Origin of the sequence: Streptomyces sp. TS71-3, from assembly GCF_018327685.1 — a bacterium.
Lineage (GTDB): Bacteria > Actinomycetota > Actinomycetes > Streptomycetales > Streptomycetaceae > Streptomyces.
The window spans coordinates 3,626,401-3,681,541 of the sequence record NZ_BNEL01000003.1 but is presented as its reverse complement, the minus strand read 5'-3'; the positions used below and the strand labels follow the sequence as shown (position 1 = coordinate 3,681,541).

Here is a 55,141-nt window from a genome sequence, read left to right as displayed (position 1 = left end):
GGCCCGCGCCCCGCCCGAAGATCCCGCCGAGCAGGTCGTCGATGTCGATGCCCTCGAAACCGCCGCCGAAGCCGGTGCGCGCTCCCGCGCCACCGGGGCCGCCACGCGCTCCCGCACCTGCGGCCACCCGCTCCTCGGGGTCCTCCGGGACGCTCCGGAAGTCCTCTCCGAAGCGGTCGTAGCGGCGCCGGGTCGCCGGATCGGAGAGCACGCCGTAGGCCTCGTTGAGCTCCTTGAAGCGCTCCTCGGCTCCCGGGTCCTTGTTGATGTCGGGGTGGTAGCGGCGCGCCAGCGCCCGGAAGGCCTGCTGGATCTCCTCCTGGCCGGCGTCGCGCGCCACCCCGAGGACGCTGTAGAAGTCCCGTGCCATGGACGTCACTCCCACCGCTTGCTGACCACGACGGACGCGGGGCGCAGCAGGTCCTCGCCCGCGCCGTACCCCGGCCGCACGACCTGGACCACGGTGTTCGGCTCGGTCTCGGCACCGTCGGCGGTGTCGACGGTGCCGACGACCTCGTGCCGGGCCGGGTCGAAGGGCACGCCCGTCTCCTCGAACCGCGGGTAGCCGAGCCCGCCGAACGTCTCGACGGCCTGGTCGCGCACCGCCTCGACGCCCTTGAGGACGGCGGACGGCTCGGATCCGGCGTGTTCCAGGGCCAGTTCCAGGTTGTCGATGACGGGCAGCAGCGCCGCGGCGGTGCGGGCGCGCTCGTCGGCACGCGCGTGCTGGAGCTCCTTGGCGTGCCGCTTGCGGAGGTTGTCCAGGTCGGCGAGGGCGCGGTGCCAGCGGTCCTGGAGCTCGGCGACGTCCGCGGCGCGGCGGTCCCCGGCCCCGGTGGGCTCCTGCTCCACCGGTCCGGGCTCCTGCTCCGCCGAACCGGACGGCTGCTCTTCCGGCTGCCGCACGGGCAGTTCCTCCTGCGCGGCGGCCCGCTCCTGCACGGCTGGCTCCCGTGTCGGCGGCTCCCGGCGCGGTTCGGCCCCCTGGGTGGGCTCCTGCTCGGTGGACATAGGACCTCAGCTCTTGTCGAACTCGGCGTCGATCACGTCGTCGTCGGACCGGCGGGGGCCGCCCTCTCCGCGCTCCTCGCCGGGCTCCGACTGGCCCCTCGCGCCGGCGCCCGCGCCGGAGCGGTGGGCGGCGAGCGAGGCGTACACCTGCTGGAGCTCCGAGGTCAGCGACCTGGCCCGATCCAGCGGAGCCTGCTCCTTGACGGCGCCCCGGGCGTCGGCGACGAGCATCTCGGCGCGGGAGCGCTCGTGGGACGGGGCCGCGTCGCCGAGTTCACCGATCTGGCGCTCGACCTGGTAGGCGGCGGCGTCCAGCTCGTTGCGTGCATCCACGGCCTCCCGCAGGGCCTTGTCCTCGCTGCGGTGCTCCTCGGCCTCCTGGATCATCCGGTCGACCTCGCCGCGCTCCAGGTTCGAGCCCTCGGTGATGGTGATGCTCTGCTCGGCGCCGGTGTCCCTGTCGCGCGCGGTGACGTTGACGATGCCGTTGGCGTCGACGTCGAAGGTGACCTCGACCTGCGGCTCGCCACGCGGCGCGGGCCTGATGTCCTCCAGGCGGAACCTGCCGAGCACGCGGTTGTCCACGGCGAGTTCACGCTCGCCCTGGAGGACCACGATGTCCACGGCGGACTGGTTGTCCTCGGCGGTGGAGAACGTCTCGGTGCGGCGGACCGGGATCGTGGTGTTCCGCTCGATGATCTTCGTCATCACGCCGCCCGCGGTCTCCACGCCCAGCGACAGCGGCGTGACGTCGAGCAGCAGGACGTCCTTGACCTCACCCTTGAGCACCCCGGCCTGGATCCCCGCACCCAGCGCCACGACCTCGTCCGGGTTGACGCTCATGTTGGGTTCCTTGCCGCCGGTGAGGCGGCGCACCACGCTCTGCACGGCCGGCATCCGGGTCGCACCGCCGACGAGGATGACCTCGCCGATGTCGTTCTCACCGATCTTGGCGTCCTCCATCGCCCGCTGGACCGGCTCCATGGTCCGCTCCAGCAGGTCCTGGGTGATCTGCTCGAACGTCGAGCGCATCACCGTCTCGGTGAGGTGCTTGGGGCCGGAGGCGTCGGCCGTGATGAACGGCAGGCTGACCTGCGTCTGGGTGACCGAGCTCAGCTCCGTCTTGGCCTTCTCGGCGGCCTCGAAGAGGCGCTGCAGAGCCTGCGGGTCCTGCCGCAGGTCGATGGCGTTCTCCTGCTGGAACCGGTCCGCCAGGTGGTCCACGAGGCGCCGGTCGAAGTCGTCGCCGCCGAGGTGGCCGTCGCCGGCGGTGGCCCGCACCTCGACGACTCCCTCGCCGACGTCGAGCAGGCTCACGTCGAAGGTGCCGCCGCCGAGGTCGAACACGAGGACCGTCTCGTGGCCCTTCTTGTCCAGGCCGTAGGCGAGCGCGGCAGCCGTCGGCTCGTTGATGATGCGCAGGACCTCCAGGCCGGCGATGCGCCCGGCGTCCCGGGTCGCGGTGCGCTGGGCGTCGTTGAAGTAGGCCGGCACCGTGACGACCGCCTCCGTCACCCGCTCACCGAGCTGCTTGCCGGCGTCGTCGGCGAGCTTGCGCAGCACGAGCGCGCTGATCTCCTCCGGCGCGTAGAGCTTGCCGCGGACCTCGAAGCGGGCATTGCCCTGGTCGTCGGCGGCGACGTCGAAGCCGACCGCCTTCGCCTCCTCGGGGATCTCGTCGAAACGGCGTCCGATGAAGCGCTTGGAGGAATAGACGGTGCCCTTGGGGTTGAGGATCGCCTGGCGGCGGGCGAGCTGGCCGACCAGCCGCTCACCGGTGTCGGTGAAGGCCACCACCGAGGGTGTGGTGCGGCTGCCCTCGGAGTTGGGAAGCACCGTCGCCTCGCCGCCCTCCCAGGCCGCGATCACCGAGTTCGTTGTTCCCAGGTCGATCCCGACTGCCTTGGCCATGAGGTACTCCTTCGTCGAAGCCCGTGTTCGGGTGTGCATGCGTCGAGGCGTTTCGCTCATCGCCGGCCTGGTTGTGGTGCTGCCGCTCCGGCTGCCGGCGCCCCGGGTGGCGAGCCCGGTTCCCCGGTCCGGGCCGGGCGGCCTGCCTCGCACGGTGCGCGGTCGTCACCGTCGACCGGCGACAGGTTCAGCATCGCGACCGGGAGCGCGGGCCGGCCTGCCCCCGCGGGGCCCAAATCCGGCGGATTTCTCGCCACGGCGGGCCGAGAACGATCACTGAGAAAATGGTGCGATACACGCATAAAGCACTACGGTGGAGGGGGGCTCGGCGGAACCGATCCGGTCCACCGGCGCGGATCGGCCCCGGCAGGGCGACCTGGCGGGGCGACCCCGGCGAGGGGCCACGACGAGCAGGGCGACGACGAGCACGGAGCTCACATGACCGCGACCCCGGGGACGGCCGAGAGGTCCCGACGGCGGACCGGGGACCGCGCGCACCTGGCCGATCTGTACAGCGTCCACGTGCTCTCGAAGATCATGAACGGCGAGTGGGACGAGAGCGCCGTCCTGCACCGGGCCCTGTCCGCCGTGGCCGCCCTGGGGCCCTGCCGCGCGGAGGCCGGCTTCCTCGTCGTAGACCGCCTTCCGGTGCGGGCCCCCAGCGACCGGCGGCCTGGCGTGCCCGGCCTGGACAGCCAGGTCAGGGCGCTGTCCGGCCGGGAGGGGCCGATCGAGGTGCGCGGCCGCGCATGGGGCTGGGCCTTCGCGCTGCACACCGGCGACGGCGCCGCCGGCCACGACGGCACCCTGGGCTACCTGGTGTGCAGCGCCCCCGCACCGCCCGATGAGGAAGACCGCTTCGTCCTGCGCGTCCTCGCCCAGCAGACCGCCGCGGCCCTCGCCGGTGCGCGGGCCCGCCGCAGGGACCGCGCCCACGCCCGGGAGCTGGCCCGGCTGGACGAGGAGAGCGCCGCGGTCAGCGCCCGGCTGACCGAGTCGATCTCCGACCTGGAGCACCGGCGGACCGTCCACGAGGCCCTCGGCGAGGCATCCGCGAGCGGTGCCGGCGTGCGGGGCGTCGCCGAGGCGGTCCACCGGCTCACCGGGCGTCCCGTGGCGGTCGAGGACCGGTTCGGCAACCTTGAGGCCTGGGCGGGCCCCGGCAGGCCGGAGCCGTATCCGAAACCGGACGCCGCGCAGCACGAGGAACTCCTCCAGGGCGTGGCGCGCGAGCTGCGGCCGGTGCGGGTGGGGGGCCGGCTGGTGGCGCCGGTCCGGCACGGCGGCGAGGTGCTTGGCCTGCTCGCGCTGATCGGCCAGGAGGCCGGTAGCGGCGTTCACGAGGAGTTCGCCCTCGACCACGCGTGCACCGTGCTCGCCCTGGAACTGGCCCATCTGCGCAGCCTCGCCGACGTGGAGCTGCGCCTGCGGCGCGGCCTGGTGGACGACCTGATCGACGGCACCGACGACGACAGCGCCTTCGCGCGGGCCGCCGCGGTCGGCCACGACCTGCACGGCACGCATCGCATCGCCGTGGTGCGGTGGGCGGGCCACGCCGCCGGCGAGGCACTCGTGCGGGTGGTCGGCCGGGCGGCCGCGGGCCTGAGGATGCGGACGCTGGCGGCGGCCCACAGCGACCTGGTGGTCCTGGTGGTCCAGGGCCGCGTGCCGGCGGGGGCCCTCCACCGGGTGCTCGCCCGCGAACTGGGCTCGTCCGGCGGGGCGATCGGTGTCGGCGGCGGCTGCGAAGCCCCCGGCGGCCTTCCGCGGTCGTTCCGGGAGGCGGAGCGGGCCCTGGAGGTGCGGCGGCACTCCCGGGCGCCGGACGGTGCGACGGCCTTCGAGGACCTCGGGCTCTACCGCATCCTGGGACCGGACGCGGGCGACCGGGAGGTCGACGGGTTCGTCCGCGAGTGGCTGGGACCCCTGCTCGACTACGACGGCGCGCACCGCTCGGAGCTGGTGCGCACCCTCTTCCAGTTCTTCGAGTGCGGAGGGAACTACGACAGCGCCGCCGAGGCCCTGGCGATCCACCGCAGCACCCTGCGGTACCGGTTGGGGCGCATCCGCGAGATCAGCGGCAGCGACCTCTCGGACGTCGACAGCCGGCTGAACCTGCACGTCGCCACCCGGGTGTGGCAGGTCCTGGGAGGCCCGGCGTGAGGGGTCGGCGCCACACGGCGGGGCGGCGCCGTGGAGCGGGAGGCGCATGGTGGAGCGGCAGAGGCCGCCGGCCGCGGTGAGCGGGGTGGCCGTGGACCCGGGCGAGCACGTGTGCGTGCTGTACCGGGGCCGCGCGGAACGCGACCGGCTGCTGGCGCCGTTCCTCGCGGACGGCCTGCTGGCCGGGGACGCCTGCCTGCTGCTGGAGGCGGAGGGTGAGGGCCGCACCATCCGGGACGTGCTGGCCCGGCAGGACCCCGCTGCTCGCCCGTACGCGGACGACCTGCGCATCCGGGGTCCGGAACTGTACCTGCGGGACGGCGTCTTCGACGCGGACCGGGCGCTGGCCCTGCTGTCCGCCTGGTCCGACACCGTCCTCGCACCGGATCCGCCTCCGCTCGTCCGGCTGGCCGCCGACATGAGCTGGGCGGGGCCCCTGGTGGCGCCGGACTTCGTCGACGACCTGGTCGGCTACGAGGCGGCGGCCACCCGCTGGCTGGCCGCCCGGCCGGTGGCGGGCATGTGCCTGTACGACCTGGAGCTGTTCGGCAGCGAGGCGGTCGTCCCGCTGGTCAGGGTCCACCCCAAGGTGCTGCTGGGCGGCATGGTGATGGAGAACCCTTGCGCTTGCGGCGGAGGGGAGCCGGGTTAGGCTCCTGACCTGGGCCGGCCGACGGGGCCGGTACCGGTGTGGAGGAGTCACCAGCATGACGGACACGGCCCGGGTCACCCTGGCGGACGTGCGCGCCGCCGCCGAGCGGATCGAGGGCACGGCGCACCGCACGCCGGTCCTGCGCTCGCGCACCCTGGACCGGCTGGCCGGTGCGCACGTGCTCGTCAAGTGCGAGAACTTCCAGCGGATAGGCGCGTTCAAGTTCCGCGGCGCGTACAACGCGGCGTCACGCCTGTCCGAGGAGCAGTTGGCCAGGGGCATCGCCGCCTACTCCTCGGGCAACCACGCGCAGGCGGTCGCGCTGGCCGCCCGGGAGCTGGGCACGACCGCGGTGATCCTGATGCCGGAGGACACGCCCGCCGCCAAGCTGGACGCCACCGTCGGGTACGGCGCCGAGGTCGTCAGCTACGACCGCTACACCGGGGACCGGGTCGCGCTCGGTACGGCGATGGCCGCCGAGCGCGGGCTCACGCTCATCCCGCCGTACGAGCATCCGCATGTGATCGCGGGGCAGGGCACGGCCGCGCTCGAACTGCTCGAAGACGCCGCCGGGCTGGACGCCCTGCTGGTGCCCGTCGGGGGCGGCGGGCTGATGGCCGGCAGCGCCACGGCCGTCAAGGGGGTGTCGGGCGGGACCCGGGTCGTGGGGGTCGAGCCCCAGGCCGGCAACGACACCCAGCAGTCGCTGGCGAAGGGCCGCCGGATCTCGATCCCGGTGCCGCGCACCATCGCCGACGGCCTGGCCGCGGACACCCCCGGCGAGCTCACCTTCTCCATCAACCGGCGGCTGGTGGACGAGGTGGTCACGGTCGCCGAGGACGAGATCCGCGAGGCGATGCGGCTGGCGTTCGAACGGCTGAAGATCGTCGTGGAACCGAGCGGCGCCGTGGGCCTGGCCGCCCTCCTGTTCCACCGGCTCGCACCCGTCCCGCCACGCGTCGGCGTGATCATCTCCGGCGGCAACATCGGTGCCGGGCGCTTCGCCGAGCTGCTGAAGGACTGACCACCGGGGTATTCACCCGGCCGCCACCGGACCCCGGCGCTCCGGCCAACCGGCATGCCCGCGAAGCGGGTTGAACCGGGATCATCCCGCCTCCCGGGCAACCGGGCGCGCGCGCCCGGTCGGGCGCCCTGACATGGTCACCCGAGTCCCAGTACACCCCCGGACAACCATTAATTCTTGACATGCACACTTCCATTGGGCGCCAACGCTTGCTACCAATGAGTAGCTACCCGCGTAGCTACCTCTGTAGCTACCCGTCGCGCCCAAGGAGGCTCTCGTGAGACTCAGATCCGCGCTGTCCGCCCTCGCCACCGCGACCATGGCGACGGTGCTCAGCCTTGTTCTGACAGGTCCGGCACAGGCTGCCGGACCTGCCTATGTGGCACTGGGTGACTCGTACTCGTCCGGCAACGGTGCCGGCAACTACGACAGTTCGAGCGGTGACTGCCACCGCAGCCTGAGCGCGTACCCCTACCTGTGGAAGAACGCCCACCAGCCGTCCTCGTTCAACGACGACGCCTGCTCGGGCGCGGTGACCACGGACGTGACGAACAGCCAGCTCGGTCACCTGAGCGCCTCCACCGGGCTGGTCTCCCTCACCATCGGCGGCAACGACGCGGGCTTCTCCGACGTGATGACCACCTGCGTGACGGGCTCAGACAGCACCTGCGTCAACCGGGTCAACCAGGCCGAGAGCTACGCCCAGAACACGCTTCCCGGCCGCCTGAAGGCCACCTACGACGCGATACGCGCCAAGGCCCCCAACGCCAGGGTGGTCGTGCTGGGCTACCCGCGCATCTACACGCTCAACGTGTTCTGCGTCGGCCTCTCGGACACCAAGCACCGCAAGATCGACGAGGCGGCGGACATGCTCAACAGCGTCATCAGGACGGCCTCGCAGAACCACGGCTTCGTCTACGGCGACGTCAGCTCCACCTTCAGCGGACACGAGCTCTGCTCCGGCGACGACTGGCTGCACTCCCTCGTCGTCTCCCCGAGCTGGGAGTCGTACCACCCCACCGCCACCGGCCACTCCAGCGGCTACTACCCCGTGTTCAACAGCGTCAGCGGCAGCTGAGGGGCCCCGACCACCTCTGAAAGTCCATCATGAACGCACTGGTGCGGCAGAGAGCCTCCGTCAGCGACGGAGGCTCTTCCACGTGCGCCCCGGACACGGTGGTCGGCCTGGACGGCAGTCCTCCCGACCGGCCGGATCCCCGCCTTGTCCGGCGCTCGCGCGCCGGAGGACCATGCATCGAGGGAGCTGATGCGACACACCGGGCACCCTCGCGTCGTCCGAACCGGACCAAGGGAGGATGCCATGAGCAGGACGTCCGCACGCTGCGTGCGCAGGATCGCCGTCGTCTCCGGGCTGCTGGCCGCCGTCGCCGCCATCGCGCCCGTCGCCGTCGCGCAGAACGCCGCCGCTGCCGGGGCGGGCCCGGGCCGGCTCGCGACCGCCGACGCGGCCGTCCGGCGAGCCGACGTGGCGGGCACCGCCTGGTACACCGACCCGGCGCGGGGCACCCTCGTGGTGACCGCGGACCGTACGGTCGGCGCCGGGGACATCGCCCGGATCAGGGCCGCGGCGCGCGTCAAGGCCGGAGCGCTGGAGATCCGCCGCATCCCGGGCCGGCTCGCCGAGCGGGCGGCCGGCGGAGACATCATCACCGGCCCGGGCGGGCTGCGCTGCACGGTGGGCTTCAACGTCAGGGACGCCGGCGGCACCGCGTACGCCCTCACCGCCGGACACTGCACGCAAGGCGGCGGCACGTGGTCCATCGGGCCGGTGACCGCGAGCAGCTTCCCCGGCGACGACTACGGCCTCATCAGATACAGCGACCCGAGCCAGGCGGAGGGCGGGGTGCGCGGTCCCGGCGGGACGCTGATCGACATCATGGACGCCCGGACGCCGTCCGTCGGCCAGAGCGTGTGCCGCACGGGGCCCGCCACGGGAGTGCACTGCGGCACCGTGTCCGCGCTCAACGCGACGGTGAACTACGGCGGCGGCGACGTCGTGACCGGCCTCATCCAGACCACCGTCTGCGCGGAGCCCGGCGACAGCGGCGGCCCGCTCTTCACGGGCCACTCCGCGCTCGGCATCACCTCGGGCGGCAGCGGCACCTGCTCATCGGGCGGCACCACCTTCTTCCAGCCCGTCGTCGAACCCCTGAGCGCCTACGGCCTCTCGCTCCTGTGACCGGCCGATCCGAAGGGCTGGTCTAACCGGCTGACGGCGCGGGGCCCGGCGCCGCGAGGACCTTGCCCGGGTTGAGGATGCCGCCCGGGTCGAGGGCGCGCTTGATGTCGTGGTGGACGCGGAGCCCGACGGGTCCCAGCTCCTTGCGGAGCCAGTCGCGCTTGAGCACCCCGACTCCGTGCTCGCCCGTGATGGTGCCGCCGAGGGCGAGCCCGAGGTCCATCACCGCGCCGAACGCCCGGTGCGCGCGCGCCACCTCGTCGGGATCCGCCGGATCGAAGAGGACATGCGGATGGAGGTTGCCGTCCCCGGCGTGCGCGACGCAGGTGATCCGCACCCCGTGCTCGCGGGCCACGTCCTGCACGCCGTCGACCAGCTCGGCGAGGACGCGGCGGGGCACGCACACGTCGTCCGCGAGGTAGGAGCCGAGCTGCTCGGTGGCCACCGCCACCATGCGCCGGGCGGCCAGCAGCAGCTCGGCCTCCGCGGGGTCCTCGGAGACGATGGCGTCACCGCCGTGCCGGGCCGCGATGTCCGCGAACCGCTTCAGGTCCGCGGGCGCCTGCTCGCCGCGGTCCGACTGGGCGATCAGCACGGCGCCCGCGTCGGGCGGGAAGCCCGGGTCGCGGTAGGCGGAGACGACGTCCATGGTGGGCCGGTCCATCAGCTCCAGCAGGCTGGGCCGGGTGCCGTCCGCCATGTAGTCGGCGACCGCCGCGCACGCGGCCGCCGGTGCCGGGAAGAAGCCGACGGCGGTCAGCGGTGCCTGGGCGGCGGGCCGCAGTGCGAGGGTCACCTCGGTGATGACGCCGAGGGTGCCCTCGGAGCCGACGAACAGGTGGGTGAGGTCGTATCCCGCGACGCCCTTGGCGGTGCGGCGGCCGGTGCGCAGCACCTCGCCGCTCGCGAGCACCACGGTCAGGCCGCGGACGAAGTCGCCGGTGACGCCGTACTTGACGCAGCACAGGCCCCCGGCGTTCGTGGCGGCGTTCCCGCCGAGCGTCGACATCTCCCACGAGGACGGGTCGGGCGGGTAGAACAGGCCGTGTTCGGCGACGGCGCGGGACAAGTCGGCGTTGACGACTCCGGCCTCGACGACCGCCACCTGGTCGACGGTGTCGATGTCGAGGATGCGGTCCATGCGCTCCACCGACAGCAGGATGCAGCCGTCGACGGCGTTGGCGCCGCCGGCCAGGCCGGTCCGGGCGGCCTGCGGCACCACGGGGACGCGGTACCGGTCGGCGGTGCGCAGCACCAGCGACACCTCGTCGGTGCTGCGGGCGCGTACCAGGGCGGCGGGAGTGCCGCTCGGGCAGAACGGGGCGCGGTCACCGCGGTGAGCCTCCAGCACGTCCGGGTCGGTGACCAGGGCGCCGTCCGGGAGGTGCGCGGCCAGCTCGGCCAGTGCGGTGGGCAGGGCCTCGGGGTCAGGGACGAAGGGCTCGGGCCCGGTGGCGGAAGACTCGGGCCCAGTTGGGCAGGACTCGGGTCGGGTGGCGGAGGGCTCAGGCCCGGTCGCGTCGCTCGGGGCCGGGCCTTCGGCGGCGCTCACAGCAGGCCCCGTGCCGCGAGGTTGCGCATCAGCGCGGTGATCCCGAACTCCCACGGCGGCGCGCTCTCGCTGGTGGTGACGGTGTTCACCAGGGCGCCCAGCCGGGGGCTGGAGATCCGGACCACGTCACCGCGCTCGTGGGTGAAGCCCTCGCCCGGCACCGAGCGGTCCTCCGTGGGCGCGAAGAGGGTCCCGGTGAAGAGCACGAAGCCGTCCGGGTGCTGGTGGTGGGGACCGTGCACGGAGGCCACCAGGTCGAGCACGTCCCGGCTGATCTCCCGCATCGAGCTGAGGCCCTGGAGGACGAACCCGTCCGGTCCCTCGACCCGCAGCTCGATGTCGAGCCCCCGGACGTCGTCGAGGGTGAAGCCGTCGTCGAGGAGGCGGAGGAAGGGGCCTATGGCACAGGACGCGTTGTTGTCCTTGGCGCGGGGCAGCAGCAGCGCGCTGCGGCCCTCGACGTCGCGGAGGTTGACGTCGTTGCCGAGGGTGGCGCCGCGCACCCGGCCCCTGGAGTCCACGGCGAGGACGGCCTCGGGCTCCGGGTTGTTCCACACGGACGAGGCCAGGATGCCGATGTCGGCGCCGGTGCCGACCGCGGAGAGCACGGGCGCCTTGGTGAAGACCTCGGGGTCGGGGCCGATGCCGACCTCCAGGTACTGCGACCAGAGCCCCTCGGATATCAGCAGCTCCTTGGCCCTCGCGGCCTCCGGGGAGCCGGGCGTGACGTGGGCGAGGGCGCCTCCGACGGCCTTCGCGACGAGCTCCCGCACCCGCTCGGCGCCCGCCGGGTCGCCGCCGGTGCGCTCCTCGATGACCCGCTCCAGCATGCTGCGCGCGAAGGTGACACCGGCCGCCTTGAGGAGCTGGAGGTCGACGGGGGCGAGCAGGTGGGGCACGTCGCGGCGGCCCTCGGCCGTGGCGGCCAGCAGCTCTCCCAGCCGCCAGGTCCTGCCGCCCTCGGCGCGGCGCACCAGCTCGGCCGCGTCGTCGCGCTCGAGCAGGTCAGAGACGGTGGGGGCGAGCGCGGTCAGGTCGACGACCTCCTCGCCGCGCACGGCGGCCACGCACGGTCCGCCCCACTCCGGCTCCTGCACGCGGGCGACGAGGGCGGCACCGTCCGCGTCCTCGGGGAGCACAGAGCCGGGTGACAGAGCGTTCGGGTCCACCATTCCTCCTGCTGCGTGGTGCGGGTGACGGGTCGCGGCCGTGCCGGTGGGCGTTTCCGGCCGGAGTCCTCCTCATGAGATCACGACGGCGGCTCCGCTCCCAGAGTGCCTGCACTCGTACCTTGTTTAACAGTCAAATAACGTGCCCTCGTGACTTCCGTGTCCTGTTCCGGCCACCGAGAGTAGAAGCAGTTCACGACGCTGCCGTCGTCACGACGGGAAGATGGGACAGGCGCATGTCCGATGAGCAGCACGGCGGTCGACCCCTGACAGCAGCGGAGTGGGCCACGAGGGCCACCATCCGGCTGCGCCGCCGCGGCCCCGGACGGGCGCCGGCTCGCTGAGGGCCCGTCCGCATCCTGCGCGTCGCCCCCCACCGATTCTTCAGGATGGGAATCATTCATGCCTATTGCAGAAGCCGCCATGCAGCAGTTCTCCGTTGTGCTGCTGGTGGATTCAGAGGTGCTCCGCCGGGGTCTGAATTCGCTACTCGCCCAGATCCCCCAGGTCACCTCGGTGACGGAGTGGCCCGAGGACTGGTCCGGCCACGTGAAGGCGGAGGCACGCATCGTCCTGGCGACCCCTCAGCAGTGGAGGCGGTGTGCCGAGGAGGGGCTGTTCGACACCGACCGGGACAGGCCGTTCGTCCTGCTGGTCGGCGACGACGTACGCAGCCGGGAGATCTCGCTGCACGGGGACCTGCCGTGCGACGGTGTCATCTCCCTGGCCGACGCCACCGCCCGGTCGATCGAGACCGCCCTGCACCGGGTGGTCGCCGGCGAGATCCCCATGCCCGCGCGGCTGGCCCGGGAGTTGCTGGCCTCCAGCCGTGGCAAGGTGCACCGCTCGGCCGCGGGCCTGTCGGTCGCGTTCACGGCGCGGAAGAAGGAGACGCTGGGTCTGCTGGCCCAGGGATTCAGCAACAAGCAGATAGCGAAGGCGCTCGGGATCTCCTCGCACGGTGTGAAGCGCCTGGTGGGTGCGGTCCTGCTGAAGCTGGGCGCCCCCAACAGAACCACCGCCGTCATCATGGCGATCAACGAAGGCATCGTATGAGCGCCTCCCGGGCACCGGCGGGCAATCCGGTGCCCCGGTCCTGATCAGGTGCCCCGGTCCTGATCGGATGCCCAGGTCATCCGGGGGCGCGGGACCCGTCGCGAGCGGATCGCGCCGGCGAGGCCCCGCCGGGATGGCCGACACCGTTCCCGTGTCAGGGGACGGTCGACGACGAGTGGAGGAGAACCGAGTGAACGCCTTCGACGATGCGGATGCCGAGTTCCAGGTGCTGATCAACGACGAGGGCCAGCACTCCCTGTGGCCGCTCTCCGTGGAGGCACCCGGGGGGTGGCGCGTCGTGCGCGAGCGCGACAGCCGTGCCGCGTGCCTGGCCTACATCGAGGAGCACTGGACGGACATCCGGCCCCGGAGCACGATCACGGCGACGAAGAGCTGACCCGCTCCGCCGCACGGGTGGCCCTGGCGGACACCGTGTGACGGGCGGAGACAGCCGGTCGCGGCGCCTCGCTGCGGTGCGTGGCGCCCCGCATCCGGCCCTGACCGAGGCCCCACGGATCCCTACCCGAAAGTGCAGGTACTTGGACCGCCCGTGGGCTACTACCCGTGCCACGGCGCCGTCCAGATCCTGTAATGGGCGCATGCCTATTCCAGGAGGCAACCTTGATATCCCTTGCCGCGGTTTCGGCCTATCTGCCTTCCCATAGCGAGTCCGTGGTCGAATATCTCAACCGATTCGGGCTCAGCGAGCGGGAAATAAAAATTCACAAACAGTACTACGGCTTCCGAACGGTCCACAGCGACCCGGATATCGGCATGGCGGGGCAGCTCGTCGCCGCCGGGAGGTCGTTGCCGGAACTGCGGGGGCAGGGGCACCTGGTCCGCTACGTCGTGCAGGCCCGGACCATGCCCGTGGCCGCCCCCTACTCCCTCAACCCGCTGCATGAGGCACGCGAGGCTCTGGGGCTCTCCCACGCGCAGACGTTCGCCCTCAACCAGCAGGCCTGCGCCTCGGCGCTCGTCTCCGTGGAGCTCGCCGGCCGGATGCTCGCCGAGGACGGCGACCCGGACGCCCTCGCCCTCGTCCTCGTCGGCGAGAAGACGTTCACCGACGACGCGCTGGTGCTGGGCGTCACCGCGGTCATGGGCGAGGGCGCACGACGGTGACGTCCACCGCGACGGTCCCGGCATGTCGCCATCGGTGTCCGCCGCTGCCGCGACCGCACCGAGGATCCCCTCCCACGTACCGTCCACCCCCGACCCGATCACGTGTTTGCCGGCGGTCCGGAACGGGGAGTTCCGCGAGCAGGGCCCGTGAGAGCGAGCAGATACGGTATCTCCCGGCGATGGCCCCACCGTCCGGCGGTACTCCGACGAGATCCTGGGAGAGACGTGAACGACCAGCATCCACGGCACCCCGCCCGCCCCGCGAACGGCCCCGCCCTATGACGCACTCCACCGAGCCCGAGACCCCCCGGGTGCACTGGGCCAAGCACCCGGTTCCCGGCACCGGCGCGCACGCCGCCCACCTCACCCTGGCCAACCCCCGCCAGCGCAACGCCCTCACGCTGCGGATGTACGACGAGCTGGAGAGCGCCTGCGAGGAGATCGACGCCGACGACGAGGTGCGGCTCACGGTGGTGCGGGGCGCCGGCGAGGCCGCGTTCGCCGCGGGCACCGACATCCGCGAGTTCCGGGCCGTCACCTCGGGGGAAGACGGTGTGGCCTACGAGCACCGCGTCGGCCGCGCGGTGGGCCGCCTGGCCGGCCTGCGGATGCCCGCGGTGGCCGTGGTCCAGGGGCCGGCGGTGGGCGCGGGACTCGTCGTCGCCGCCTCCTGCGACCTGGTGGTGTGCACCCCGGACGCGGTGTTCGGTGCCCCGATCGGACGCTCCCTCGGCAACTGCCTGTCGCCGACCGCCATCGCCCGGCTGTACGCGGGCCTCGGCCGGGCGCGGACGCTGCGCGCCCTGCTCACCGCCCGGCTGATCCCGGCCGCGGAGGCGCACGAGGCGGGCTTCGTCACGGAGGTGGTCGAGCCCGGCCGCCTCGACGACCGGGTCGGCGAACTGGCCGCGGATATCGCCCGCTGCGCCCCGCTGACGCTGGCGGCGATCAAGGAGGCCGACCGGCGCGTGCTGGCCGCGGCCGACCCCGGCCACGGCGACGACCTGTACGAGATGTGCTACGGCAGCCGGGACTTCCACGAGGGCGTCACCGCGTTCCTCGGCAAGCGCGCCCCGCGGTGGCAGGGAAGATAGCCGCTCCGAGCGGCGCCGGCGGACCGGTGCCCGGCCGGCGCTCTGCCGACCCGCAGCGGCAGGCCCGCCGCGCGGGCGCGAGAGCGATGTGCTCGCCGCCGCCTCGGGCCGGACCTGCCTGAGCTGCCTGAGCTGCCTGAGCTGCCTGAGCTGCCTGGGGCCTACATGCTCCTGATCTTCATGTAGCGCACCAGGTCGGGCGCGCTGCACGCCATGGCCGCCAACGTGGTCGCCGCGAGAGCGACCACCATGACGCGGACGGCCCTCGGCGGGATGCGGATGCCGTACTTCATGCGATTCACCTCCTTACCCTGTGGGGGTGGGGCCTTGCGGTGCGCGCCGTGTGCCCTGTGGGACGGGCTCGGCACGGGCCGCGGGGGCGGGCAGGCCGTCCAGGGCCGCCCGCGGGTCCCGCAGCAGGACTCCGGTCACGCGGTCGAGCAGCGCCACCGCCTCGCCGACCGCCGCCCGGACCGGCTCGCTGAGGCCGACGGTGACGTCCGGTTCGTCGCCGCGCACCCGCACCAGGGGCTCGCAACCGAGCACCACGACACGGGGCAGGGGCGTGCACGAGTCCCCCGCGAGACGGCCGGCGAGCGCGAGGACCCGGACCGGGTCCATGCCGTGCGCCTCCGGCGCGGCACCGGCCGCCGGGTCCTCGTCCGGGCCGGCGTCCGGCTCGATCAGGTACAGCGTGCCGGGGCGCCCGCCGCGCGGTGCGGCGTCCACGAGGACGACGGCGTCGTAGCCGTCCAGGAGCCGGTAGGCCAGGTCCAGGCCGCGGATGCCGAAGTCCGCCGCCTGCACCCCGGGCGGCAGCCCCTCGGGGTTCGTGCCCAGCGCGGTGATGACCTCGGGGCCGAACGCGTCGTCGGCGAGGAACACGTTGCCGATCCCGGCCACCAGCAGACGCGTGGGGCGCTCGTCCGGCGGTCCCGCGGGCTCGACCTCCTCGGGTGCGAAGAAGAACCGGTGCCCGAGGCCCGTGGTGAAGTGGCGGCCCTCGTCCGCCTCCAGGGTCACGGCGAGATGGGTGCGGCCCTCCTTGTCCTCCTCGACGGCGTCGACCTCCGCAAGCCGGCCGGTCAGCGCCGAGTCCAGGACGTCGCCCCGCGCGCGGGGACGCAGCCGCACCCGGCTGCCGCGGGTCAGCGGGACACCGTCCACGGTCACGGACCGCGCCGGCCGCTCCCCGGCGTCGGTGCGCCCGGCGGGGGGCTGTGCGCTGCGTGGGGTCATCGTTCCTCCCGGCGGTGTCCCGCCGCCGTGGTGCGGTGCGTTCGACGGGCCGTCATGCGCTTTCTCCCACCGGGCCGAAGCCGCGGATCGTGCCGTGCAGCGCCATCAGATCGTCGGGGGCCAGGCCCGCGCAGCGGTCCAGGATCTCCCGGGCCCGCGGATCGGTGGCGCGGGCCTCGCGCTGCTCCTCGGGGGTGAGGCTGAGCACGTTGAGGATGAGCAGGTGGTCGATCTCCCCGCCGTCGAAGAGGTCGCCGGGGCTCTCCGGGGCGACACCGGGGAAGTCGTAGAGCGTGACCGGCGAGGAGAGCACGGTCGCGGCCCGGTGCGGGTCGTGGCCCGGAGCGCCGGGCGCCTCGCCCACGAGGACCGGCCAGGTGCCCTCGTTGCGGCAGCCGGCCGCCGCCTCGCGCAGCGTCTTGGGCGGGTCGATCAGGGAGGCGAAGGCGGCGCCGCGGGCGGTGAGCACGGTGTGCGTGGAGAGAAGCGCGTACGGGGCGAGCAGGTCGCGGCCGTCCCGCTGCTCGGCCCCGGGCGGCGGAGGGCAGTCGGTGGTGTTCTCGACGGTCACGCAGATCCGGCTCGTGTGCTCGGACAGCGGTACCGCGGACAGCTCGATACGGGCGGTGAGGGGCCGCCAGCTCCGCACCAGCAGCCCGGACTGGCGGCCCCCGGCGTCGTACAGGGGCTCCTCCTCGGAGCCGGCCGGGACCGTCATGGTGTGCCGCCGGCCGGGACCGGTCAGCCAGGGCGAGAGCTTCCAGGTCCGCTCGGTCGCCTCCTGCCAGGTGAGGTAGGTGGTGTCGCCGACGGTCAGCCGGTCCACCGCCTCCCTCCCGTCGGCCGGGTCCGGGCCGCACCGGTACACCTGGCGGTGCACCACGTGCAGGAACCTCACCTGCACGCGGACGGAGGCTCCCGGTCCGGTCTCCAGCGGCACTTCGGTGCGCATCAGGGACGGCTCGCCGAGCTCCCGTGCCACGTCCCGCGGGTAGACGCCGCCGAAGGTCCAGCGCTTGGCGTTCTTCAGGGCGGACCTGCGGTAGGGCCAGAGCAGGTAGCCCTCGTAGAGGCAGGTTCGGGCGATCTTCTCCACCGCGGCTAGCGTGTCCATGCCGCCTCCTCGATCTCGGCGGATGCGGCGGCCGCGTCGAGCAGGGCGGCCACGCCCCGGTCGGCGTCCAGCAGGCCGTGCGCCGCCCCGTAGGCGTCGAGCCGCTCGGCGGTCCGTCCGCCCAGCCGCAGCCACCGCCCGGGGCCGTAGTAGCGCTCCGTCAGGCCGTGCCAGAGCGCGGCGGGCAGCCGGCAGGTGGCTTCCGTGTCCCAGGGGATCCGGGCGGTGGCCAGCCGGCCGGCCCCGTCGGCGTGGAAGACCGTGCCGGTGAACAGCAGCTCCAGCGGTACGTCGGCGTCGTGCACGGCACGGAAGTAGGTGCGCACGGCCTGCTCGGTGTCGCCGGTGCAGGGCACCGGCAGGTCGACCTGGGTCCGCTCGTCGAACGCCGGGACGACGGTGGTGAGCTGGGCCCACGTCAGCGGGCGCATGCTCGTGGCCCACTGCTCGGGCTGCCCGAAGAGCGGGGCGAGGGCTGCCCGGTCGGCGTGCTCGTGCGGGCCCCGGGCGGCGTCGATGCGGATCGCGGTGGTGAGCAGCACGGAGCGCACCGGGCCGCCGCCGGTGCGGGTGAGGGCCAGCCGCAGCGCGAGTGTCGGCACGGCGGCGTGCTCGAGCGGCCGGACACCGGTGACCGCGAACGCCAGGTGCGGGATGTCGGGGCGGGCCCCGGCCGCGGCGGCGCGCGCGTCCGGGGCCCCGGGCCCGCGCTCGGCGGGCCCGGGGCCGGACGTGGTGGGCTGCGGTGCCGTCATGCGGGCGAGAGGTTGGGCATGCCGGGCAGGATGGGGTTCCTGGAGCGCGCGTTGATGCCGGTGGACCGGCGGGCGGTGGAGCGGTTCCGGCGGTGGCCGGGCTGGTGCTTGAAGAGCCCCGCGTGGTTGCCCTGCCGGACGCCGGGGGTGTGCGCCGGGACGTCGACGGCGACGTCCGGCTCTCCGACCCTGATGTCAGTCATGGCCTTTCCCTTCTCCTTCGAGTCCCCTTCGGACCGTGCCGGGGGCGCGGTCGTCCGGTACGGACGGGTCGAGGCCCGCCAGGAAGCGCCGCACGTGCTCCTGCGCCTCCGCTCCCCCGGTGAACCCCTTCCACTGCGTGCGCAGCACGGCGACCAGCCGGTAGCAGTCGTCGAGGGGCACGATCCAGTGCTCGCGCCGGTCCCTTGAGCGGTCGACGAGCAGTGCCTCGGTGCCCGGCGCGAGCGTGGCCAACACCGGGTGGCGGGCGGTGACGCGGGCCCAGGTCTCCGGGTCGACGGCGGACCGGGTGACGCCGAGCGGGCCCGGGTGGCCGACCGTCGCCCCTTGTCCGGGCGGCACGGCGGGCACGAAGAAGGCGAGGGAGACGGGCACGCGCAGGGCGGCCCAGCCGAGGTCGTCCACGGCCGTGTCCGGGAGCCGCAGGCGGCGCCGGGGGATCAGCCGGTAGCGCGGCCCGTGCACCACCCGGCCGCTGGTGCGACCGCCGCTCCCGGCGGGCTCCCGCTCGGTCGTGCCGTCGACGGCACGGTCCGTTGGAGCGGCGGCGGGCACCGGCGCCGGTTCGCCGACGGCGCGCCCCGCCGGCACGTGCTCCTCCGTGCGCGCCGACGCGTCCTCCACCGTGAAGAGCAGGGCGCAGGCCTGGCACGCGCACAGGATCGCGTCGGCCGCCGGGTCCAGAAGGTGGCGGTGCTCGGCCGGCACCTCCTGGGCGCACACGTCGCAGCGCTCCTGCGCCGGGGGCGGGTCCGGGAGCGGCCGGCGGGCGAGGTCGCGCAGGGCCGGAGCGGCGAGCCGTGCGGGTGGCGTCACCGCGCACCGCCGCCCAGGGCCGCCGGGCGCAGCAGTGCCTCCACGGGGATCAGCGTCTCGGTGGTGCGGGACGCCGGTGTGTCCTCGGACAGTTCCACCCGCTCGACCTCCGGGGCGGCCCAGGCGATCGCCGCCTCCACCTGCTCCCGCGTCCCGTCGGTCGTGGAACCGCAGCCGCCCGAACCGCACCCCGAGGCGCGCACCCGCACCCGGGCGGTGGTGCCGTCCAGCTCGGCGAGTTCGGCGCCGGGGTGGCCCGGCAGGTCGGCGAGCGCGCGGCGGATCCGGGTGGCGGGCGGGTCGGGGTGCAGCTCGTGCACCAGGAGCAGGTGGCCGACGAGTTCGTCGGCGGCGAGTGCGCGGGCGGTGTCCTCGCCGGTGTGCCGCAGCATGCGCTCCAGGCAGGCGCCGTAGAGCGTGACCAGGGCGTGCACGGCGTCCAGGGCCCGGGAGCGGGTGGCGAGGTCCGGCAGGTCGTGCAGAGCTGAGAGCAGGGCCTCGGTGCGCGCCACATGGGTGCGCAGCTCGCCGTCGTCGAGGGACATGGGGTGCCCTCCCTCAGGCCAGGGTGCCGAGCGTGGGACTGTGGCTCTGGGTGACGGTCTTCCCGCCGCCGAGGTACATGTGCACGCCGCACGGCAGGCAGGGGTCGAAGCTCCGGACCGTGCGCATGATGTCGATGCCCTTGAAGTTCTCCCGCCCGTTCTCCTCGAAGATCGTCATGCCCTGCACGGCGTCCTCGTAGGGTCCCGGGGTCCCGTAGCTGTCGCGGGGGCTGGCGTTCCAGGGGGTGGGCGGGTACGGGTGGTAGTTGGCGATCTTGCGGTCGCGGATGACGAGGTGGTGCGAGAGGACGCCGCGCACGGCCTCGTGGAAGCCGACGCCGATGGCCTCCTTGGGCACCTTGAAGTCCTCGAAGACCTTGGTGCGCCCGGCGCGCACCTCGGCCAGGGCGCGCTCCACGAAGTAGAGGGCCATGCCGGCGGCGTAGGCCACGAAGTACATCCGGGCGCGGTTGCGCTCCAGCGTGTTGGGGAACGGCGGCGGGGTCCACTTAAGGCGCACCTCGGGGCTGGACGGCGTCTTCGGCAGGTCGATCTCGACGCTGTGCCCGGTGGAGCGCACGTAGGGGGTGCGGACCTTGTTGGACAGCGCCGTCGACCACAGGCGGGCGATGGGGCCGCCGCCGGTGTCGAGGGCGAGATGGTCGCCGCTGCGCCGGTCGTACCAGCGGGGGCTCATCACCCAGCTGTACTTGCCGCCGTCCAGGTCGCGCTTCTGCGGCTTGGGGACGGTGGTCTGGTTCCAGGGGTGGCGCTTGTCGACGGGGTTGCCCAGCGGGTCCTTGTCGACGTAGGTCTCCTCGGCCGTCCAGTCGTCGTAGTAGGAGCTGCCGAGCAGGATGCGCATGCCCAGGTTGATGTCGACGAGGTCGTTGGTGACGATCTCGTTGTCGACGATGATGCCCGGGGTGACGAACATCGCCTTGCCCCAGTCGTTCATGTTCCGGTAGTCGTAGTCGACCACGTCCGGGTCCTGGAACGTGCCCCAGCAGGCCAGCATGGTGCGGCGGCGGCCCACCTGGTCGTAGCCGGGCAGCGCCTCGTACCAGAAGTCGAAGACGTCGTCGTTCATGGCGACGGCGCGCTTGATGAAGTCCATCGCGCGCATCAGGCGCACCAGGTAGTCCGTGAAGACCTGCGGGGTGGCGACCGTGCCCACGCCGCCCGGGTAGAGCGTGGACGGGTGCACGTGCCGGCCCTCCATCAGGCAGCACATCTCCCGGGTGAGCCGGCTCAGCTGGAGGGCCTCCTTGTAGGTCTGGCCCTCGAAGGGGTTGAAGGAGCGCAGGATGTCGGCGATGGTCTTGAACCCGTGCTGGTCGCCGCGCGGGGCCGCGGTGCGCTCGGCCTGTTCGAGGACGCCGGGGTTGGTCTCCCTGACCATCCGCTCGCAGTAGTCGACGAAGACCAGGTTGTCCTGGAAGATCGTGTGGTCGAACATGAACTCTGCGGCCTCGCCGAGGTTGACGATCCACTCGGCGAGCGGCGGGGGCTTGACGCCGTAGGCCATCTGCTGCGCGTACAGCGAGCAGGTGGCGTGGTTGTCACCGCAGATGCCGCAGATGCGGCTGGTGATGAAGTGGGCGTCGCGCGGGTCCTTGCCCTTCATGAAGACGCTGTAGCCGCGGAAGAGGGACGAGGTGCTGCGGCACTCCACGACCTCCCGGGCCGGGAAATCGATCTTGGTGTAGATGCCGAGGTTGCCGATGATCCGGGTGATGGGATCGAACGCAACGTCGGTCAGATCACGGTCGCCGAGGTCGGGCTGCTTGGCCGCGTGGGTGTTCTGGGCGGTCGCCACTTGGTGGTTCCTCTCGCGGATGGCCTTGCGGTTCTGCGGGGCGGGGGTTCAGGGGCGCCGCCCGGGGCGGGGGCGCAGGCGTGCCGCGAAGACGGCCGGCGGGTGGCGAGGGTCAGTCGCGTCCCGTCCAGCGCGGCTGGTATCCGCTGGTGAGCACGGGCTCCCGGTGGCGCCACCTGGGTTCCTTGTTCACGGTGGCGTTGGTGACCGAGCGCAGGGTGCGGATGAAGGGCCCGTAGATGCCCATCAGTCCGGAGGACACGGTGCCGCCGGGCGGCTCGTCCATGAACGGCATGAACTTGTCGGGGAATCCGGGCATGGTGCAGCCGATGCAGATGCCGCCGACGTTGGGGCAGCCGCCGAGGCCGTCCATCCAGCCGCGCTTGGTGACGTTGCAGTTGACCACCGGGCCCCAGCAGCCCACCTTCACCTGGCACTTGGGCGAGTTGTAGTCCTTGGCGAAGTCGCCCTGCTCGTAGTACGCGGCGCGGTCGCAGCCCTCGTGGACGGTCTTGCCGAACAGCCAGGTCGGGCGGAGCTGGTCGTCGAGCGGGATGGTGGGAGCGAGGCCGGCCGCCTGGTGCAGCACCCACAGCAGGGTCTCGGTGAAGTTGTCCGGCTGGACGGGGCAGCCGGGCACGTTGATGATCGGCAGGTCGCCGGCGGAGCGGAAGTCCCAGCCGAGGTAGTCCGCGAGGCCCATGCATCCGGTGGGGTTGCCCGCCATGGCGTGGATGCCGCCGTAGGTGGCGCAGGTCCCGATCGCGACGACCGCCCACGCCTTGGGCGCGAGCATGTCGATCCACCGGTTGAGGGTCATGGGCTCGCCGGTCTCGGGGTCGTTGCCCATCGCCGACCAGTAGCCCTCGCCGTTGATCTCCTCGTTCGGGATGGAGCCCTCGACGACGAGGACGAACGGGCCCAGATTGCCCTCGGCCGCCCGGCGGAACGGGGTGAGGAAGTCCTCGCCCGTCTCGTAGGCGAGGACCTTGTTGTGCAGGTGGACCTTGGGCAGGCCGGGGACGGCGCCGAGCAGGACGTCCTCCAGGCTGGGCAGGGTGGCGGCGGTCACGGAGACGGTGTCGCCGTCGCAGCTCATGCCCTCGGAGGTCCAGAGGATGTGCACTTCGTCCAGGCCGGGGGCCGGCGTGGCGGGTTCGGTCGACGTGGCTTCTTCGGTCTGCATGAGGCGTCCCTTCCGCTGCCACCGGGTCCCGGCCGGCGGGTCACGATGCGTTGCACATCGCTAGATCTCACATACCACCTATATCCCTACAAGATGGACCTCGGCTGCTCGTGCCCCCCGGATGGCGCAACGGCGGCACGGCCCCGCCGGGGCCCCGGCGGGGCCTCCTTGCGGACGAACGCGCGGCGCAGGGCGTGGTAGGGGGCGGAGGGGTCGTAGATGACGCGGCGCATCATGGCCAGTTCCTCGTTCCGGTACGTCACGAGCGGTTTGATGGCCTCGTCGCGCGCCCTGGTCTTCTTCTTGTCGGTGATGCGCTGGTGGGTGCGGGGGTCGTCGGCCAGTTCGGCGGCGCGGGTGGCGACCTGGGCCGCGAACGCGCTCGGCGTGCTGAGAAGGACCTGGTCCACCAGGCCGAGACGGCGCGCGGCGGTGGCGCTGACCGGCTGGGTGTCGCGGGTGAGGTTCTCGGTGGTCTCCGGGCCCACGCGGCGCGGCAGGGTGTAGGTCCAGTACTCGGAGCCGGGCAGGCCCATCAGCTTGTAGTGCGGGTTGAGCACCGTGCCGGACCTGCACCACACCTCGTCGGCGGCGAGGGCGAGCATCACGCCGCCGGCGGCCGCGTTGCCGGGCAGCGCGGCGACGACCAGCCGGTCGGTGGTGGTGAGCACGGCCTCCACCACGTCGTTCATGGCCTGCACGTTGGCCCACGACGCGTCCGCCGGATTGCCCGCGGCCTCGATGACGCCGAGGTGGATGCCGTTGGAGAAGAAGTCCCGGGCGCCGCCGAGCACCAGCACCCGGGTGGGCCGGGTGCAGGCGAACCGGTAGGCGGCGAGCAGCCTGCGGCACTGCACGGTGCTCATGGCGCCGCCGGGGAAGGCGAACCTGACGAAGCCGACGCCGCGGTCCTCGTGGTAGCGGATCTCGCTGAAGGTGCGGCGGCTCGGGGGCATCTCCAGCGGCGCCGGCACCTCCGGCAGCGGCGGCAGCCTGTCGTCCAGCGCCAGGGTGGCGGGCAGCCGGAAGGTGGCGGGGCCGCCGGGCACGCGGCGGGGCCTGAGCTGCGGGATCCACACCGCACCGTCCGCCGTGGCCCGGCAGATCGCCTGCGCGCGGGTGGCCAGCAGGGTGCCGGGCCGGCCGCGCAGCTGGTCCTCCGGGTGGCCGCCGTGCAGGTACCACTCCTCGCCCAGCAGCTCGGTGAGGACGCCCGGCCGCGAGTCGGCGGCACGCAGGGCGCGCAGCACCGAGGCGGTGCTGTCCTCCTTCCAGTCGATGCGGCGCCTGGACTGGCCGAGGGCGGAACGGGTGCGCACCTGAAGGTCCTGCTGCGGGCGCGGCCGGTAGGAGCCGGAGGAGAACCGGCCCACGGCGAGCATCACCGCCTCCAGCGCCGCGTCGGCCACCTCCCCGCGGTAGATGTCGCTCTTGGCCGCCGCCGGCATCGGGAAGGAGGCGGATGCCCAGATGTCTCCGGCGTCGAAGTCGCCGTTCGCCTGGAGCACCGTGACGCCCCACGCGGCCTGCCCCTCCTGGATCGCCCAGTCGAGCGAGGAGGGTCCCCGGTCGCCGGGTGGCCCCGGGTGCACGATCAGGCAGGTGCGGCGGGACCAGACGTCCTCGGGAACGGCGATCCGCAGCATCGGGGCGATGATCAGTTTCGGGTCGTACCGGTCGGCCGCGACCCGGATGGCGCCGGCGTCGTGCACCACGGCGTGGGAGACGGTGTGTCCCCGGTCGCGCAGCTCGGCGTGGACCCGCTGGGTCAGGCTGTTGAACGCGCTTGCGATGAGCAGGATCCGCACCACGACCTCCTGGTGACGTGTGCCGCGTCGGGTTCGGTGTGTACCGGGGCGCCCGCCTGGGCGGCCCCCGGTCGCCCGGCGGGCGGGGCGGCGCCGGGTGGCACCGGTACCACCGCGGCGCACGGAGGGCCGCGGACACCGGGCCGGCCCGCGGCGGTGCGGGCGCGACACAGGGATCGTGCCGTGTGATGAGCCGACTTCCGGTGCGGCCCGGCCGATACGGGAGGCCAGTTGCGCCGGACGGGGGAACACACGCGCGCACCGTGGCGTGCACGCCACTGCGGTGCGCTCGCCGTTCCTAGAGTGAGCGGACGCGGCGCCGCGGAGAGGGACGGGCGCCGTGGAGTGACACGTCGCCGCCCCGCCTGCGCCGGCCGGCGGGTCTCGCGGTGTCGGGCGGTCCCGTGCGACCTCCGGCGGGCCCGCACGGCGGCGCCGGTGAGGCCGTACGGCGACGCCGGCGGGCCGTACCACACACCTCAAGATGCTGCATTCTCTCCATCCCGGCGGGAGCGACGAGCACCATGCACGAGTTGTCGATCGCCACGGCCCTCGTCGATCGGGCCGAGGAGGTGGCGCGGCGGCACGGCGACCGGGCCGTGACGGCGGTGCGGATCAGGGTCGGCGAGCTGGCGGGCGTGGTCCCGGACGCGCTGCGGTTCTCGTTCGGCCTGGCGGCTGCGGGCACGGCGGCCGCCGCTGCGGTGCTGCACGTCGAGGACGTCCGGGCGCGGGCGCGCTGCGAGCCGTGCGACACCACGTTCGCGGTGGGCACTCCCCCGTTCCTGTGGTGCCCACGGTGCGAGCTGCCCGCCTCGGGCGTGGTGAGCGGCCGGGAGCTGGAGATCACCGCCGTCGAACTGGAGCAAGGAGCCCCCTGATGTGCCGAGTCGTCGATGTCCGGCAGGCGGTACTCGCCGAGAACGACACCCTGGCCGCCGCCCTGCGCGCCGATCTCGCCGCCCGCGGAACGGTCCTGGTCAACCTGATGTCGAGCCCCGGCAGCGGCAAGACCGCGCTGCTGGAGTGCCTGCTGCGGCGCTGCACCGAGCGCGGTGCGACGGTCGCCGCGCTCACCGCCGACCTCGCCACGGAGAACGACGCCAAGCGCCTCGCCCGTGCCGGGGCCCCGGTCAAGCAGGTGCTGACCGGCGGGCTGTGCCACCTGGAGTGCGCGCAGTTGCGGGCACATCTCGACGGCTGGCTCCCGGCCGGCACTCAGGTGCTGTTCGTGGAGAACGTCGGCAACCTCGTCTGCCCGGCCGCCTACGACCTCGGTGAGAACCTGCGGGTGGCACTGATGTCGGTCACGGAGGGCGAGGACAAGCCCCTCAAGTACCCGTCCGCCTTCGGCCTCGCCCACCTGGTGGTGCTCGCCAAGACGGACCTGCTGGCCGCGGCCGAGTTCGACACCGCCGCGTTCGAGCGCAACGTCGCGGCCGTCAACCCCGGGGTGGAGATCGTCAGGACGTCGGCCCGCCGCGGCGAGGGGATCGCAGCGCTCGCGGACCGGGTGATGGCGGTGTGCCGGGGCGCGACGCCCCATCAGCCGCTGCTCGCGGAGCGGCACCTGAGCGAGTTCGGGCACGAGCACGGGCACGGGCAGCACGGGGACGGGCGCGAGGACGGGGGCGTGGGCCGCCAGGACGGCCACCTGGACCACGGGCACGGAGACCACGGGCACGAGTATGTCGACGGGCCGGAGCACGGGCACCGCGAGCAGGGTCCCGGCACCACGGGCGCGCCGGCCGGCCCGCGGCGGGCCGAGACCGCGGAGGTCCGGTAGCCGTGGGGCCCTCGCCGGTGTCCGCCCGGGAGCCGGAAGCCGACCCCGAGCCGGCGGACGCTCCCGAGCCGGCGGACGCCCGCGATCTGGCGGACACCGACGAGCCCGGTACCGGCACGGATCCCACCGTCGCCCCGGAGCCCAGGGCCGACCCGGAACCCACGGCCGCCCCGGAGTCCACAGCCGCCTCGGAGTCCACAGCCGCCCCACGGCCGGAGGCGGCCGGTGCGCCGGGGCACGGCTCCAGCGCCGAGCCGCCGGACACCGATGGGCGGATCCGGATGCGGCTCACCATCAGCGGGGTGGTGCAGGGGGTGGGCTTCAGGCCCTTCGTACACGGCCTGGCGGGCAGCCTGGGACTCGGTGGCCATGTCACCAACCACGCCGGCGGCGTGGTGACCGAGGTGGAGGGCGCGCCCGAACGGGTCCGGGCGTTCTGCGAACGGGTGCGGTCGGACGCGCCGCCGCTCGCCTCCGTCACCGCGGTGACCCGTCACGCGCTGCCGCCGCGCGGCGGCGCCCCCGACTTCGCCATCCTGCCGTCCATGCGGGGCAGGGGGCGGACGATGGTCCCGCCCGACGCCGCCGTGTGCGAGGCCTGCGCGGCGGAACTGGCCGACCCCGCCGACCGCAGGTACCGCCACCCGTTCGTGACGTGCACCCACTGCGGCCCGCGCTTCACCATCGTCACCGCACTGCCTTACGACCGCCCGGCCACCACCATGGGGTGCTTCCCGCTCTGCGAGAGGTGTGCCGCCGAGTACGCGGACCCGGGCGACCGCCGCTTCCACGCCCAGCCGGTGTCCTGCCGCGACTGCGGCCCGCGGCTGAACCTGAGCACCGCGGACGGCGGCGGACGCCTGGAAGGCGATGCGGCGCTGGCGCGTGCCAGGGAGTTGCTCGCGCGGGGAGCGGTGCTGGCGGTGAAGGGCATCGGCGGCTACCACCTGGTGTGCAGCGCGGTCGACGAGGCGGCGGTGGCCAGGTTGCGGTCGCGCAAGGAACGCGGCGGCAAGCCGTTCGCCGTGATGGCCGCCGACCTGGCCGCGGCCCGCGCGCTCGCCCCCGTCGGCGAGGCCGAGGCACGGGAGCTGACGAGCAGACGGCGGCCCGTGGTGCTGCTGCGCCGGGCTCCGGAGCCGGGCGCCGATGCGTCCGCAGGCGGGACCGGCCGTCCGGTCCTCGCCGCGAGCGTCTGTCCCGGCAGCCCGGACATCGGCGTGATGCTCCCCTACGCGCCGCTGCACCACCTGCTCTTCGGCCTGCCCGGCGACCCGCCCGGGCCCCGCGTGCTCGTGATGACCAGCGCCAACCGCTCCGGGGAGCCGATCGTCACGGACGACGTGGAGGCACTGACCCGGCTGGCCGGCATCGCCGACGCCTGGCTCCGGCACGACCGCGGCATCAGGACCCCGTGCGACGACTCGGTGCTGCGGGTGCGGGCCGACGGCACGGTCCTGCCGGTGCGCCGGTCGCGGGGGTTCGTGCCCGAGCCGGTGCCGCTGCCGTTCGACGTGCCGCCGTCGCTGGCGGTCGGCGGGGACCTGAAGAACGCGTTCTGCCTGGCCGAGGGCCGTTCGGCGTGGCTCTCCCAGCACATCGGCGACCTGGCGGACCCGGCCGCGGTCCGGACGCTGGAGCAGGCCCTCGGCCACCTCGCCACCCTCACCGGCGTCCGCCCCGAGCTGCTGGCCGTCGACCGCCACCCCGCCTACCACTCGGGCCGCTGGGCGCGCCGCACCGCCCGCGGCCGCCCCCTGTACCCGGTGCAGCACCACCACGCGCACATCGCCTCGGCGATGGCCGACGCGGGCCTCGACGGGGACTCGCCCGTCATCGGCGTGGCGTTCGACGGGACGGGATACGGAGACGACGGCGCGGTGTGGGGCGGGGAGATCATGCTCGCCGACTACGCCGGCTACCGGCGGCTGACCCGGCTGGCCTACGTCCCGCTGCCCGGCGGGGACGCCGCGGTGCGCCGCCCGTACCGGATGGCCCTGTCGCACCTGCGCGCGGCCGGCGTCGACTGGTCCCCGGGTCTGCCGTGCGTGGCGGCCTGCCCGGTCGGCGAGCGGCAGGTGCTGCGGCGCCAGCTGGAGCGCGGCATCGCCTGCGTGCCGACCTCCAGCATGGGCCGGCTGTTCGACGCCGTCTCGTCGCTGCTCGGGATCTGCCACCGCGCGGGCCACGAGGCGCAGGCGGCCGTCGAACTGGAGGCGTGCGCCGTCCCCGAGATGGACCGGTGCGGCCGTGGCCCCGCGTTCGGGCACACCGAGGACGGGCTGCTGGACCCGGCGCCCGTGCTGCGCGGGCTCGCCGACGGCCTGTGCGCCGGCATCCCGGCGGGCGTCCTCGCCGGGCGCTTCCACCACGCCGTCGCCGACGCGGTGGCCGCGGCCTGCCGGGCCGCCCGGCAGGCCACCGACGTCGCCACCGTCGCGCTGACCGGCGGGGTGTTCGCCAACGCCCTGCTGGAGGAGGCGTGCACCCGCCGGCTGCGGGCCGAACGGTTCACCGTGCTGCGGCACCGGACCGTGCCCTGCGGGGACGGCGGCCTGGCGCTCGGACAACTCCTGGTCGCGGCACGGCGGCACCGCACGCCCGGCGCCACCGCGGTCGTTCACCACCCCACACAGCACGCCACACCCCGAGGAGGAGATGCCCATGTGCCTGGCAGTGCCCGGCAAAGTGGTGGCCACTGAGGAACGGGACGGCACACCCATGGCGAAGGTCGACTTCGGCGGTGTGGTCAAGGACGTGTGCCTGGCCTACCTGCCTGACATCAAGGTCGGCGACTACGCCATCGTCCATGTCGGCTTCGCCCTCCAGCGCCTGGACGAGGAGTCGGCGCTCGCGACCCTCGAACTCTTCAGCCGCATCGGTGCGCTGGAGGAGGAGTTCGGCGACGCCTGGCAGCGCGCCGCGGACGAGGCGGGGGCGCCTGCTCCCACGGCGGTGGATCCGGCGGGCTCGCCGGATGTACCCGCGCCTGCCCCCGCCGCACCGTCCGCGGCCGGCCGGCCCGGCCTCGTACCGGAACGGGAGGACGCACGATGAAGTACATCGAGGAGTTCCACGACCCCGGACTCGCGGCGGGGCTGCTGGACGACATCCGGGCCACCGTCACCCGGCCGTGGGCGCTGATGGAGGTGTGCGGCGGCCAGACCCACTCGATCATCCGCCACGGCATCGACCAGCTCCTGCCGGACGGCCTGGAGCTGATCCACGGCCCGGGGTGCCCGGTGTGCGTGACACCGCTGGAGATGATCGACAAGGCGCTGGCGATCGCGTCCCGGCCGGAGGTCGTCTTCTGCTCCTTCGGCGACATGCTGCGCGTGCCCGGCACGGACCGGGACCTGTTCCGGGTCAAGAGCGCGGGCGGGGACGTGCGGGTGGTGTACTCGCCGCTGGACGCGGTGGAGATCGCCCGGCGCACCCCGGACCGCGAGGTGGTGTTCTTCGGCATCGGGTTCGAGACCACCGCACCCGCCAACGTGATGGCGGTGCACCAGGCCCGGCGGCTCGGGCTGCGCAACTTCAGCATGCTCGTCTCGCACGTGCGCGTGCCTCCCGCGATGGAGGCGATCATGCGCTCGCCCGAGTGCCGGGTGCAGGGCTTCCTCGCGGCGGGTCACGTGTGCAGCGTGATGGGTCTGACCGAGTATCCGCCGCTGGCGCAGCGGTACCGGGTGCCGATCGTCGTCACCGGCTTCGAGCCGCTGGACATCCTGGAGGGCATCCGGCGCGCCGTCCACCAGCTGGAGCGGGGCGAGCACCGGGTGGAGAACGCCTATCCGCGTGCGGTGCGCGACGAGGGCAACCCGGCGGCGCTCGCCATGCTGGCGGAGGTGTTCGTGCCGGCCGACCGGGCCTGGCGGGGCATCGGCAGGATCCCGGACAGCGGCTGGAGCCTGGCGCCGGCCTGGCGGTCGTTCGACGCGGAGCACCGCTTCCAGGTCGGCGGGATCACGACCGAGGAGCCCGAGGTGTGCCGCAGCGGCGACGTCCTCCAGGGGCTGCTCAAGCCCCACGAGTGCGAAGCGTTCGGCACCCTGTGCACCCCGCGCACCCCGCTCGGCGCCACCATGGTCTCCAGCGAGGGCGCCTGTGCCGCGTACTACCACTACCGGCGGCTTCAGCCGGCCGGCACCACCGCACGCGCCGCGCAGGCCGCGGCCGGCACCGAGGAGGCGACCCCCGTTGGCTGACACCGTGCTCGACCCGAGCGCCTGGACGTGCCCGGCGCCGCTGCGCGACCAGGGCGTCGTCGTGATGGGCCACGGCGGGGGCGGCGCCCTGTCCGCTGAGTTGATGGAGCACCTGTTCGCGCCGGCCTACGGCAACGACGTGCTCGCGGACCTCACCGACTCGGCGGCCGTGGAACTGGGCGGCGCCCGGATCGCGATGTCCACCGACTCGTACGTCGTACGGCCGCTGTTCTTCCCGGGCGGCTGCATCGGCGACCTCGCGGTGAACGGGACCGTCAACGACCTGGCGATGTCCGGAGCGCGTGCGGCCTTCCTGTCGTGCGCGTTCATCCTGGAGGAGGGCACGGAGCTGGCGGTGGTGGGGCGGATCGCGGACGCCATCGGCGCCGCGGCGCGGGCGGCGGGCGTCACCGTCGTCACCGGCGACACGAAGGTGGTGGACTCCGGGCACGGTGACGGCGTCTACGTCACCACCTCCGGCATCGGGCTGATCCCGCGGGGCGTCGACATCCGCCCGCAGCGCGCGGTTCCCGGCGATGTCGTCCTGGTCAGCGGGCCCGTCGGGATGCACGGCATCGCCATCCTGAGCGTCCGCGAGGGCCTGGAGTTCGGCGCCGACGTCACCAGCGACACGGCTCCGCTCGGCGGACTGGTCAGCAGCATGCTGGAGGTCGCGACCGACCTGCACGCACTGCGCGACCCGACCCGCGGCGGGCTCGCCACCACCCTCAACGAGATCGCCACCGCCTCCGGCACCGGCATCCTCATCGACGAGCACCGGGTCCCCGTGCCGGAAGCGGTGGCCGGCGCCTGCGGGTTCCTGGGGCTCGATCCGCTGTACGTGGCGAACGAGGGGCGCCTGGTCGCCTGCGTGCCGGCCGACGACGCGGACGCCGTGCTGACCGCGATGCGCGCCCACCCGTGCGGGGCGGGCGCGACGGTCATCGGCACGTGTGTGGCGGAGCACCCGGGCGGCGTGCTGGCCCGGTCCCGGTTCGGCGGCACGCGGGTGGTGGATCTGCCGGTGGGTGAGCAGTTGCCGCGGATCTGCTGAGCGCCCCGTTCGGGGCGCGAAGACCCGACACCGCAACCATCCGTCGGCCGGCGGTCCGGACACGACCGGACCAGCCCCTTCCGGCCGGCGGCGGACTGACGCGTTGGTCGTGGCTCGTCGCGCAGTTCCCCGCGCCCCCTATCAAGCGCTACCGCCCCCTCCGGTCGGCGGCGGACTGACGCGTTGGTCGTGGCTCGTCGCGCAGCTCCCCGCGCCCCTATCGAGCGCCACCGCGCCCCCCGTCAGGGCGCTGCCGCGCCGCCCCGCACCGGTCGCTCAGCGCACCGTGGGGATGCCGTGTTCCGCGAGTGGCCCCACGCGCAGGGCCTCGGTGCGGCAGTGGTCGATCAGTTCCGGCAGCATCGCCAGGGTGACCCGCCAGGTGCCGGGGGCCGCGGTGCGGTCCGTGTCGTGGAGGAGGATCGTGCCGCCGCCTCGCAGGTCGCGCCGTACGGTGGTCAGGACGGACTGGGCGGTGGCGTCCGCCTTCCAGTCCCGGCCCCAGGCCGACCAGAGTACCGGCCGCAGGCCGCAGTGGTGCGCGGCGGACCAGCGGCCGCCGGTGAGGATGCCGTACGGCGGGCGGTACCAGCGCGGTTCCGTCTCCGCGACCTGCCGTACGACGTGCTGGGCGCGCGACAGCTCGCGGACGTCGCGGACCGGGGTGGGCAGCCAGGGGCGGCCGTGCGACCAGCCGTGCACGGCGAGCTCGTGGCCCCGGCGGGCGATCTCGCGGGTCAGCTCCGGGTGTTGCCGTACGGCCTCGCCGAGCATGAAGAAGGTGGCGCGCACGCACAGCCGGTCCAGGGTGTCCAGGAAGTACGGGGTGCTGTCCGGGTCGGGTCCGTCGTCGAAGGTCAGGGCCACATGGTCGCGGTCGCCGAGTCCGCTGAGCGCGGGCGACACCGCCCGGCGCACCGCCGGCAGCCAGGTGGCCGCGGGGCCGATGTGCGCTGCCAGGGCGAGCGCGGGCACGGCGGGCAGCACGGAGAGCGCAGCCGGCCGCCCCATGGTCCGTCGCCCGGTTCGCCGCCCCGGCCGTCCGGTGTCTCGAAGACCCGCCTGCCCGCCCGGCCACCGCCCGGAAGCCGGCCCGAGGCGCCCGGCGGACCCGGGTCCCGCGGCGGGCCGCCGCGCGGTCACCGCCGCCACCTGCGCCACCATCCGCCGCGCCGGGGGCGGCGGCGCCGGGTGGGCTGCGGGCGCAGGCGGGCGCGCAGCCGCACGTGAAGCCCGCGCCGGGGGCCGCGGGAGATCGCCCGGGCGCCGCCCTGTACGGTGTCCCACTCCCCGTGGACCGCCGGGGAGCGTGCGAGGCCCGTGGTGCCGGCGGCGATCAGGAGGGCGCCCAGGACGCCGGCCAGCGGGCGGTCGCCGAGGGCGATCCGTTCGCCGAACAGCGCCCAGCCGAGGATGACGCTCACGAGGGCGTCTCCCAGGGTGAGCGCGGGCTGCGAGGCGGCCAGGGTGCCGGCCCGCAGCGTGCTCTGCAGGACGAGGAAGCTGAGCAGGCCCACCGCGCCGGTGGCGTACAGGTATCCGCTGGCGAACACGGCCGAGGCGCCGTCCGGGATACGCCCGGTGACCTCCTTGATCAGCGCGGCCGTGCAGGCGAACCCGACGGCGGTGACGGCGCCGAGCACGGTGGCACGGGGAGTGCCGCGCACCGTGTTGGCGAGGATGGTGAGCCCGGCCACCGCGACGGCCAGGCCGGCGCCCACCGGCAGCCAGTGGCTCGCGTCGGAGGTCGCGTCGCCGCCGCTCGGTGACGCCCCGAACATGAAGAGCCCGAGGCCCACGGCGAGCATCAGGAACGACAGCCAGGTCAGGACGCCCGGCCGGTGCCGGAAGACGAGGCTGCCGAGGAGCAGCGTGAACAGCAGCTCGCTGGCGAGCAGCGGCTGGACCACGGAGAGCTCGCCGACGGTCAGCGCGCCGGCCTGGAACGCGGCGGCGAGCACCATGGCCCCGAAACCCGCAAGCCAGTACCTGCGCCGCAGCAGCGCCAGCAACTCGTGCACCAGTCGCCGCGCGCGCGTGCCGCTGAAGGGGTGGTGTGCGTCCTCGTCCTTCTGCTCCACCGCGGCGCGTCGCTGGAGTACGGACGCGGCGCCGTTGCCCACGGCCGCTAGCAGCGCAAGGGCACCCGTGAGCGCGTCCACATCATCACCCGAATCGTGCGGCCAGCCGGTGGTAGAGGCCCGGGGCTACACCGCGCACGTAGGCCGGCACCCGCAGCCAGGCGGGCACGTACACCTCCCACCGGCCCTGCCGCACCGCCCTGCACACGGCCTCGGCCACCTTCTCCGGTGCCATCGGACGCGGCCTGGTGCGCGTGTAGGGGGTGCCGCGCCGCTCGAAGAAGGGGGTGTCGACGACGCCCGGCAGGATGTGCGTAAGACGCACGCCGGTGCCGTCGAGCTCGTAGCGCAGCGCCTCGGCGAAGGTCGCCACGGCGGCTTTCGCCGCGGAGTAGACGGCTTCGCCGCGCACCCCGAACGTACCCGCGACGGAGCCGATCAGCACGATGTGCCCGCCGCCCTCGGCCAGCATGTGCGGCAGCACCAGGCGGACCAGGCGGACGACGGCGACGAGGTCCACGGAGAGCACCCGTTCGGCCGCGGACAGCGGCATGGCGTGGAAGGGCCCCGCCCAGCCGACGCCCGCGCCGGCGACCAGCAGGTCGATCCGGCCGGCGGCTCGCACCGCCTCGCTCACCAGGTGCTCGGTGTCGTCCTCGGCGGTGAGGTCGGCGCGCAGGACCGTGCCGGAGGTCGCCGCCGCCACCTGCTCAAGGCGGCCCGCGTCCCGGCCGCTGAGCACCAGCCGCCAGCCGCCTTCGGCCGCGAGCCGCCGTGCCACGGCCGCCCCGATGCCCGACGAGGCGCCCGTCACGAGGGCCACGCCGTGCGCGGTGCCGCCGCGGTCGGCCAGTTCCGGAACGGGCCGGTGAGTGATGCCGGTATCCATGCGGGCCATGACATCTGCCTCCGTCCGCCGTGGTCGCGCCGGTGCACCACGAAAGTCGCTGCGGCACGACGTGCGGGGTCGTGTTGGAGTAGCCGTGCCCGGCCCTCCGTAAACCTCTCCCGGGGCCGTCCGCAGCAGCGGAGGAACCCGATACGGGGACATCGGCGGCCGGCGCGTTTGGCGTGGCTGCTCGAAACGCGCCCCTCGTCGGAGCCGCATGCGTCCTGCGAACAGTCTCGGCGGTCCGAGGCTCGCCCGCCTCCGGAACACCGTCCACCGGGCAGGCCGCATCCACCGTTCGAACCGGGCCCGCCGTTTGAGCCCGCCCGACCGCGGATACCCCGGGGCGAGGGCACCCCAGTGGCCGTCCGGACCGACCGGGCCCGGAGCCGCGGGGCAGGACCGGCCACGGGGCCGGGCGCGCCACACGGCACGGAACCGCCCGTGTCCGGCGGGCACCCCACCGACGAACCGGAGGACGGCGGATGCCCGCACGATTCCTCATCCTGAGCGCAAGCATGGGCCGTGGACATGACGCGGTCGCCGCGGAGCTGGCCCGCAGGCTGCGGGCGGCCGGCCACCACACCGCACGTGCCGACGTGCTGGACCTGCTCCCCGGGGGCCTCGGGGCATCAGTGCGCGGTTTCTACCGGACGGCCGTCGGCCGCTTCCCGGCGGTGTACGCGGGCGTGTACGCGACGTTCTTCCGCACCGGCCGCGGGCCACGGCCGGGCAGCGCGCCGCTGGCCGCCCTCGCGGAGCGCGCGTTGCTGGATCTGGTGGCCCGTGAGCGGCCGGACGCGGTGGTGGCGACGTTCCACCTCTCCGCGCAGCTCACCGGTCGGCTGCGGGCCCGTGGCGCGCTGCGGGTACCGAGCGCGGTGGTCATCACGGACTTCGCCGCGCACCGGCAGTGGCTGCACCCGGGCAACGACCTGCACCTGTGCCTCACACCCGAGATCGCGGAGCGGGTGCGCGAGTCGCTGGGGCGGCCCGCCGCGGTGTCGGGGCCGCTGGTGGGCGAGCGGTTCCTCGGGCCGGCGCCCAGCGCGGACGACTGGGCGGCGAGGCTCGCCGGCACGCCAGGCGGCCCGGTGCTGGTGTCGGCGGGCGCCTGGGGAGTGGGCACCAGGGTCGCGCAGACGGCGTGGCTGGTGTCCGCGGCCGGCTATCTGCCGGTGGTGCTGTGCGGGGACAACGAGCGGTTGCGGCGCGAGCTGGCGCGGGAACCGGGAGCGCTGCCCCTGGGCTGGGTGGACGACATGCCGGGGCTGCTGGGCGCCTCGCGCGCGCTGATCGACAACGCGGCCGGGCAGACGTCCCTGGAGGCGTTGGCCGCCGGCGTGCCCGTCATCGGCTACCGGCCCATTCCCGGGCACGGCGTGGAGGGAGTCCGGACGATGGCGCGGCTCGGCCTCAGCGACCACGCCTGGGACTCGTGGTCGATGATCCGCGCCCTGGACACGCTCACCCCACCCGGCGCGGTCCGCGAACGGCGCCTGGAGGCGGGCCGGGCGCTGCTGCGGCCCGACGCGGTGCGGCCGCTCAGGGAGCTGGCCGCGGGCTCGCCGCCTCACGCGCCGGCCTCGGGGTCGCGGTCGGACGCCGGCCACACGTAGGGCAGGTCGTCGGGCACGCCGGGGAACAGTCCCGCGTAGTGCCCCGGGTCCTTGCGGACCAGCGCGGACCGGTGGCTGCGGTGGAAGTCCGGATCGCCCAGCCAGGGCGGCAGCTCGCCGGCGGTCGCGAGCTCCCGCTGCGCGCGCACCCGGCGCCCGGGGGCACGGGCGGCGAAGGAGGCGAGCATCGACGCCGCGCAGGTGTCGGCGCGCCCCTCGGCGGTCCACGCCGCGCAGATGGCGAGGCCGTAGCAGACCAGGGCCTCCTCGTAGCCGTGCCACATCCGCACGGCGGGGTGCCGCCGCCAGCCGTGTCCGGGCACGGTCAGGCCCCGCAGCACCTGAAGGGCCTCCACGCGCTGCTTGCCGAGCCGGCGGGCGTCGAGCACGGCTGCCGTCTCGGCGAAGTCGGGGTACGGCAGGAATGTCTGCATGGTGATGCTTTACCCCCGGTCAGCGGGGCCGTGCGGGACGCGGCGGGGGCGTGCGGTGGCGCAGGAAGGACGGGTCGCCGCGGTTTCGGGTAACCCGTATCCCCATGACAGGGCTGACGCATCTCGAACGCTTGGCGCGTCTGGGCCGTCGCAGGCGGGGCGCCCGCGCGGACGACGGCGAAGGACGGCACGACCGCGCGCAGGACGGTGGTGCCGACGAGCGGCACGGAGCCGCCGCCCCCGGGGACCGTTCCGGGGGCGGCGCGCGCGACCGCCCGGGCGGCGAGGGCCCGGAGGCCTCCGCGGAGGGGACACCGGCCGCTGCCGGGGCGACCGTCGCCGGCGGGCCCTGGGCGTTCGGCAGGCGCTCGTGGTGGGCGGTGCTGCGCAGGACGGCCGGGGAGTTCCGGCAGGACGAGCTGACCGACCGCGCCGCGGCGCTGACGTACTACGCGGTGCTCTCGCTCTTCCCCGCGCTGCTGGTGCTCGTCTCGCTGCTGGGCCTGGCCGGGCATGCGGCGACGGAGCACATCGTGGCCACGCTCAGGAGGTTCGCACCGGCCTCGGCCGGCCGGACCATCACCGACGCGGTGCACCGCCTCCAGGCGGACGCCTCACTGGGTTCCGCCCTCGCCGTGGTGGGCCTGCTGGGCGCGCTGTGGTCGGCGTCGGGGTACGTCGGGGCGTTCATCCGCACCGCCAACGCGGTCTGGGGCATACCGGAGGGCCGTCCGCTGCTGCGGGTGCTGCTGGTGCGGCTCTCGGTGACGGTGGCGCTGGTGCTGCTGGCCTGCGTGAACGCGCTGATCGTGGTGTTCACCGGCGGGATCGCGAAGCGTGCCGGCTCGGCACTGGGCGTCGGCGACACCGCGCTGACGGCCTGGTCGGTGGCCAAGTGGCCGGTGCTGGTGGTCCTGGTGGCCGCGATGATCTCGCTGCTGTACTGGGCGAGCCCCAACGTGAAGGCGCGCGGGCTGCGCTGGGTGGCGCCGGGCAGTTGCCTGGCGCTGGTCATCTGGATGGCCGCCTCGGCGGGCTTCGGGGTCTACGTGGCGAACTTCAGCTCGTACAACAGGACGTACGGCACGCTCGCCGGGGTGATCGTCTTCCTGGTCTGGGTGTGGATCGGCAACCTGGCGCTGCTGCTGGGCCTGGAGTTCGACTCGGAGCTGGCCCGCGAGCGGACGCTCACCGGGAAGGGCAAGGCGCGGCGCGCACGGTATGCCGAGCCCCGGGACACCCGCAAGTGGAGCCGGCGGGATCGGCACCGTGCGGCGGAGTGACACACCGCGGGATTGGCTCCACGGCATCGACGCCCGGCTTGTGGGTACCCCGTGCTGGAACCGAACAACGGCAGGGAAAGGCAGGTGAGGGGCGTGAGCACCGTCTACCACGACCGGCAGGGCACCGCCGACGAGTCGGTGGGCGTGCTGGTCTCCCGTGCGTCCGAGCAGATGTCCCAGCTTGTGCGCCAGGAGCTCCACCTGGCCCAGGCGGAGATGCGGCAGAAGGGCAAGCGGTTCGGGATCAGCGGAGGCCTGTTCAGCGGGGCGGGGCTGATGGCGTTCCTCGCGATGGAGGCACTGGTGGCCGCGGCGATCGCCGGGGTGACGGTGGCTCTGCCGGTGTGGGCCGCGGCGCTGGTCGTCGTCGGCGCGCTGCTGCTGATCGGGGGCGCCATGGGCCTCGCGGGCAAGCTGGAGATGAGCCGGGCCACGCCCGCCGCGCCACGGCAGACCATCGACAGCGTCAAGACCGACGTGGCCGAGCTGAAGGAGGCGGTACACCGATGAACCGCAACTCGCATCCCGGACCGTCCGCCACGCCCGCCGAACTCCGCGCCCAGGTCGAGGAGCTCAGGGAGGAACTCGGCCACACCATGGAGGCGCTGGCCGCCAAGGCGGACGTCAAGTCCCGTGCCCAGCAGCGAGCGGTCCTGGTCCGAGAGCAGATGCACGACAGGGCCGTGCACGCCAGGGGCAGGGCGCACGACACGGCGTCGCACATGAAGGGGCGGCGCGCCCGGACGTCCCGTGCGCACGGCGGGGGGCACCGGCCGGCGCTCCTGATGAAGGACAAGCGGGTGCTCATCGCGCTCGCCGTACTGGCCGCCGCCGGCACCGTCTTCGCCGTGGGCCGGAACCGCTACTGCCATCGACGGCACCGCTGAGTCCCGCCGGCCGCGGCCGGTAGGCGATCGCGGCCGGGCGCACCGGCACGCCGTTCCCGGCGCATCACCGGGCGCACATCGGCCCCGTGCCCGCCGGCTCCGCGCCGGCGGGCACGCGCCGTGCCGGGACGGTGCCGTCCCTCTCGGCCGCCGGCGCCCCTGGTACGGCCGGGGTGCGGGCGGGATCGGGCCCGGACCGTTAGAGACCCCTCCTCAAGGGCACTCGGGGGCTGCGCTGTTCTTCAGTTGCCACGGACGAAGGACGATGGATGACCATGGACACACCTCGCAAGGAGAAGCCCTCACAATCCCGACCCACTTCCCGGTCCGCCGCGGCGCACGTCACCCGGCGGGCGACCCCGGCGGCCCGCCCGTCCCGTTCCACGGGAACCGGCGGAAGCATCCGCACCTGCATACCGGCCCTGCGCGGCCGGGGCGGCTACCAGGAGCCGGCAGAGGCGGAGCCCGACTCGCACATCGTGCGCGGCGAGGACTGACCGCCGCCCGCCTGCCGCCACGGCGCTCCCGCCGGCTGATTCGCCGGCGAGCGGAGCCGGTGGCGGCAGGACCGCGATTCCCCGGACACGGCCCCTTGACGAGGCGCCGCCGTCCGACGCACTGAACTCGGGCCACCCGCCCACACTCGGCACGAGCCACTGCCGGGGCATCCCTGACAAGCCACCAGGCCCGCGCTGACACGGCACAGCACGGCCGCCGACACCGCCGGGCTACGTCGCCGTGGCTCTTGATGCCGGGGCCCTTGATGCCGCGGCCCTCGCCGCACCCGGACCGGGCCGCCTCGGACGGGAGTCCTGCATGATGTCCGGATGAGCATCCCGACACACCGGACCGCGCCGCTGCCCGCGGCCGTCGACGCCGATGCGCTGCTCGCCCTGGCCGGCGCCCACCACACCCGTGCCGCGCGCGCCTTCGGGACCCGTACGGCCGGCGGTCACCTGGTGAAGGTCTACGGGCTCCAGGCCCCCGGCCGCGAGGTCGGCGAGGCCGAGGTCGCCGGCGCGCTGAGGATCGCCGCCGCCCACCTGGAACTGGGCCCGCTGCGCGGCTCGCTGGGCCTGGCCGTGCTGATCGTGCACGCCGGCGGCGACGGCGACTACGTCCTCGTCCACGACTGGATCGAGGGCCACATGTCCGACCTCGCCGTCTTCACCGGCCCGGCCGGCGAGCCCGAACGGCTGCGGCCGGGGCGCACCGGACTCGCCCCCTGCGTCTGGGAGGCGGCCCTGCTCGCGCACGAGCGTGAGGCGTTCTCACGGCACGTCCTGAGCGGCAGCGGCCCCCTCGCGGACCGGCTGGCCGCATGGGGGGCCGATGTGCTGGAAGGCGAGGTCGGCTAAGGGGCGCCCGGGCCCCCAACATGACCGCCCTGCCCGGCGCCCTCGAGAGGATGGTCAGCAGCTCGCCGCCGTGGGCTCCATGACCACGCGACAATAAACCAACCGCCTGGTTGACAATCTCGCCACGCCTGCACTACCGTCACAACCATCCAGTTGGATTACTTTCCTCCGAAAACAACCAACTAGTTGGAACTTTTCTGAGAGGTTGCACGTACCGCAGACCCGGTTCGACACCGCCGGGCCTCCGGACCCCTCACTCACACCCGCACCCACATCAGCATCCACGAGCAGGAGCCATGTCCACCACCTCGCTTCCCTTCACGGCCGCATCCACAACCGCCGACGTCCTCGAAGGAGCCGACCTCACCGGACGTCGCGCCATCGTCACTGGCGGTGCCTCCGGCATCGGCCTGGTCACCGCCCGCGCCCTCGCCCGAGCCGGCGCCGACGTCACCGTCGCCGTCCGCAACCCGCAGGCCGCGAAGGAGGCCGCCGACGCCATCGGAGCGCACGTGGCCCGCCTCGACCTGGCCGACCGCGCGAGCATCGCCGCGTTCACCGCGGCGTGGCACGGCCCGCTGCACATCCTGGTCAACAACGCCGGCGTCATGGCGCTGCCGGAGCTGACCCGCACCGCCGAGGGGTGGGAGTACCAGTTCGCCGTCAACCACCTCGGCCCGGCGGCTCTCACCCTCGGCCTGCACGACGCGCTCGCCGCCGCCGGTGACGCCCGCGTGGTCCAGGTGGCCTCGTCAGCGCACCTCATGTCGCCCGTCGACCTGGACGACCCGCACTTCGAGCACACCCCCTACGAGCGGTGGGCCGCTTACGCCCGCTCCAAGACGGCCGTGGTGCTGTTCGCCACGGCCCTGGCGAAGCGCTGGGCGGGCGACGGCATCAGCGTCAACGCCCTGCACCCCGGCGGCATCATGACCGAACTCCAGCGCCACCTCGACGACGAGCAGCTGGCGTTCGTCGGCGCCAAGGACGCCGACGGCAACACCCTCGACGTACCGCCGGGCTGGAAGACCCCGGAGCAGGGCGCCTCCACCTCGGTGCTGCTCGCCGCGTCCCCGCTGGTCAGCGGGATCACCGGCCGCTACTTCGAGGACAACGCCGTGGCACCCGTGCGGGCGGAGCCCGATCCCAGGGGGACCGGTGTCGCCGCCTACGCGGTCGACCCCGAGCTGGCCGACCGGATGTGGGAGGCGACCGAGAAGATGCTCGGATGACGCGCGGCGGGTCAGCCCGCCGGCGCCATCGAGGGGTTCGCCGCCGGCGGCCGGGAGGTGTAGCCCGTCGCCCGTCGTGGAACGGTGCGAGCGAGGCCGCCGGGAACACCGGATCGCGGCGGCCCGCCCGTCCCTCGCCGGCCTCACCGGCCTTGCCGGCCTTGCCGCGCGAGACCCCTCCCGCTCCGGCCTAGGCTGCGGTCCAGGTTCGAGTACCTGGAGGTGCGTTCATGTCCGACTGGCGAGCACGCGCGGCCCGCGCCCGCAGGTGGCCCCTGCGCCCGGCCGGCCACAGCAGCCGGAGCGGAGAGGAACCCGCCCCTGAGCACTCGATGGACCCGAGGTCGGAGGTCGAGCCGCGCGCGCCCCTGGAGCGCAGCGTCGTGGACGCCGCCGTCTACCGCGAGGGCAGGCGCATCGACGTGCCGGCCTCGCTGGAGGACATCTACGAGCAGCCGCCCGGCGAGCCCGGCACGGTGGCCTGGATCGGGCTGTACCGCCCCTCCCCCGCCCAGCTCTGGCAGGCGGCGGACCGGTTCGGATTGCACGAGCTGGCCGTGGAGGACGCCATCGTCGCCCACCAGCGCCCCAAGCTGGAACGGTACGACGACACGCTGTTCGTCGTGCTGCGCTCGGCCCGCTACCTGGACGAGACGGAGGAAGTCGACTTCGGCGAGCTCCACATCTTCGTGGGCCCGGACTTCGTGCTCACCGTGCGCCACAGCCAGGCCCCGGACCTCGGGGCCGTACGCTCGCGCCTCGAGGAGACACCCGAGCTGCTGGCGCTGGGCCCGGAGGCGGTGCTCTACGCGATCCTGGACGCCGTCGTCGACGGATACGCGCCCGTGGTGGCCGGACTCCAGAACGACATCGACGAGATCGAGACCGAGGTCTTCGGCGGCGACCCGAAGGTCTCGCGCCGCATCTACGAACTCTCCCGCGAGGTCATCGAGTTCCAGCGCGCCACCCGCCCGCTGCTGACCATCATGCGGGACCTGGAGGCCGGCTTCGAGAAGTACGGCACCGGCGACGAACTCCGCCGCTACCTGCGGGACGTCGCCGACCACGCCACCACCGTCGCGGAGCGTGTGGACGCCTTCCGGCAGATGCTCGGCGACATCCTGACCGTCAACGCCACCCTCGTCTCCCAGGCGCAGAACCAGGAGATGAAGGACCTGGCCGAAGCCGGCCACGCCCAGAACAACGAGATCAAGAAGATCTCCAGCTGGGCCGCCATCCTCTTCGCGCCCACCCTCGTCGGCACGGTATACGGCATGAACTTCGACCACATGCCGGAGCTCCACTGGCTCGTCGGCTATCCCTTCGCGCTGGTCCTGATGGCGCTGGTCTGCCTCGGCCTGTATCTGGTGTTCAAACACCGGGACTGGCTGTAGCGGCCAGGCCCACTCTGCCCCGCTGAGGCCGTCCGGGGCACACGTTCCACTTCACGGCAGCGGCAGCGGCAGCGGCAGCGGCAGCGGCAGCCCGGACGGTCGGCTCGGCGGGTCCGGTGGGAACCGGGCACCGCCAGGCCCCACCGGCTGCTCCGTCGGCACTCCGCACCTCCCGGCGACGGTGCACAACGCGGCGTGACGGTGCGGGAGCCGCGCCGAGACGGGGCAGGCAGTGTGTCTCACGTGCTGGAACGAATCAGCCCACGTCTTGAAGGCGGCCCGCCCCCGTGCACAGAATGCCTGCATGACCGCTGCTGGAGACCTGCTCGTGGAACGCCTCCACGTCGACCTGTGTCGCCGCTCCAGCGCCGCTTGTCGCAGCTGACCGCTCCCCGCACCGGTCCGGCCTCCCGCTTTCGCCCTCGCCGCTTTCCCGTGCCCGTCCGATCCGGATGCGCTCCGGGCGGCTTCCACGGTCCTTCCGCGTTCTTGCGGGGCCGGTAGCGGGTCGGCGGCGGCCGGCCGTGCTCGCTCCCGACGGCCTCTGCGGCCCTGAGGTGTCCTGCCTCCCCATGCTCTGAATGCCCGGGGCCGGACTTCTTCGGGCTGCCGTCATCCCCCCTTCTCCCCCGTCCACCGCGCCCTTGCGGTTTCTGGAGTGCCTTGTGTCCGCACTGACGTTCCACTGGTTCCTGCCCACCACCGGCGACAGCCGCCACATCGTGGGCGGCGGCCACGGCTCCGTGCCTGGCGCGGCCCGCGGCGACCGGCCCGCCGGCGTCGAGTACCTGGGGCAGATCGCCCGTTCCGCCGAACAGCTCGGCTTCGTCGGCGCCCTGACCCCGACGGGGGCCTGGTGCGAGGACGCCTGGGTGACCACGGCGATGCTCACGCAGGTCACCGAGCGGCTGAAGTTCCTGGTGGCCTTCCGGCCCGGCCAGGTCAGCTCGACGCTCTCCGCGCAGATGGCCGCCACCTACCAGCGCCAGTCCCACGGGCGTCTCCTGCTGAACGTGGTGACCGGCGGCGAGTCGCAGGAGCAGCGCGCGTACGGCGACTTCCTGAGCAAGGACGAACGGTACGCGCGCACCGGCGAGTTCCTCGACATCGTGCGGCGCCTGTGGGCCGGGGAGAGGGTCGACCACGACGGCCCGCATCTGCGCGTCGAGGGTGCCGGGCTGAACCGGCTGCCCGACCCGGCGCCGGAGGTCTACTTCGGCGGTTCCTCGAAGGCCGCCGGAGACGTCGCGGCCCGTTACGCCGACGTGTACCTCACCTGGGGCGAACCGCCGGAGCAGGTACGGCAGAAGATCGAGTGGATACGCTCGCTCGCCGCCGAGCAGGGCCGCGAGGTGCGGTTCGGCATCCGTCTGCACGCCATCACCCGGGACACGTCGGCGCAGGCCTGGGCCGAGGCCACCCGGCTGCTGGAGGGCATGGACCCCGAGCGGATCGCCGCCGTGCAGCGAGGGCTGGCCGGCAGCGAGTCGGAGGGGCAGCGGCGGATGCGGGAGCTGCACGGCGGCGGCACCGACGGCCTGGAGATCTACCCCAACCTGTGGGCGGGGGTCGGGCTGGTGCGGGGCGGGGCCGGCACGGCGCTGGTCGGCAGCCACGAGGAGGTGGCCGACCGGATCGAGGAGTACCACCGCCTGGGCATCGACGAGTTCATCCTCTCCGGGGTGCCGCACCTGGAGGAGGCGTACTGGGTCGGCGAGGGCGTACTGCCCCTCCTGGAGCGGCGCGGCCTGTGGCGGCACCCTGCCACGGCCGGCGCGCCCGACGGGACGGCCGGAACGCCGGCGGCCGCCGCCGAGCCGGGCCTCGTCCCCTTCATGGCCCGATGAGCGCGGCGCAGACGGCGCACGCCGAGCCACCGCCGTCCCGATCGCGTGCGGACATCCGGCGGCTGCGCACCGTGGTGCTCTCCAGCCTCGCCGGGACGACCATCGAGTGGTACGACTTCTTCCTCTACTCCACGGCCGCGGGGCTCGTCTTCGGCAAGCTGTTCTTCCCCACCGCGAACCAGACGGTCGGCACGATGCTGTCCTTCGCGACCTTCGCCGTCGGCTTCCTCGCCCGCCCCCTCGGCGGCCTGCTCTTCGGCCACATCGGCGACCGCATCGGCCGCAAGCGGACCCTGGCGTTCACGATGGGCCTGATGGGCGTCTCCACCGCGCTGATCGGGGTGCTGCCGACCTACCGGCAGGTGGGCCTCCTCGCGCCCGTGCTGCTGCTGGTGCTGCGCGTCGCGCAGGGCGTGGCGCTGGGCGGCGAGTGGGCCGGCGCCGTGCTGCTGGCGGTCGAGCACGGCCCGGCGGGGCGCAAGGGCCGGTACGGCAGCTTCCCGCAGCTCGGTCTCGCCTTCGGGCTCGCCCTGGGCACCGGCGTGTTCGCCCTGCTCAGCAAGGTGCTGAGCGACGCGGCCTTCCTCGGCTACGGCTGGCGGGTCGCCTTCCTCGTCAGCCTGCTGCTGGTGGCCGTCAGCCTGGCCGTACGGCTGCGGGTCGCCGAGACACCGGACTTCGACGCGGTGCGGCGCAGCCGCGAGGAGTCGGGTGAGCGGTCGGCGACGCCGCTGATGGAGCTGGCCCGCGAGCCGATCTCCCGGCGGCACGCGCTGCTGGGCATGGTCGCCCGGTGGGGTGAGGGGGTGTCCTTCAACACCTGGGGCGTCTTCTCCCTCACGTACGCGACGGAGACGCTGCACCATGCGCGTACGCCGGTGCTGCTGGCGGTGACCGCGGCCTCGCTGGTGATGGCGGCGCTGCTGCCGCTGTCCGGTGCGCTGGTGGACCGGGCCGGCCCGCGCCGCGTCTACCTGGCGGGCATGGGGCTCTTCGCCCTCTCCGTCTACCCGGCGTTCTGGCTGTTCGGGGCCGCCGGGAACTGGGCGTTCGCCGTGGCGCTGGTGGCGACGCTGGGCGTGGTGCACGCGTCGTTCTACGGGGCCCAGGGCACCCTCTTCGCGGCGCTGTTCCCCACGTCCGTGCGCTACACCGGCATGTCGGTCGTCTACCAGGTGTCCGGCATCTTCGCCTCCGGCCTGACCCCGCTGATCGTGACGGCACTGATGGCACTCGGCTCCGGCACTCCCTGGCTCGCCTGCGGCTACCTGGTCGCGACCGGGCTGGCGAGCATGTGGGCCACCGTCCGGCTGCGCGACCGCGACCTGCACCTCGGCGCCGCAGGACCCGCCGGGCCCTCGCTCGCGGCGGCTCCGGCCGGCGGCCCCCGGAGCAGCGCGTCGGGGGTCGCCCATGGCACCTGATCGACTCGCTGCGGGAGGGCACTGCAGGGACGGGACTTGCGCGGCTCGGGGTTCAGGTCGCCGCGCCCGCCCTGCGGCCGTGCCCGCTGCCAGGCCGGCCGGAGCCGGGCATCAACGTCGTGGGGGGAGAGCCACCGCCCGCCTGATGTCGACGAGCGTCCACATCGACCGCGTCGAAGCGGTACGGGGGTGGCCCCCACCCATCACGCTCCGGCCGAGGGGCCGGTCACCTGTTGACCGAGTACGAGTGGGCTCCGGCGCCGGCCAGGGCTCCGCCGTCGACGATCAGGTACTCGTCGCGGATCGGCTTGCCCGCGAGCCACGCCTCCAGGATCTCGCGGGTGCCCGCCGCGTAGCGGGCCTGGGCGGAGAGCGAGGAGCCGGAGATGTGCGGGGTCATGCCGTGGTGCGGCATCGTCCGCCAGGGGTGGTCGGACGGCGCCGGCTGGGGGTACCAGACGTCGCCCCCGTAGCCCGCCAGCCGGCCGCTGCGCAGGGCCCGGTCGATGGCGTCCCGGTCGGCGATCCGCGCCCGCGCCGTGTTGATGAGGTAGGCGCCGCGCTTCATCGTCGCGATCAGCTCGTCGCCGAAGAGCCCCTCGGTCTCGGGGTGGAGCGGGGCGTTGATCGTCACGACGTCGCAGAACGGCACCATGTCGCCGGTGCTCTCGTGGAACGTCAGGCCCAGCTCCTCCTCGGTCTCGCGCGGCAGCCGGTACCGGTCGGTGTAGTGCAGCTTGACGTCGAACGGCGCGAGCCGCCGCAGGACCGCCAGGCCGATGCGCCCGGCGGCGACCGTGCCGACGTGCATGCCCTCCAGGTCGTACGACCGGGCCACGCAGTCCGCGATGTTCCAGCCGCCGTCCCGTACGACCTGGTGGGACGGCAGGTAGTTGCGGACGAGGGAGAGGATCGTCATCACGACGTGCTCGGCGACGCTGATGCTGTTGCTGTACGTCACCTCGGCCACCGTCACCCCGTGGGCGATCGCGGCGTCGAGGTCGACGTGGTCGGAGCCGATGCCCGCGGTGATCGCGAGCTTGAGGTTCTTCGCGCCGGCGATCCGCTCGGGCGTCAGGTACGCGGGCCAGAACGGCTGCGAGATGACCACGTCGGCGTCGGCCAGTTCGCGCTCGAACACCGATCCCTCGGCGTCCTTGTCGGAGGTGACGACGAGGGTGTGCCCGGCGGACTCCAGGAAGCTGCGCAGGCCGAGCTCGCCGGAGACGCTGCCCAGGAGATGGCCCGGGGTGAAATCGACCGCGGCGGGGGTCGGGGCGGTCTGGCCGCCGGGGTAGTGGTCGATGACGGGGACGTCGTCGCGGGCGTACGCCGCCGGGTGTCCGTCGGTGGGGTCGTCGTAGAGAACGCAGAGCACCTTTGCCATGTCGCGGCTCCAACTCCTGGGATGCGGAAGAACTCGGCTTCCCTGCGCAGGAAGGATGATTGAACGATCTCCCGCACCGAACGACCCGGTCAAAACGAAGTTCGCTATGCGCTCATAGCCGGCGACTATCAGCGAGCCGGCGCCGTCACGGCCGTTCGAGACGCGCACGGGCAGCCGGTCCCCCGCCTCAGCTCGACCGCCGGCGCGGGCCGAGGACGTCCGCGCCCGCGTAGCGGGCCTGGGCGCCGAGTCCCTCCTCGATGCGGACGAGCTGGTTGTACTTGGCGGTGCGGTCGGAGCGGGAGAGCGAGCCGGTCTTGATCTGACCGCAACCGGTGGCGACGGCGAGGTCGGCGATGGTGGTGTCCTCGGTCTCGCCGGAGCGGTGGGACATGACGACGGTGTAGCCGGCGCGATGGGCGGTGGCGACCGTGGCCAGGGTCTCGGTGAGGGTGCCGATCTGGTTGACCTTGACCAGGATCGAGTTGGCGATGCCGTCACGGATCCCGGCGCGCAGCAGGCTCTCGTTGGTGCAGAACACGTCGTCGCCGGTGAGCTGGCAGCGGTCGCCCAGCTGGGCGGTCAGGGCACGCCAGCCGTCGTGGTCGTCCTCGGCCATCGGGTCCTCGATGGAGGCGACGGGGTAGCGGTCGACGAGCGAGGCGAGGTGGTCGGCGTGTTCGGCGGGGGTGCGCCGGACGCCCTCGCCCGCGTAGTCGTAGACGCCGTCGTGGAAGAACTCCGAGGCGGCCGGGTCCATGACGACCGTGATGTCGGTGCCGGGCTTGTAGCCGGTCTTCTCGATGGCGCCCACGACGAAGTCCAGGGCCTCCTCGGCGGTGCGCAGGTCGGGGGCGAACCCGCCCTCGTCGCCGACGTTCACGCTGTGGCCCGCGGCGACCAGGTCGGCGCGCAGGGTGTGGAAGACCTCGGAGCCCATGCGCACGGCTTCGGCGAAGGTGGCCGCGCCGATGGGGGCGATCATGAACTCCTGGAAGTCGAGCGGGTTGTCCGCGTGGGCGCCGCCGTTGACGATGTTCATCATCGGCAACGGCAGCAGGCGGGCGTCGACTCCGCCGACGTAGCGGTACAGCGGCAGGCGGTGGGCGGCAGCGGCGGCCTTGGCGGTGGCCAGGGAGACGCCGAGCAGGGCGTTGGCGCCCAGCCGCGACTTGTCGCTCGTACCGTCCAGTTCGATCATCGCCATGTCGACCCGCGCCTGGTCCTCCGCGTCGAGCCCGACAACGGCGTCGGCGATGCTCTCGTTGACGGCGTCGACGGCGCGCCGTACTCCCTTGCCGTGGAACCGGGCCGGGTCGCCGTCGCGCAGTTCCACGGCCTCCCGGGCCCCGGTGGAGGCGCCCGAGGGCACGGCGGCGCGGCCGAGCGAGCCGTCCCCCAGTTCGACGTCGACCTCGACGGTGGGGTTGCCCCGGCTGTCGATGATCTCCCGTGCGACGACTCGTCTGATGGCGGTCACGGTGTGTCTCCTCACGCTGGGCCCGCGTGGCGGGTGTCAGTAAGTTTCGTTCTGAAACAAAGTGAGTTCCGGAAGGGAACTTACTATGGGCCGATGAGGATGCACAACGCTGACGAGAGCTGTGGCACCGCCCAGGCCGCGAAGGTGCTGGGAGACTGGTGGAACGTGCTGGTGTTGCGGGAGATCGCCCGCGGGCGCGTGCGCTTCGACGCACTCGCCTCCGAGATAGGGCTGTCCCGCAAGGTCCTGACCGAGCGTCTCGGCCGCCTCGTCACCCAGGGCGTCCTGCACCGGAGCCTCTACCAGCGGCGCCCCGTGCGCTACGAGTACCTCCTGACGGAGGCCGGAGCCGCGCTGCTGCCCCTGCTGGTCGCGATGCAGGAATGGGGCGACCGGTGGATGCTGGGCGACGGGAGCGTCACCGCGACCGCCTCCGCGGACGGCGCCGAGCACACCCGGGTGCACGCTCTGACCGGCACGCGGTTGCCGGACGGCCTCGACCTGCCCGGCGCCGGCGGCGAGGAACTGCCCCTCGTCTCGCCGGACGCCGCGGCGACCGTGGTCTTCGCCTATCCGGGCACGGGGGTCGCGTGGGAGGAGCAGATCCCCGGGGCCGACGGATGCACCCAGGAGAACCGCCTCTTCAGGGACGCCTGGCCCGACTTCCGCAGGGCAGGGGTGGACGTGCGGGGGCTGAGCACGCAACTGGTGGACGAGCAGGCGGACTTCGCCCGCGCCGAGGCGATCCCGTTCCCGCTCCTCTCCGACGCGTCCCACCGCCTCGCGGCGGCTCTGCGGCTGCCGACGTTCCGGGGCGCCGGGCGCCTGCGGCACAAGCGCGTGATCGTGGTCGTCGATGCCGGACGGACGGTGCGGCACGTGCTGTTCCCGGTGGTCGACATTCCCCGTGCCGTCACCGAGAGCCTGCACCTGGCCGCACGGTGCGCCCGCACCGCTTGAGTTCCCGCCTCCGGGAGGACCTCACGGGAGCCACCGCATTCGGGCGCCCACGGCCGCGGCCGTCATCGGATGCCGCCGACTTGCCCGCAGGGGCACCCTGTCGGACCCTGATGAGGATTCCGGGGGGAATGCCATGGAAAGCGGGGCATACGTCATGCAGATGCAAGCGGCCGTCATGCACGGATATCAGCAGCCCCTTCGGATCGAAGAGGTTCCCGTACCCGAGATCGGCGCATCCGAGATTCTGGTGAAGGTCGCCGCCGCCGGCATGTGCCGGAGTGATTACCAGCTCGTGGACGGCTATTTCAAGGAAGCCTTCCCCCTGGACTTCCCCTATATCCCCGGGCATGAGATCGCAGGGTATGTCCAGGAGTTGGGCAGCGGCGTTCCGGCGACGGTCGGATATGCGGAGGGCGACCTGGTCGTCATCAACCCGAGCTGGGGTGACGGTACGTGCCGGCAGTGCCATGAGGGGAACGAGCAGCTGTGCAGCGGTAACGGCAGGTGGGTGGGTTTCGGGCCCCCCGGGGGTTTCGCCGAATACATCGCCGTGGAAGCCCGCCATGCGATCCGGGTTTCGGCGGCCGGCGCGGAATCGCCCGAAATTCTCGCGCCGATGACGGACGCCGGCCTCACCCCCTACCGCGGGCTCCGGAAACTGAGGGATGCCGGCAAACTCGGGGCCGACAGGACCGTCGGAGTCACCGGTATCGGCGGCCTGGGCAGCTATGCCGTCCAATACGCCGGCCTGCTCGGAGGCGGGGCCACCGTGGTGGCCCTCGACCGCACCGACAGCAAACTGGATCTCGCGGTGGAGAACGGCGCGGACCACGGAATCAACACGCGGGACAAGTCGGCCGAGGCCGTGCAGGACGAGCTGGAGTCGCTCACCGGCCGGCGGACGATCGACGCGATCCTGGACTGCACCGGCGCCGAGGCGGCGATCTCCATGGACTTCGACGTGCTGGGCCCCGAGGGCGCGCTGGTATCCGTGGGGCTCATGAGCGAGAGCGTCGAGCACCGGCTGTTCCCGCTCGTCGGGACGGAGCTGTCGTACCTCGGTTCGTTCTGGGGCAACCACAACGACCTCGTCGAGGTGCTGGCCCTCGCCGACGCCGGGCTCATCAAGCACAACGTCACCAAGGTGGGGCTGCAGGACGTGAACGAGAACCTTGAGGCGCTGGGCCACGGCGACGTGATCGGACGCCAGGTCATCGTCTTCGAATGACCTGGCGGTTGACGGCGGCTGAGGGATGCGGTGCCCTGGCACGCGCTCCCGGGTCGCCCTGGCGGCTGGCTCCGAGGACCGGAGCAGGCTCGCGCCGGACGCGGCCCGGGGGCCCCGGCCTCAGGAGGTGCCGGAGACGGCGCCGGAGTCCGTCCGCTCCGGACGGTGATCGCCCCTCGCCCCGTCGATGAGTTCGCGGACGATGTCCATGTGCCCGGCGTGCCGCGCGGTCTCCTCGATCATGTGGACGAGCACCCACCGCAGGGAGACCCGCGCGCCGTGCCAGGCCGTGCCGGTCGCGTCCAGGTCGAGTTCCCCGATGACCCCGTCGGCCGCCGCGCGGGCCCGTGCGTAGAAGGCGAGGACGTCGGCCGTGGTCTCACCGGGAGCCACGCGCAGGTCGGCGTTCTCGTCGTCGGGGTCGAACGGAAGGGGCTCCACCTGCCTGCCGAACGTCTCGCAGAACCATCCGTACTCGACGGCCGCAAGGTGTTTGACCAGGCCCAGCAGGTGGGTTCCCGACGGCGTCATCGGCCGCCGCACCTGCTCGTCGTCAAGCCCCTCGACCTTCCAGAGCACCGCTGCGCGGTGCCGCTGGAGGCTGGCATGGAGGATCTCCTTCTCGGCACCGGTGCCCGGCACGTGTGGTGACATGTCCAGGACGTTAACAGCCGCCACGAGCCGTCCGCTCCGCCTTGCGCCCGGGTGACGGCGCCGTCGCCGCCGTCATGGATCGCCATGTGCTGGGCACTGGGCAAGGACACAGGTCAGACGGATCCCGGCGACGCGTTGGATCCCCGGCGAGGAGGAGGCTGGACACCATGCCCATGGCAGTGCGGATGGACCGCTACGGCGGCCGTGAGGTGCTGTACACAGCGGACGTCGACCGACCCGTTCCCGGGCCCGACGAGGTCCTGGTCCAGGTCAGGGCGGCAGGCACCAACCCGGCCGAGACGAAGATACGCGAGGGGGCCATGAGCGGCATGTGGCCGGCCGACTTCCCGCAGGGACAGGGCAGCGACCTGGCCGGCACCGTGGTCGAGCTCGGCCCGGACGTCGACTCGCTCTCCGAGGGCGACGAGGTCCTCGGATACGTCGACAACCGCTCCGGCCAGGCCGAGTTCGCCGCCGTGCCCACCGCCCACCTCACCCCCCGGCCCCAAGGGATGCCGTGGGAGGTGGCGGGGTCCCTGAAGGTCGCGGGGACGACCGCCTGGGCCGGCCTGGACGCTCTGGGCATCAGGCCGGGCGACACGCTGGTGATCGCCGGCGCCACCGGCGGGGTGGGTTCCTTCGCGGTGCAACTGGCCAAGCGCGCCGGGGCCACCGTCATCGGGATCGCCGGCGAGGAGCACCAGGGCTGGCTGGTGGAGCACGGGGCCATCCCGATCGCCTACGGCCCCGGCGTGGCGGACCGCATCCACGATGCGGCGCCGGGCGGCGTGGACGCGTTCCTCGACGCCTTCGGCGCGGACTACGTCCAGCTCGCGGTGGAGCTCGGGGTGCGGCCCGAGCGCGTGGCGACCATCGTCGACCGCGCCGGCGCGGACAGGTACGGTGCGCGGTTCGCGACCGGCGGGATGGTCCCGATGCCGGAGACCCTGCGGGACCTCGCCGATCTGGTCGTCACCGGGGAGGTGGAGGCGCCCGTGGCGGGCACCTACCCGCTGGACCAGGTCGCCGACGCCTACCGGCAACTGGAGCAGGGGCACCCGCAGGGCAAGATCGTTCTGGTTCCCTGAGGCGGCGCCCGGGCGGCCCATGAGGAACCGGGCGGCACTGGGTCCGGGAACCGGGCGGCACCCGGCCCAGGAACCGCGCGGCACCCGGCCCAGCTCCTCCAGAGCCGGGCGGCACGCGGTCGCCGCCCGTGGCACAGGGCAGGATCGTCACCGCGGCCGGGGTGTCCTCGGGCATCGACATGGCCCTCACCCCCGCCGAACTGATCGCCGGGCGCACCGTCGCCGAAGGGCTGCAACTGCTCATCGAGTACGACCCGAGCCGCCCCTCGACCCGGGCTCCTACGCCAAGGCCTCCCCCGAGGCCGGGGCCTACCTGGCCTCCCGCTCAGACCCCTGGCCGCCGGGCACCGCGAGGCTGCCCAGGATGTCCAGCAGCTCGGCGCTGCGGCTGCCCGGCGCCGCGTGGAAGACGACCAGGACGAGTCCCTCCGTGCCCGTGATGGCGAGCTTGTCGGACTGCAGGTCGATGTCACCGACCTGGGGGTGGGACAGGTGGCTGACCCGGGACTTGTGGAGGCGTACGTCGTGCCGGCCCCACAGGTACCTGAAGCGCTCGCTGTGCAGGGACAGCTCGTCGACCAGCTCGACCAGCCCGGGATCGTCGACCTCGGGGCCCGCACCCGCCCGCAGGCCCGCCACGCCTTCCGCGGTCGTCTCCTCCCAGTCGCGCCGCAGCCGGCGCTCGGCGGGATCGAGGAGGACGGCCCGCAGGAGGTTCACACCGAGGGAGTAGTTCGGCGACAGGGCGCTCGCGAGGGAGTTGACCGCGAGCACGTCGGTGAGACGGTTCTGGACGTAGGCCGGGTTGTGCGTCCAGCCCTGGATGAGCTGGAGGATGCTGGGCGGCACCTCCTCGCGCGGCGGGGCGTGCCGGGCGCCTCCTCCACTCCTGGCCCCACGGGGCCGGGAGGCGGGGCGGGTGCCGGCGAGGCCGATGAGGTGGCCGGTCGCGTCGGCGTCCAGGCGCAGCACCCTGGCGACGGCCTGGAGCACCTGCACCGAGGGGTTGCGGTCGCGGCCCTGCTCCAGGCGGAGGTAGTAGTCGGCGCTGATCCCGGCCAGCGCCGCGACCTCTTCCCGCCGCAGCCCCGGCACCCGCCGCGGTCCGCCCCCGCCGATCCCCACGTCCTCGGGACGGACCAGGTCGCGCCGGGCGCGGAGGAACTCCCCGAGCGCGTTCGTGCTCTCCATGCCTCCACGCTAGTCCCGCCCCGCCGGGGGTGGGCGGGGACGCCCCTGCGGGGCCAGGGGCGCTGGCAGGCCACCGTGCCATGGCGGAGAGTGGGAGCCGGAGCGGTGTGCCGGTAACGGGCGGCGTGCAGCCGGTCATCCGGAACACGGTCATCCGGAGCACGGTCGCCTGGAACGCACGGCCCGCACCGCACGAGCGCTCCGCGACGCACGAGAGAAGGGCACGGCATGCTTCCCTCCGTTCCCGGCGGCACCCTGACGCCGGCCCCCGGCCTCACCCTCAGCCGCATGGGCTACGGCGCGATGCGGCTCACGAGCTCGCGGGCCTCCGGTCCGCCGAAGGACCGCACCGAGGCGCTGGCCGTGCTGCGGGAGGCCGTCGACCTGGGCGTCACCCACATCGACACCGCGGACTTCTACGGCCCCGTCACCGTCAACGAGCTCATCAGGGAGGCCCTCGCCCCGTATCCGGAGGGCCTGTGCATCGCGACCAAGGTGGGAGTGCGGCAGGACACGGACGGGGGCTGGCATTCGGCTCTGGAGCCCGACGACCTGAAGGCCCAGGTCCGCGAGAACCTCCGGCACCTCGGCCTGGACGCCCTCGACCTGTGCTACCTGCGCACCGGCTCGTTCGAGACGATCGGTGAGGGGCGGATCGCCGAGCAGTTCGGCGCGCTCGCCGAGCTCCGGAGGGAAGGCCTCGTCCGCCACCTCGGGCTGAGCGGCGTGTCCCCGGCGCAGCTCAGCGAGGCGCAGTCCATCGCACCGGTCGTCGCCGTGCAGAACCTGTACAACCTCGGCAACCGGCAGGACGACCCGCTCGTCGACCGGTGCGCGGCGGAGAACATCGCCTACGCGGCCTACTTCCCGCTCGGCGGCCTGACCCCCGCCCAGTCCGAGATCCTGCTCGACGTCTCCGCCGACCTGGGCGTCACGCCGCAGCAGACCGCCCTGGCGTGGCTGCTGCGGCGGTCGCCCACGACGGTCCTGATCCCGGGCACCTCCTCGGTGGCCCATCTGCGCCTGAACATCGCCGCGGCGGATGTCCGCCTGCCCGCGGACGTGGTCGCGGAGCTCGACGCCGTCGGCACGTGACACCGCGTCAGGCACCGCCGCCCGGCGGTCGGGGTGTCAGCCCGTCGTACGGCCGGCTCCGCCCTCGACCGCGGCGGAGGCCGCCGTCTTGGGCATAATGG

At 73.6% G+C, this 55,141-nt stretch carries 53 protein-coding genes (1 of these 53 cut by a window edge); 30 read left to right on the top strand and 23 right to left on the bottom strand.

Going from position 1 to position 55,141, the window contains the following annotated elements:
• The 3 genes in view from Sm713_RS39555 to dnaK are tightly spaced (at most 6 nt apart) and all read right to left on the bottom strand, a layout consistent with a single transcriptional unit that may run on beyond the window.
• On the bottom strand, positions 1-370 hold the start of the coding sequence (locus tag Sm713_RS39555) for a DnaJ C-terminal domain-containing protein (protein ID WP_212914741.1). Its footprint begins 560 nt before the window's first position; only the first 370 of its 930 coding nucleotides appear in the window; its start codon is at positions 368-370; its stop codon lies off the left edge, out of view.
• Between the two features lie 5 nt (positions 371-375).
• Positions 376-1,011, bottom strand: coding sequence for a nucleotide exchange factor GrpE (locus Sm713_RS39550; RefSeq protein ID WP_212914740.1), 636 nt, complete (start codon positions 1,009-1,011; stop codon positions 376-378).
• Positions 1,012-1,017: 6 nt separating this feature from the next.
• Positions 1,018-2,922: a molecular chaperone DnaK gene (dnaK, locus tag Sm713_RS39545; RefSeq protein ID WP_212914739.1), complete on the bottom strand. Its 1,905-nt coding sequence runs from the start codon at positions 2,920-2,922 to the stop codon at positions 1,018-1,020.
• A gap of 438 nt (positions 2,923-3,360) precedes the next feature.
• Between dnaK and Sm713_RS39540 the strand changes: the two genes are divergently transcribed.
• From Sm713_RS39540 to Sm713_RS39520, 5 genes are all read left to right on the top strand, one after another.
• The gene (locus tag Sm713_RS39540) at positions 3,361-5,085 is read left to right on the top strand and encodes a CdaR family transcriptional regulator (protein WP_212914738.1); all 1,725 of its coding nucleotides are present in this window, start codon (positions 3,361-3,363) and stop codon (positions 5,083-5,085) included.
• A gap of 46 nt (positions 5,086-5,131) precedes the next feature.
• Positions 5,132-5,737 carry an MEDS domain-containing protein gene (locus Sm713_RS39535; RefSeq protein WP_212914737.1) on the top strand — a complete coding sequence of 202 codons (606 nt, stop codon included), beginning with the start codon at positions 5,132-5,134 and terminating at the stop codon, positions 5,735-5,737.
• 55 nt (positions 5,738-5,792) lie between these two features.
• Entirely contained in the window at positions 5,793-6,761 is a 969-nt protein-coding gene (locus tag Sm713_RS39530; RefSeq protein ID WP_212914736.1) for a pyridoxal-phosphate dependent enzyme, read from the top strand.
• A gap of 319 nt (positions 6,762-7,080) precedes the next feature.
• Positions 7,081-7,839 (top strand): SGNH/GDSL hydrolase family protein, encoded by a 759-nt coding sequence (locus Sm713_RS39525; protein ID WP_212915147.1) that lies wholly within the window; start codon positions 7,081-7,083, stop codon positions 7,837-7,839.
• A gap of 243 nt (positions 7,840-8,082) precedes the next feature.
• Complete coding sequence (locus Sm713_RS39520; protein ID WP_212914735.1) at positions 8,083-8,961, top strand: S1 family peptidase; 879 nt, start codon at positions 8,083-8,085, stop codon at positions 8,959-8,961.
• Between the two features lie 22 nt (positions 8,962-8,983).
• On the opposite strand, the gene Sm713_RS39515 is transcribed toward Sm713_RS39520, so the two are convergent.
• Together Sm713_RS39515 and Sm713_RS39510 are read right to left on the bottom strand one after the other, a co-directional pair.
• Positions 8,984-10,378, bottom strand: coding sequence for an FAD-linked oxidase C-terminal domain-containing protein (locus Sm713_RS39515; RefSeq protein WP_212915146.1), 1,395 nt, complete (start codon positions 10,376-10,378; stop codon positions 8,984-8,986).
• 131 nt (positions 10,379-10,509) lie between these two features.
• Entirely contained in the window at positions 10,510-11,685 is a 1,176-nt protein-coding gene (locus Sm713_RS39510) for a fumarylacetoacetate hydrolase family protein (RefSeq protein WP_212914734.1), read from the bottom strand.
• A 399-nt stretch (positions 11,686-12,084) separates the two neighbouring features.
• On the opposite strand from Sm713_RS39510, the gene Sm713_RS39505 reads away from it, so the two are divergent.
• The 4 genes from Sm713_RS39505 (at position 12,085) to Sm713_RS39490 (ending at position 14,957) form a co-directional block, all read left to right on the top strand.
• The gene (locus Sm713_RS39505) at positions 12,085-12,738 is read left to right on the top strand and encodes a LuxR C-terminal-related transcriptional regulator (protein ID WP_212914733.1); all 654 of its coding nucleotides are present in this window, start codon (positions 12,085-12,087) and stop codon (positions 12,736-12,738) included.
• Positions 12,739-12,928: 190 nt separating this feature from the next.
• Complete coding sequence (locus Sm713_RS39500) at positions 12,929-13,135, top strand: MbtH family protein (protein ID WP_249416969.1); 207 nt, start codon at positions 12,929-12,931, stop codon at positions 13,133-13,135.
• A 275-nt stretch (positions 13,136-13,410) separates the two neighbouring features.
• Entirely contained in the window at positions 13,411-13,863 is a 453-nt protein-coding gene (locus Sm713_RS39495) for a hypothetical protein (RefSeq protein ID WP_212914731.1), read from the top strand.
• A 278-nt stretch (positions 13,864-14,141) separates the two neighbouring features.
• Positions 14,142-14,957, top strand: a complete 816-nt coding sequence (locus Sm713_RS39490) for an enoyl-CoA hydratase (RefSeq protein ID WP_212914730.1) — start codon at positions 14,142-14,144, stop codon at positions 14,955-14,957.
• A 161-nt stretch (positions 14,958-15,118) separates the two neighbouring features.
• Here Sm713_RS39490 and Sm713_RS41365 read toward each other — a convergent pair whose 3' ends face one another.
• The 10 genes from Sm713_RS41365 to Sm713_RS39445 form a co-directional block, all read right to left on the bottom strand.
• Entirely contained in the window at positions 15,119-15,250 is a 132-nt protein-coding gene (locus tag Sm713_RS41365) for a hypothetical protein (RefSeq protein WP_283249850.1), read from the bottom strand.
• A 13-nt stretch (positions 15,251-15,263) separates the two neighbouring features.
• On the bottom strand, positions 15,264-16,196 hold the full coding sequence (locus Sm713_RS41560; protein ID WP_212914729.1) for a hydrogenase maturation protease: 933 nt from the start codon (positions 16,194-16,196) through the stop codon (positions 15,264-15,266).
• Positions 16,197-16,248: 52 nt separating this feature from the next.
• Positions 16,249-17,310 carry a hypothetical protein gene (locus Sm713_RS39480; protein WP_212914728.1) on the bottom strand — a complete coding sequence of 354 codons (1,062 nt, stop codon included), beginning with the start codon at positions 17,308-17,310 and terminating at the stop codon, positions 16,249-16,251.
• Positions 17,298-18,065 carry a DUF6084 family protein gene (locus tag Sm713_RS39475; protein ID WP_212914727.1) on the bottom strand — a complete coding sequence of 256 codons (768 nt, stop codon included), beginning with the start codon at positions 18,063-18,065 and terminating at the stop codon, positions 17,298-17,300. The genes Sm713_RS39480 and Sm713_RS39475 overlap by 13 nt, the downstream gene beginning before the upstream one ends.
• Entirely contained in the window at positions 18,062-18,268 is a 207-nt protein-coding gene (locus tag Sm713_RS39470; protein WP_212914726.1) for a hypothetical protein, read from the bottom strand. Before Sm713_RS39470 ends, Sm713_RS39475 begins: the two co-directional genes overlap by 4 nt.
• On the bottom strand, positions 18,261-19,103 hold the full coding sequence (locus Sm713_RS39465) for a DUF5947 family protein (protein WP_212914725.1): 843 nt from the start codon (positions 19,101-19,103) through the stop codon (positions 18,261-18,263). Before Sm713_RS39465 ends, Sm713_RS39470 begins: the two co-directional genes overlap by 8 nt.
• On the bottom strand, positions 19,100-19,648 hold the full coding sequence (locus Sm713_RS39460) for a NifU family protein (protein WP_212914724.1): 549 nt from the start codon (positions 19,646-19,648) through the stop codon (positions 19,100-19,102). Before Sm713_RS39460 ends, Sm713_RS39465 begins: the two co-directional genes overlap by 4 nt.
• 13 nt (positions 19,649-19,661) lie before the next feature.
• Positions 19,662-21,410, bottom strand: coding sequence for a nickel-dependent hydrogenase large subunit (locus Sm713_RS39455; protein WP_212915145.1), 1,749 nt, complete (start codon positions 21,408-21,410; stop codon positions 19,662-19,664).
• 169 nt (positions 21,411-21,579) lie between these two features.
• Positions 21,580-22,653 (bottom strand): hydrogenase expression protein HypE, encoded by a 1,074-nt coding sequence (locus Sm713_RS39450; RefSeq protein ID WP_212914723.1) that lies wholly within the window; start codon positions 22,651-22,653, stop codon positions 21,580-21,582.
• An 86-nt stretch (positions 22,654-22,739) separates the two neighbouring features.
• The gene (locus tag Sm713_RS39445; RefSeq protein WP_212914722.1) at positions 22,740-24,461 is read right to left on the bottom strand and encodes a hydrogenase maturation protein; all 1,722 of its coding nucleotides are present in this window, start codon (positions 24,459-24,461) and stop codon (positions 22,740-22,742) included.
• A gap of 524 nt (positions 24,462-24,985) precedes the next feature.
• Here Sm713_RS39445 and Sm713_RS39440 point away from each other — a divergent pair.
• The 6 genes from Sm713_RS39440 (at position 24,986) to hypE (ending at position 31,509) form a co-directional block, all read left to right on the top strand.
• Complete coding sequence (locus Sm713_RS39440) at positions 24,986-25,342, top strand: hydrogenase maturation nickel metallochaperone HypA (RefSeq protein WP_212914721.1); 357 nt, start codon at positions 24,986-24,988, stop codon at positions 25,340-25,342.
• The gene (gene hypB, locus Sm713_RS39435; RefSeq protein ID WP_212914720.1) at positions 25,342-26,247 is read left to right on the top strand and encodes a hydrogenase nickel incorporation protein HypB; all 906 of its coding nucleotides are present in this window, start codon (positions 25,342-25,344) and stop codon (positions 26,245-26,247) included. The genes Sm713_RS39440 and hypB overlap by 1 nt, the downstream gene beginning before the upstream one ends.
• Before the next feature lie 281 nt (positions 26,248-26,528).
• Positions 26,529-28,949, top strand: coding sequence for a carbamoyltransferase HypF (gene hypF / locus Sm713_RS39430; protein WP_212915144.1), 2,421 nt, complete (start codon positions 26,529-26,531; stop codon positions 28,947-28,949).
• Entirely contained in the window at positions 28,912-29,304 is a 393-nt protein-coding gene (locus Sm713_RS39425; protein WP_212914719.1) for a HypC/HybG/HupF family hydrogenase formation chaperone, read from the top strand. The genes hypF and Sm713_RS39425 overlap by 38 nt, the downstream gene beginning before the upstream one ends.
• A complete protein-coding gene (gene hypD, locus Sm713_RS39420) occupies positions 29,301-30,455 on the top strand; it encodes a hydrogenase formation protein HypD (RefSeq protein WP_212914718.1) in 1,155 nt (384 codons plus the stop codon). The genes Sm713_RS39425 and hypD overlap by 4 nt, the downstream gene beginning before the upstream one ends.
• Positions 30,448-31,509, top strand: a complete 1,062-nt coding sequence (hypE, locus tag Sm713_RS39415; RefSeq protein WP_374196121.1) for a hydrogenase expression/formation protein HypE — start codon at positions 30,448-30,450, stop codon at positions 31,507-31,509. Before hypD ends, hypE begins: the two co-directional genes overlap by 8 nt.
• Positions 31,510-31,785: 276 nt before the next feature.
• On the opposite strand, the gene Sm713_RS39410 is transcribed toward hypE, so the two are convergent.
• The 3 genes from Sm713_RS39410 to Sm713_RS39400 all read right to left on the bottom strand — a co-directional run bounded on the left by Sm713_RS39410 (position 31,786) and on the right by Sm713_RS39400 (position 34,479).
• Positions 31,786-32,520 carry a polysaccharide deacetylase family protein gene (locus Sm713_RS39410; protein ID WP_212914717.1) on the bottom strand — a complete coding sequence of 245 codons (735 nt, stop codon included), beginning with the start codon at positions 32,518-32,520 and terminating at the stop codon, positions 31,786-31,788.
• Between the two features lie 128 nt (positions 32,521-32,648).
• Positions 32,649-33,671, bottom strand: coding sequence for a DMT family transporter (locus Sm713_RS39405; protein ID WP_212914716.1), 1,023 nt, complete (start codon positions 33,669-33,671; stop codon positions 32,649-32,651).
• 4 nt (positions 33,672-33,675) lie between these two features.
• Positions 33,676-34,479: an SDR family NAD(P)-dependent oxidoreductase gene (locus tag Sm713_RS39400; RefSeq protein ID WP_374196148.1), complete on the bottom strand. Its 804-nt coding sequence runs from the start codon at positions 34,477-34,479 to the stop codon at positions 33,676-33,678.
• Between the two features lie 485 nt (positions 34,480-34,964).
• On the opposite strand from Sm713_RS39400, the gene Sm713_RS39395 reads away from it, so the two are divergent.
• The gene (locus Sm713_RS39395) at positions 34,965-36,098 is read left to right on the top strand and encodes a galactosyldiacylglycerol synthase (RefSeq protein WP_212914714.1); all 1,134 of its coding nucleotides are present in this window, start codon (positions 34,965-34,967) and stop codon (positions 36,096-36,098) included.
• Here Sm713_RS39395 and Sm713_RS39390 read toward each other — a convergent pair.
• Positions 36,053-36,532, bottom strand: coding sequence for an MSMEG_6728 family protein (locus tag Sm713_RS39390; RefSeq protein WP_212914713.1), 480 nt, complete (start codon positions 36,530-36,532; stop codon positions 36,053-36,055). The genes Sm713_RS39395 and Sm713_RS39390 overlap by 46 nt on opposite strands.
• 104 nt (positions 36,533-36,636) lie before the next feature.
• On the opposite strand from Sm713_RS39390, the gene Sm713_RS39385 reads away from it, so the two are divergent.
• From Sm713_RS39385 to Sm713_RS39345, 10 genes are all read left to right on the top strand, one after another.
• A complete protein-coding gene (locus Sm713_RS39385) occupies positions 36,637-37,815 on the top strand; it encodes a YihY/virulence factor BrkB family protein (protein ID WP_212914712.1) in 1,179 nt (392 codons plus the stop codon).
• A gap of 93 nt (positions 37,816-37,908) precedes the next feature.
• On the top strand, positions 37,909-38,325 hold the full coding sequence (locus Sm713_RS39380; protein WP_212914711.1) for a phage holin family protein: 417 nt from the start codon (positions 37,909-37,911) through the stop codon (positions 38,323-38,325).
• Positions 38,322-38,702 carry a DUF3618 domain-containing protein gene (locus tag Sm713_RS39375; protein WP_212914710.1) on the top strand — a complete coding sequence of 127 codons (381 nt, stop codon included), beginning with the start codon at positions 38,322-38,324 and terminating at the stop codon, positions 38,700-38,702. The genes Sm713_RS39380 and Sm713_RS39375 overlap by 4 nt, the downstream gene beginning before the upstream one ends.
• Before the next feature lie 269 nt (positions 38,703-38,971).
• Positions 38,972-39,199 carry a hypothetical protein gene (locus Sm713_RS39370; RefSeq protein WP_212914709.1) on the top strand — a complete coding sequence of 76 codons (228 nt, stop codon included), beginning with the start codon at positions 38,972-38,974 and terminating at the stop codon, positions 39,197-39,199.
• A gap of 330 nt (positions 39,200-39,529) precedes the next feature.
• A complete protein-coding gene (locus tag Sm713_RS39365) occupies positions 39,530-40,060 on the top strand; it encodes a hypothetical protein (RefSeq protein ID WP_212914708.1) in 531 nt (176 codons plus the stop codon).
• A 296-nt stretch (positions 40,061-40,356) separates the two neighbouring features.
• Complete coding sequence (locus Sm713_RS39360) at positions 40,357-41,292, top strand: SDR family NAD(P)-dependent oxidoreductase (RefSeq protein WP_212914707.1); 936 nt, start codon at positions 40,357-40,359, stop codon at positions 41,290-41,292.
• Positions 41,293-41,522: 230 nt separating this feature from the next.
• Positions 41,523-42,686 carry a magnesium and cobalt transport protein CorA gene (locus Sm713_RS39355; protein WP_212914706.1) on the top strand — a complete coding sequence of 388 codons (1,164 nt, stop codon included), beginning with the start codon at positions 41,523-41,525 and terminating at the stop codon, positions 42,684-42,686.
• A 304-nt stretch (positions 42,687-42,990) separates the two neighbouring features.
• Entirely contained in the window at positions 42,991-43,071 is an 81-nt protein-coding gene (locus tag Sm713_RS41915) for a putative leader peptide (protein ID WP_374196147.1), read from the top strand.
• A 280-nt stretch (positions 43,072-43,351) separates the two neighbouring features.
• Positions 43,352-44,533 carry an LLM class flavin-dependent oxidoreductase gene (locus Sm713_RS39350; RefSeq protein ID WP_249416968.1) on the top strand — a complete coding sequence of 394 codons (1,182 nt, stop codon included), beginning with the start codon at positions 43,352-43,354 and terminating at the stop codon, positions 44,531-44,533.
• Positions 44,530-45,957, top strand: a complete 1,428-nt coding sequence (locus Sm713_RS39345) for an MFS transporter (protein ID WP_212914704.1) — start codon at positions 44,530-44,532, stop codon at positions 45,955-45,957. The genes Sm713_RS39350 and Sm713_RS39345 overlap by 4 nt, the downstream gene beginning before the upstream one ends.
• A gap of 226 nt (positions 45,958-46,183) precedes the next feature.
• Here Sm713_RS39345 and Sm713_RS39340 read toward each other — a convergent pair whose 3' ends face one another.
• Positions 46,184-47,344: an NAD-dependent formate dehydrogenase gene (locus Sm713_RS39340; protein ID WP_212914703.1), complete on the bottom strand. Its 1,161-nt coding sequence runs from the start codon at positions 47,342-47,344 to the stop codon at positions 46,184-46,186.
• Between the two features lie 187 nt (positions 47,345-47,531).
• Positions 47,532-48,824, bottom strand: a complete 1,293-nt coding sequence (eno, locus tag Sm713_RS39335; protein WP_212914702.1) for a phosphopyruvate hydratase — start codon at positions 48,822-48,824, stop codon at positions 47,532-47,534.
• Positions 48,825-48,917: 93 nt separating this feature from the next.
• Between eno and Sm713_RS39330 the strand changes: the two genes are divergently transcribed.
• Both Sm713_RS39330 and Sm713_RS39325 read left to right on the top strand, forming a co-directional pair.
• Positions 48,918-49,784 carry a winged helix-turn-helix transcriptional regulator gene (locus tag Sm713_RS39330; protein WP_212914701.1) on the top strand — a complete coding sequence of 289 codons (867 nt, stop codon included), beginning with the start codon at positions 48,918-48,920 and terminating at the stop codon, positions 49,782-49,784.
• A 154-nt stretch (positions 49,785-49,938) separates the two neighbouring features.
• The gene (locus Sm713_RS39325) at positions 49,939-51,012 is read left to right on the top strand and encodes an NAD(P)-dependent alcohol dehydrogenase (protein WP_249416966.1); all 1,074 of its coding nucleotides are present in this window, start codon (positions 49,939-49,941) and stop codon (positions 51,010-51,012) included.
• A 120-nt stretch (positions 51,013-51,132) separates the two neighbouring features.
• On the opposite strand, the gene Sm713_RS39320 is transcribed toward Sm713_RS39325, so the two are convergent.
• Positions 51,133-51,666 carry a DinB family protein gene (locus Sm713_RS39320; protein ID WP_212914700.1) on the bottom strand — a complete coding sequence of 178 codons (534 nt, stop codon included), beginning with the start codon at positions 51,664-51,666 and terminating at the stop codon, positions 51,133-51,135.
• A gap of 167 nt (positions 51,667-51,833) precedes the next feature.
• Here Sm713_RS39320 and Sm713_RS39315 point away from each other — a divergent pair, with 167 nt between their 5' ends.
• Positions 51,834-52,754, top strand: a complete 921-nt coding sequence (locus Sm713_RS39315; protein ID WP_212914699.1) for an NADP-dependent oxidoreductase — start codon at positions 51,834-51,836, stop codon at positions 52,752-52,754.
• A gap of 309 nt (positions 52,755-53,063) precedes the next feature.
• On the opposite strand, the gene Sm713_RS39310 is transcribed toward Sm713_RS39315, so the two are convergent.
• Entirely contained in the window at positions 53,064-53,945 is an 882-nt protein-coding gene (locus Sm713_RS39310; protein WP_212914698.1) for a helix-turn-helix domain-containing protein, read from the bottom strand.
• 228 nt (positions 53,946-54,173) lie between these two features.
• Between Sm713_RS39310 and Sm713_RS39305 the strand changes: the two genes are divergently transcribed.
• Complete coding sequence (locus Sm713_RS39305; RefSeq protein ID WP_212914697.1) at positions 54,174-55,040, top strand: oxidoreductase; 867 nt, start codon at positions 54,174-54,176, stop codon at positions 55,038-55,040.
• Positions 55,041-55,141 lie beyond the last annotated feature (101 nt).

What these genes read in the sequence shown, in the direction of transcription:
- Sm713_RS39550 (WP_212914740.1), bottom strand. Translation starts at nt 1,011, where the DNA reads ATGTCCACCGAGCAGGAGCCCACCCAGGGGGCCGAACCGCGCCGGGAG.
- dnaK (WP_212914739.1), bottom strand. Translation starts at nt 2,922, where the DNA reads ATGGCCAAGGCAGTCGGGATCGACCTGGGAACAACGAACTCGGTGATC.
- Sm713_RS39540 (WP_212914738.1), top strand. Translation starts at nt 3,361, where the DNA reads ATGACCGCGACCCCGGGGACGGCCGAGAGGTCCCGACGGCGGACCGGG.
- Sm713_RS39535 (WP_212914737.1), top strand. Translation starts at nt 5,132, where the DNA reads ATGGTGGAGCGGCAGAGGCCGCCGGCCGCGGTGAGCGGGGTGGCCGTG.
- Sm713_RS39530 (WP_212914736.1), top strand. Translation starts at nt 5,793, where the DNA reads ATGACGGACACGGCCCGGGTCACCCTGGCGGACGTGCGCGCCGCCGCC.
- Sm713_RS39525 (WP_212915147.1), top strand. Translation starts at nt 7,081, where the DNA reads ATGGCGACGGTGCTCAGCCTTGTTCTGACAGGTCCGGCACAGGCTGCC.
- Sm713_RS39520 (WP_212914735.1), top strand. Translation starts at nt 8,083, where the DNA reads ATGAGCAGGACGTCCGCACGCTGCGTGCGCAGGATCGCCGTCGTCTCC.
- Sm713_RS39510 (WP_212914734.1), bottom strand. Translation starts at nt 11,685, where the DNA reads ATGGTGGACCCGAACGCTCTGTCACCCGGCTCTGTGCTCCCCGAGGAC.
- Sm713_RS39505 (WP_212914733.1), top strand. Translation starts at nt 12,085, where the DNA reads ATGCCTATTGCAGAAGCCGCCATGCAGCAGTTCTCCGTTGTGCTGCTG.
- Sm713_RS39490 (WP_212914730.1), top strand. Translation starts at nt 14,142, where the DNA reads ATGACGCACTCCACCGAGCCCGAGACCCCCCGGGTGCACTGGGCCAAG.
- Sm713_RS41365 (WP_283249850.1), bottom strand. Translation starts at nt 15,250, where the DNA reads ATGAAGTACGGCATCCGCATCCCGCCGAGGGCCGTCCGCGTCATGGTG.
- Sm713_RS41560 (WP_212914729.1), bottom strand. Translation starts at nt 16,196, where the DNA reads ATGACCCCACGCAGCGCACAGCCCCCCGCCGGGCGCACCGACGCCGGG.
- Sm713_RS39480 (WP_212914728.1), bottom strand. Translation starts at nt 17,310, where the DNA reads ATGGACACGCTAGCCGCGGTGGAGAAGATCGCCCGAACCTGCCTCTAC.
- Sm713_RS39475 (WP_212914727.1), bottom strand. Translation starts at nt 18,065, where the DNA reads ATGACGGCACCGCAGCCCACCACGTCCGGCCCCGGGCCCGCCGAGCGC.
- Sm713_RS39470 (WP_212914726.1), bottom strand. Translation starts at nt 18,268, where the DNA reads ATGACTGACATCAGGGTCGGAGAGCCGGACGTCGCCGTCGACGTCCCG.
- Sm713_RS39460 (WP_212914724.1), bottom strand. Translation starts at nt 19,648, where the DNA reads ATGTCCCTCGACGACGGCGAGCTGCGCACCCATGTGGCGCGCACCGAG.
- Sm713_RS39450 (WP_212914723.1), bottom strand. Translation starts at nt 22,653, where the DNA reads ATGCAGACCGAAGAAGCCACGTCGACCGAACCCGCCACGCCGGCCCCC.
- Sm713_RS39440 (WP_212914721.1), top strand. Translation starts at nt 24,986, where the DNA reads ATGCACGAGTTGTCGATCGCCACGGCCCTCGTCGATCGGGCCGAGGAG.
- hypB (WP_212914720.1), top strand. Translation starts at nt 25,342, where the DNA reads ATGTGCCGAGTCGTCGATGTCCGGCAGGCGGTACTCGCCGAGAACGAC.
- hypF (WP_212915144.1), top strand. Translation starts at nt 26,529, where the DNA reads ATGCGGCTCACCATCAGCGGGGTGGTGCAGGGGGTGGGCTTCAGGCCC.
- Sm713_RS39425 (WP_212914719.1), top strand. Translation starts at nt 28,912, where the DNA reads ATGTGCCTGGCAGTGCCCGGCAAAGTGGTGGCCACTGAGGAACGGGAC.
- hypD (WP_212914718.1), top strand. Translation starts at nt 29,301, where the DNA reads ATGAAGTACATCGAGGAGTTCCACGACCCCGGACTCGCGGCGGGGCTG.
- Sm713_RS39410 (WP_212914717.1), bottom strand. Translation starts at nt 32,520, where the DNA reads ATGGGGCGGCCGGCTGCGCTCTCCGTGCTGCCCGCCGTGCCCGCGCTC.
- Sm713_RS39400 (WP_374196148.1), bottom strand. Translation starts at nt 34,479, where the DNA reads ATGGATACCGGCATCACTCACCGGCCCGTTCCGGAACTGGCCGACCGC.
- Sm713_RS39395 (WP_212914714.1), top strand. Translation starts at nt 34,965, where the DNA reads ATGCCCGCACGATTCCTCATCCTGAGCGCAAGCATGGGCCGTGGACAT.
- Sm713_RS39390 (WP_212914713.1), bottom strand. Translation starts at nt 36,532, where the DNA reads ATGCAGACATTCCTGCCGTACCCCGACTTCGCCGAGACGGCAGCCGTG.
- Sm713_RS39385 (WP_212914712.1), top strand. Translation starts at nt 36,637, where the DNA reads ATGACAGGGCTGACGCATCTCGAACGCTTGGCGCGTCTGGGCCGTCGC.
- Sm713_RS39375 (WP_212914710.1), top strand. Translation starts at nt 38,322, where the DNA reads ATGAACCGCAACTCGCATCCCGGACCGTCCGCCACGCCCGCCGAACTC.
- Sm713_RS39370 (WP_212914709.1), top strand. Translation starts at nt 38,972, where the DNA reads ATGACCATGGACACACCTCGCAAGGAGAAGCCCTCACAATCCCGACCC.
- Sm713_RS39365 (WP_212914708.1), top strand. Translation starts at nt 39,530, where the DNA reads ATGAGCATCCCGACACACCGGACCGCGCCGCTGCCCGCGGCCGTCGAC.
- Sm713_RS39360 (WP_212914707.1), top strand. Translation starts at nt 40,357, where the DNA reads ATGTCCACCACCTCGCTTCCCTTCACGGCCGCATCCACAACCGCCGAC.
- Sm713_RS39355 (WP_212914706.1), top strand. Translation starts at nt 41,523, where the DNA reads ATGTCCGACTGGCGAGCACGCGCGGCCCGCGCCCGCAGGTGGCCCCTG.
- Sm713_RS41915 (WP_374196147.1), top strand. Translation starts at nt 42,991, where the DNA reads ATGACCGCTGCTGGAGACCTGCTCGTGGAACGCCTCCACGTCGACCTG.
- Sm713_RS39345 (WP_212914704.1), top strand. Translation starts at nt 44,530, where the DNA reads ATGAGCGCGGCGCAGACGGCGCACGCCGAGCCACCGCCGTCCCGATCG.
- Sm713_RS39340 (WP_212914703.1), bottom strand. Translation starts at nt 47,344, where the DNA reads ATGGCAAAGGTGCTCTGCGTTCTCTACGACGACCCCACCGACGGACAC.
- Sm713_RS39330 (WP_212914701.1), top strand. Translation starts at nt 48,918, where the DNA reads ATGAGGATGCACAACGCTGACGAGAGCTGTGGCACCGCCCAGGCCGCG.
- Sm713_RS39325 (WP_249416966.1), top strand. Translation starts at nt 49,939, where the DNA reads ATGCAGATGCAAGCGGCCGTCATGCACGGATATCAGCAGCCCCTTCGG.
- Sm713_RS39320 (WP_212914700.1), bottom strand. Translation starts at nt 51,666, where the DNA reads ATGTCACCACACGTGCCGGGCACCGGTGCCGAGAAGGAGATCCTCCAT.
- Sm713_RS39315 (WP_212914699.1), top strand. Translation starts at nt 51,834, where the DNA reads ATGCCCATGGCAGTGCGGATGGACCGCTACGGCGGCCGTGAGGTGCTG.
- Sm713_RS39310 (WP_212914698.1), bottom strand. Translation starts at nt 53,945, where the DNA reads ATGGAGAGCACGAACGCGCTCGGGGAGTTCCTCCGCGCCCGGCGCGAC.
- Sm713_RS39305 (WP_212914697.1), top strand. Translation starts at nt 54,174, where the DNA reads ATGCTTCCCTCCGTTCCCGGCGGCACCCTGACGCCGGCCCCCGGCCTC.